This is a genomic window from Nitrospirae bacterium YQR-1 (assembly GCA_039908095.1).
In the GTDB taxonomy this organism is placed as follows: Bacteria; Nitrospirota; Thermodesulfovibrionia; order Thermodesulfovibrionales; family Magnetobacteriaceae; genus Magnetomonas.
Genome location: JAMOBJ010000018.1, coordinates 1 through 57,671 on the forward strand (window position 1 = coordinate 1; position 57,671 = coordinate 57,671).

47 protein-coding genes (1 of these 47 running past the window's edge) are annotated in these 57,671 nt (G+C 42.6%); 8 read left to right on the top strand and 39 right to left on the bottom strand.

What is annotated here, in order from left to right; all coding sequences use genetic code 11:
- Positions 1-367: 367 nt before the first annotated feature.
- Positions 368-886, bottom strand: a complete 519-nt coding sequence (locus H7844_09650; protein MEO5357545.1) for an RICIN domain-containing protein — start codon at positions 884-886, stop codon at positions 368-370.
- Positions 887-1,747: 861 nt separating this feature from the next.
- On the opposite strand from H7844_09650, the gene H7844_09655 reads away from it, so the two are divergent.
- Both H7844_09655 and dxs read left to right on the top strand, forming a co-directional pair.
- Positions 1,748-2,626, top strand: coding sequence for a polyprenyl synthetase family protein (locus H7844_09655; protein ID MEO5357546.1), 879 nt, complete (start codon positions 1,748-1,750; stop codon positions 2,624-2,626).
- Positions 2,626-4,524: a 1-deoxy-D-xylulose-5-phosphate synthase gene (gene dxs, locus H7844_09660; GenBank protein MEO5357547.1), complete on the top strand. Its 1,899-nt coding sequence runs from the start codon at positions 2,626-2,628 to the stop codon at positions 4,522-4,524. Before H7844_09655 ends, dxs begins: the two co-directional genes overlap by 1 nt.
- 211 nt (positions 4,525-4,735) lie before the next feature.
- On the opposite strand, the gene H7844_09665 is transcribed toward dxs, so the two are convergent.
- From H7844_09665 to H7844_09810, 30 genes are all read right to left on the bottom strand, one after another.
- Positions 4,736-6,595, bottom strand: a complete 1,860-nt coding sequence (locus H7844_09665; protein ID MEO5357548.1) for a TonB-dependent receptor plug domain-containing protein — start codon at positions 6,593-6,595, stop codon at positions 4,736-4,738.
- Positions 6,596-6,761: 166 nt separating this feature from the next.
- Positions 6,762-8,075 carry a hypothetical protein gene (locus H7844_09670; GenBank protein ID MEO5357549.1) on the bottom strand — a complete coding sequence of 438 codons (1,314 nt, stop codon included), beginning with the start codon at positions 8,073-8,075 and terminating at the stop codon, positions 6,762-6,764.
- Between the two features lie 13 nt (positions 8,076-8,088).
- On the bottom strand, positions 8,089-8,541 hold the full coding sequence (locus tag H7844_09675) for a beta-hydroxyacyl-ACP dehydratase (protein ID MEO5357550.1): 453 nt from the start codon (positions 8,539-8,541) through the stop codon (positions 8,089-8,091).
- A gap of 3 nt (positions 8,542-8,544) precedes the next feature.
- A complete protein-coding gene (acpS, locus tag H7844_09680; protein MEO5357551.1) occupies positions 8,545-8,952 on the bottom strand; it encodes a holo-ACP synthase in 408 nt (135 codons plus the stop codon).
- The gene (gene fabG / locus H7844_09685) at positions 8,953-9,696 is read right to left on the bottom strand and encodes a 3-oxoacyl-ACP reductase FabG (GenBank protein MEO5357552.1); all 744 of its coding nucleotides are present in this window, start codon (positions 9,694-9,696) and stop codon (positions 8,953-8,955) included.
- Between the two features lie 43 nt (positions 9,697-9,739).
- A complete protein-coding gene (locus tag H7844_09690) occupies positions 9,740-11,038 on the bottom strand; it encodes a beta-ketoacyl-[acyl-carrier-protein] synthase family protein (protein MEO5357553.1) in 1,299 nt (432 codons plus the stop codon).
- Positions 11,039-11,047: 9 nt separating this feature from the next.
- Positions 11,048-11,506 carry a hypothetical protein gene (locus H7844_09695; protein ID MEO5357554.1) on the bottom strand — a complete coding sequence of 153 codons (459 nt, stop codon included), beginning with the start codon at positions 11,504-11,506 and terminating at the stop codon, positions 11,048-11,050.
- Positions 11,503-12,759, bottom strand: coding sequence for a hypothetical protein (locus H7844_09700; GenBank protein MEO5357555.1), 1,257 nt, complete (start codon positions 12,757-12,759; stop codon positions 11,503-11,505). Before H7844_09700 ends, H7844_09695 begins: the two co-directional genes overlap by 4 nt.
- A 13-nt stretch (positions 12,760-12,772) precedes the next feature.
- On the bottom strand, positions 12,773-13,135 hold the full coding sequence (locus H7844_09705; protein MEO5357556.1) for a hypothetical protein: 363 nt from the start codon (positions 13,133-13,135) through the stop codon (positions 12,773-12,775).
- A 77-nt stretch (positions 13,136-13,212) separates the two neighbouring features.
- The gene (locus H7844_09710; protein MEO5357557.1) at positions 13,213-16,626 is read right to left on the bottom strand and encodes a CHASE2 domain-containing protein; all 3,414 of its coding nucleotides are present in this window, start codon (positions 16,624-16,626) and stop codon (positions 13,213-13,215) included.
- A 1-nt stretch (position 16,627) separates the two neighbouring features.
- Complete coding sequence (locus H7844_09715) at positions 16,628-20,044, bottom strand: CHASE2 domain-containing protein (GenBank protein MEO5357558.1); 3,417 nt, start codon at positions 20,042-20,044, stop codon at positions 16,628-16,630.
- 422 nt (positions 20,045-20,466) lie between these two features.
- A complete protein-coding gene (locus H7844_09720; GenBank protein ID MEO5357559.1) occupies positions 20,467-21,201 on the bottom strand; it encodes a radical SAM protein in 735 nt (244 codons plus the stop codon).
- Positions 21,202-21,261: 60 nt separating this feature from the next.
- Complete coding sequence (locus H7844_09725) at positions 21,262-21,939, bottom strand: OmpA family protein (protein ID MEO5357560.1); 678 nt, start codon at positions 21,937-21,939, stop codon at positions 21,262-21,264.
- A gap of 12 nt (positions 21,940-21,951) precedes the next feature.
- Positions 21,952-22,764, bottom strand: a complete 813-nt coding sequence (locus tag H7844_09730) for a MotA/TolQ/ExbB proton channel family protein (GenBank protein ID MEO5357561.1) — start codon at positions 22,762-22,764, stop codon at positions 21,952-21,954.
- A gap of 378 nt (positions 22,765-23,142) precedes the next feature.
- Positions 23,143-23,580: a hypothetical protein gene (locus H7844_09735; protein MEO5357562.1), complete on the bottom strand. Its 438-nt coding sequence runs from the start codon at positions 23,578-23,580 to the stop codon at positions 23,143-23,145.
- A 102-nt stretch (positions 23,581-23,682) separates the two neighbouring features.
- Positions 23,683-24,657, bottom strand: coding sequence for a glycosyltransferase family 2 protein (locus H7844_09740; protein MEO5357563.1), 975 nt, complete (start codon positions 24,655-24,657; stop codon positions 23,683-23,685).
- Positions 24,599-25,411 (bottom strand): glycosyltransferase family 2 protein, encoded by an 813-nt coding sequence (locus H7844_09745; GenBank protein MEO5357564.1) that lies wholly within the window; start codon positions 25,409-25,411, stop codon positions 24,599-24,601. Before H7844_09745 ends, H7844_09740 begins: the two co-directional genes overlap by 59 nt.
- A gap of 23 nt (positions 25,412-25,434) precedes the next feature.
- Complete coding sequence (locus H7844_09750) at positions 25,435-26,586, bottom strand: glycosyltransferase family 4 protein (protein MEO5357565.1); 1,152 nt, start codon at positions 26,584-26,586, stop codon at positions 25,435-25,437.
- Positions 26,583-27,764 (bottom strand): O-antigen ligase family protein, encoded by a 1,182-nt coding sequence (locus H7844_09755; protein MEO5357566.1) that lies wholly within the window; start codon positions 27,762-27,764, stop codon positions 26,583-26,585. Before H7844_09755 ends, H7844_09750 begins: the two co-directional genes overlap by 4 nt.
- 218 nt (positions 27,765-27,982) lie before the next feature.
- Positions 27,983-28,213, bottom strand: a complete 231-nt coding sequence (locus tag H7844_09760; protein ID MEO5357567.1) for a type II toxin-antitoxin system HicA family toxin — start codon at positions 28,211-28,213, stop codon at positions 27,983-27,985.
- A 3-nt stretch (positions 28,214-28,216) separates the two neighbouring features.
- Entirely contained in the window at positions 28,217-28,486 is a 270-nt protein-coding gene (locus tag H7844_09765) for a hypothetical protein (protein ID MEO5357568.1), read from the bottom strand.
- 298 nt (positions 28,487-28,784) lie between these two features.
- The gene (locus H7844_09770) at positions 28,785-29,177 is read right to left on the bottom strand and encodes a response regulator (GenBank protein MEO5357569.1); all 393 of its coding nucleotides are present in this window, start codon (positions 29,175-29,177) and stop codon (positions 28,785-28,787) included.
- Positions 29,174-30,838 (bottom strand): PAS domain S-box protein, encoded by a 1,665-nt coding sequence (locus H7844_09775; protein MEO5357570.1) that lies wholly within the window; start codon positions 30,836-30,838, stop codon positions 29,174-29,176. Before H7844_09775 ends, H7844_09770 begins: the two co-directional genes overlap by 4 nt.
- 111 nt (positions 30,839-30,949) lie before the next feature.
- A complete protein-coding gene (locus tag H7844_09780; protein MEO5357571.1) occupies positions 30,950-31,717 on the bottom strand; it encodes a hypothetical protein in 768 nt (255 codons plus the stop codon).
- Between the two features lie 31 nt (positions 31,718-31,748).
- On the bottom strand, positions 31,749-32,951 hold the full coding sequence (locus tag H7844_09785) for a radical SAM protein (GenBank protein MEO5357572.1): 1,203 nt from the start codon (positions 32,949-32,951) through the stop codon (positions 31,749-31,751).
- 17 nt (positions 32,952-32,968) lie between these two features.
- Complete coding sequence (locus H7844_09790; GenBank protein ID MEO5357573.1) at positions 32,969-34,075, bottom strand: universal stress protein; 1,107 nt, start codon at positions 34,073-34,075, stop codon at positions 32,969-32,971.
- 175 nt (positions 34,076-34,250) lie between these two features.
- Positions 34,251-36,122: a phosphatidylserine/phosphatidylglycerophosphate/cardiolipin synthase family protein gene (locus tag H7844_09795; GenBank protein ID MEO5357574.1), complete on the bottom strand. Its 1,872-nt coding sequence runs from the start codon at positions 36,120-36,122 to the stop codon at positions 34,251-34,253.
- A 43-nt stretch (positions 36,123-36,165) separates the two neighbouring features.
- Positions 36,166-37,794 carry a Fic family protein gene (locus H7844_09800; GenBank protein MEO5357575.1) on the bottom strand — a complete coding sequence of 543 codons (1,629 nt, stop codon included), beginning with the start codon at positions 37,792-37,794 and terminating at the stop codon, positions 36,166-36,168.
- A gap of 70 nt (positions 37,795-37,864) precedes the next feature.
- On the bottom strand, positions 37,865-39,373 hold the full coding sequence (locus H7844_09805) for an endonuclease/exonuclease/phosphatase family protein (GenBank protein MEO5357576.1): 1,509 nt from the start codon (positions 39,371-39,373) through the stop codon (positions 37,865-37,867).
- Between the two features lie 245 nt (positions 39,374-39,618).
- Positions 39,619-40,110, bottom strand: coding sequence for a Uma2 family endonuclease (locus H7844_09810; GenBank protein MEO5357577.1), 492 nt, complete (start codon positions 40,108-40,110; stop codon positions 39,619-39,621).
- A gap of 250 nt (positions 40,111-40,360) precedes the next feature.
- Between H7844_09810 and tig the strand changes: the two genes are divergently transcribed.
- From tig to H7844_09830, 4 genes are all read left to right on the top strand, one after another.
- Entirely contained in the window at positions 40,361-41,608 is a 1,248-nt protein-coding gene (gene tig, locus H7844_09815) for a trigger factor (protein ID MEO5357578.1), read from the top strand.
- Positions 41,609-42,208: an ATP-dependent Clp endopeptidase proteolytic subunit ClpP gene (gene clpP, locus H7844_09820; protein ID MEO5357579.1), complete on the top strand. Its 600-nt coding sequence runs from the start codon at positions 41,609-41,611 to the stop codon at positions 42,206-42,208. It begins immediately after the preceding gene.
- A gap of 48 nt (positions 42,209-42,256) precedes the next feature.
- Positions 42,257-43,492, top strand: a complete 1,236-nt coding sequence (gene clpX, locus H7844_09825) for an ATP-dependent Clp protease ATP-binding subunit ClpX (GenBank protein MEO5357580.1) — start codon at positions 42,257-42,259, stop codon at positions 43,490-43,492.
- A 135-nt stretch (positions 43,493-43,627) separates the two neighbouring features.
- Positions 43,628-45,835, top strand: coding sequence for a hypothetical protein (locus H7844_09830; protein MEO5357581.1), 2,208 nt, complete (start codon positions 43,628-43,630; stop codon positions 45,833-45,835).
- A gap of 5 nt (positions 45,836-45,840) precedes the next feature.
- Here the strand turns inward: H7844_09830 and H7844_09835 are convergent, their stop codons facing one another.
- The 8 genes from H7844_09835 to H7844_09870 all read right to left on the bottom strand — a co-directional run bounded on the left by H7844_09835 (position 45,841) and on the right by H7844_09870 (position 54,541).
- The gene (locus H7844_09835) at positions 45,841-46,536 is read right to left on the bottom strand and encodes a HAMP domain-containing histidine kinase (protein ID MEO5357582.1); all 696 of its coding nucleotides are present in this window, start codon (positions 46,534-46,536) and stop codon (positions 45,841-45,843) included.
- 6 nt (positions 46,537-46,542) lie between these two features.
- Positions 46,543-48,159 carry a response regulator gene (locus H7844_09840; protein ID MEO5357583.1) on the bottom strand — a complete coding sequence of 539 codons (1,617 nt, stop codon included), beginning with the start codon at positions 48,157-48,159 and terminating at the stop codon, positions 46,543-46,545.
- Positions 48,160-48,413: 254 nt separating this feature from the next.
- A complete protein-coding gene (locus H7844_09845; protein ID MEO5357584.1) occupies positions 48,414-48,992 on the bottom strand; it encodes a tetratricopeptide repeat protein in 579 nt (192 codons plus the stop codon).
- Positions 48,992-50,542 (bottom strand): tetratricopeptide repeat protein, encoded by a 1,551-nt coding sequence (locus tag H7844_09850; protein MEO5357585.1) that lies wholly within the window; start codon positions 50,540-50,542, stop codon positions 48,992-48,994. Before H7844_09850 ends, H7844_09845 begins: the two co-directional genes overlap by 1 nt.
- Positions 50,543-50,598: 56 nt before the next feature.
- Positions 50,599-52,218 carry a tetratricopeptide repeat protein gene (locus H7844_09855; protein MEO5357586.1) on the bottom strand — a complete coding sequence of 540 codons (1,620 nt, stop codon included), beginning with the start codon at positions 52,216-52,218 and terminating at the stop codon, positions 50,599-50,601.
- A 40-nt stretch (positions 52,219-52,258) separates the two neighbouring features.
- On the bottom strand, positions 52,259-53,008 hold the full coding sequence (locus H7844_09860) for a glycosyltransferase family 2 protein (GenBank protein ID MEO5357587.1): 750 nt from the start codon (positions 53,006-53,008) through the stop codon (positions 52,259-52,261).
- A 254-nt stretch (positions 53,009-53,262) separates the two neighbouring features.
- Complete coding sequence (locus H7844_09865) at positions 53,263-54,114, bottom strand: class I SAM-dependent methyltransferase (protein ID MEO5357588.1); 852 nt, start codon at positions 54,112-54,114, stop codon at positions 53,263-53,265.
- A 136-nt stretch (positions 54,115-54,250) separates the two neighbouring features.
- Positions 54,251-54,541, bottom strand: a complete 291-nt coding sequence (locus H7844_09870; GenBank protein ID MEO5357589.1) for an acylphosphatase — start codon at positions 54,539-54,541, stop codon at positions 54,251-54,253.
- Positions 54,542-54,676: 135 nt separating this feature from the next.
- Here H7844_09870 and H7844_09875 point away from each other — a divergent pair, with 135 nt between their 5' ends.
- The gene (locus H7844_09875) at positions 54,677-56,827 is read left to right on the top strand and encodes a bifunctional (p)ppGpp synthetase/guanosine-3',5'-bis(diphosphate) 3'-pyrophosphohydrolase (GenBank protein MEO5357590.1); all 2,151 of its coding nucleotides are present in this window, start codon (positions 54,677-54,679) and stop codon (positions 56,825-56,827) included.
- A gap of 139 nt (positions 56,828-56,966) precedes the next feature.
- Positions 56,967-57,671, top strand: the start of a protein-coding gene (locus H7844_09880; protein MEO5357591.1) for an HDOD domain-containing protein. It continues 864 nt past the right edge of the window; 705 of the gene's 1,569 nt are visible here — the first part of the coding sequence; the start codon lies at positions 56,967-56,969; its stop codon lies beyond the right edge, outside the window.

Genomic DNA, 57,671 nt, shown 5'->3' on the forward strand with positions numbered 1-57,671 from the left:
ACTTTGTCAGCCCTCCTTAGTGGCTTACTCATTACTATCTTCTTATATCGGAGTTAATGACACAGTTTTTTTCACACAAGTATGACACCTCTACTTATTTTTTTGAAGATGGGGTTTACTTGACGCTTACTTTTCTCATTTGTTTTCAACCCTTAGACGTTTTACTACTCGGAACTTCCGTTTTAACCGTAAATTCACCTCAATAAACACAAAAACACCCCAGATGGTGGGTAATAACCGTCTTTACAGAGATTTCTACCTATTCAAATTTTATCTTTTATCAGTATGGTTTCATAAATATAAAACCCCTAACAGGGGGTTGTGTCTGTTAAGGGGGTTTTTAATTTGTTATATTATGATTACTGATTTATTGTAAAGACCACAATTGTTCAGGTGTTATTTTACAAGTACTCTGAACAATTGCTGCACCACCTCCGGTATTTGCATGAGATACTTCCAAACATTTGCCATTTCCATTATAAATCCAATAATAACCAGATATTGGTTGATAAAGAGTCCAATTTGCATTGTTGCCGCAACCACAACTATATTGCATTATAGCACCACCGTCACCAGTATTTGCCTCTTGAACAGTAATGCACTTTCCACTGTTAGAACTTGATATCTGATAACCTTGACTACACCCACTGACTAAACTCCATTTTTGATTTGAACCACTACCACAAGAAAACTGAGTGACTGTAACATAATTACCAGTTTCACCGTTTGAATTATCTAAGCAGAGACTACTTTTTAAATTTACAATTTTATAAGTAGTACTTGCCTGACTATTCGGACTAGTTACATCATCACCCCAAGCACTACCAAATCCCATCATCATAACCAAAGCAAACACTACCATCATAACCAAAGGCACCTTTTTCATAATCCCTCCGCTAAAACATTTATTGATTTATCTCAAAATGAGATATACGTATAATCAAAACTATGTCTGTACCTATTGATGGAAAATTTTACAAAAAAAAAAAAATAAAAGTCAAGCAAAATATTAAAAATGCTTATGTAGTTAACTCCGGCAGAGTTTTTTTATCATCTAATGATGCAGAGAAAAGACTGGATTGTCGCTCGTAGGCGGGAATGACAAAAGGAGGATTTTCTTTTTTCTGTCATTCCGAGCGAAAGCCGGAATCCAGTTCTTTGTTAACGGAGTTAACTACAAAGGCAATTTAATCAATAAACGTGTTTATAATACCGCAGATATCATATCAGCAAGTTTCGGCAAATCATATAATTATACTAAAGAGGAAATTATTCCTCATCTCTTAACTGTAAGAATTTCAGCCTCATATAATGGGCCTCGACATGGTCCACAATTCGGATAGAACCCTAGGTGAAAATGCTTGCACCTAAGCATATTATTTAACAATATCAATGAGTTACAAAAACAGTGTTTCAAATCCCTGCACCGCCACTTATTTTAACACGCTGCTAAACTGCTGGTTTCGTCTCACGCTCATACATTTTATTATAGTGCATTTGCCCTGAGTCCTTCCCCTTATCTTTTACTTTTTTGAATGCAACTTGGTATAAATACGTACCGTGGGCGTTGACCCCTTTAAAATTTGAAACACACAATCTCATTGACAATTTCATGTATATATGACTTTTGCGTTGAAAAGAACGCTGCTTTCGTGCTACAATTGGAGTGTGGTAAGCACTATACCGGAGACGGACAGCAAGACGGCTGATTTAATGGCGGTAATTTGATAGAAAACCGAAAGGCGCAATGGACTTAAAAACATATTTAGCCGAAAAAAGGGCTCTGGTAGAGGGGTATCTGAAGGATTACTTTTACCATGCCGGAGAGCCCTCAGTACTGTTTGACTCAATGCGGTATTCCCTCTTTGCCGGAGGTAAGAGGATAAGGCCGATTCTTTGCTTAACCGCCTATGAGGCATGTGGCGGAAACGGTATTGATATACTGCCCCAGGCCTCAGCAATAGAGATGATTCACACATACTCCTTGATACATGACGATTTACCGGCTATGGATAATGATGATTTAAGGCGGGGAAAGCCGACAAACCATATAGTATATGGTGATGCGATGGCTATCTTAGCAGGAGACGGGCTTCTGACGGAGGCCTTTAAAATGTTTACTGAAAGCAATGACAGCACTACCCTGTACATATTGCCGGCCATACGTGAACTGGCCGCCTCAGCCGGACTCAGCGGCATGGTGGCAGGGCAGGCGCTTGATATACTCTCAGAGGGTAAAGTACCGGATAAAACCACCCTTGAGTTTATTCACAGAAACAAGACCGCTGCATTGCTTAAAACCTCGGTGCGTCTGGGAGGGGTTCTCTATGGAGCACAAAGAGGTGTGATGGATGCTCTTACACAATATGGTGAGGCTATTGGACTTGCCTTTCAGGTAGTCGATGATATTTTAGATATCACAGGTACTACCCAGGAGCTGGGAAAACCGCGGGGTTCGGATGACAATAAAAATAAGATGACATATCCGACCCTTTACGGCATAGAACGGTCAAAGGAAATAGCCCGTGAACTAATAAACAGGGGATTAGAAACAGCGGAGTTTTTTAAAGGCAACGCATTATGGTTAAAGGAGATAGCAAATTATCTTCTGGAGAGGACAAATTGATAGCTTTGGATGAAAGCGAAAACTACTTTTCAAGATTGCCGGATATAAAATCACCGGAAGATATAAAGGAACTTTCTTTAGATGAGCTAACGGAGTTAGCCCGTGAGATACGGGATGTAATAATAAAGCGGGTCTCAATAAACGGCGGGCACCTTGCGTCATCGCTGGGCGTTATTGAGTTGACGTTGGCTCTTCATTACGTCTTCAGAAGCCCTATGGACAAAATCATCTGGGATGTCGGGCATCAGTGCTACCCGCATAAGTTGATAACCGGCCGTTATAACCGTTTTCATACATTGAGGCAGCACGGAGGAATATCGGGTTTCCCACGCAGCAGTGAAAGCCTTCATGACGCCTTTGGAACCGGCCACAGTTCAACTTCTATCTCGGCAGCCCTGGGAATGGCTGAGGGAGGGTACAGGCTTGGAAAATTCAACAAAGTTATAGCCGTAATCGGAGACGGCGCTCTGACCGGTGGTCTTGCCTTTGAGGGTTTAAATAATGCCGGACACCTCAAGAGAGACCTGATTGTTGTTTTAAACGACAACGAAATGTCTATATCGAAAAACGTGGGTGCCCTGTCTTCTTATCTGACACGCGCAATGGGAAGCAGCATCTACCAAAAACTGAAAAAGGAAACTAAAACTATAATTGAAATCATACCAAAGGTAGGCGGGCATTTTTCTAAGTTGGCACAAAAGACTGAGGACACCCTGAAGTGCTTTTTCATTCCCGGGATGTTGTTTGAAGAGCTTGGATTTACCTACATGGGCCCTATTGACGGCCACGATATAGAGGGATTGATTGATACCTTTGAAAGTGTAAAAACCAGGCAAGGCCCGATACTAATCCATGCTGTTACGAAAAAGGGCAAGGGGTATGAGTTTTCAGAGATGAGGCCGTCACGGTTTCATGGCGTGGGGCCGTTTGAGCCGGATACCGGACAGCCTAAGAAGTGTGTTGAGTGTTTGTCCTTCAGCGAAATATTCGGTAAAGCTATGGTTGATATCGCCAAAAATAATTCTAAAGTAGTGGCGATAACGGCGGCAATGAAAGAGGGGACCGGGCTTAGGGAATTTGCCGATACGTTTCCTAAGAGATTCTATGATGTGGGAATAGCCGAACAACATGCCGTAACGTTTGCCGCAGGGATGGCTGCCGCAGGGCTTAAACCCGTGGTGGCGGTGTATTCAACATTTCTGCAGCGGGCATATGATGAGGTAATTCATGATGTATGTCTTCAGAATTTGCCGGTAGTGTTTGCAATAGACAGAACAGGAATTGTGGGAGAGGATGGTCCGACTCATCACGGCCTTTTTGATATATCATTTCTACGGAATATTCCAAATCTTACCGTTATGACGCCCAAGAATTCCCTTGAGATGAGGGAGATGCTTGAGCTTGCATTGCAACTATCCTGTCCTTGTGCAATAAGGTACTCAAGGGATTCCGTCTCCGACCAGCTTGAGGAGATTAATTCAAGACTGGAATTGGGGAAAGCTGAAATAGTAAAAGACGGCTCAGATGTTGCAATTTTGGCTACAGGTCAAAGCATTCATTATGCGCTCATGGCGGCAAAACATTTAGAGGGTTCAGGGGTATCGGCACTGGTAGCCAACATGAGATTTATAAAGCCGTTTGACAGCGGCATAATATTAAAACTGGCACAAAACATAAAAACATTTGTTACGGTGGAGGAAAACATGGCAGCCGGCGGGTTTGGAAGCCTTGTGCTGGAGCACCTTAATGCAACCGGTATCAGCGGTTTGAAAACAAAAATTATTGGGATAGGTGATAAATTTGTCGAACACGGCAGACAGGAGCTGCTGAGAAAACTCTACGGCCTCGATGACGAGGGAATTTATCAGACCGTTATGGATGTCTTAAAGAAATCTTAGCATTTACCACTAATTCCAATTCTAATTCATTTGTCTAACTTTGTTGACTTCGTCACAAGCTGAGAAGCTCATATGCCCACGGGGACTCACGGCCTGTTGCATCTTTATAACATATTGCACATCGTACAACATATCATCTCTCTTACATTTTACACTTTTTTACGCTTTTAACTGCTACTTGGTATCAATCTTGAGCACATGCTGACTCTCTCTAAAAATTCACTTTCAGACCTCCCTGAATAATTCGCCCGTTATAGAGACGGTTAGCGTAAAAAACCAGGGAGTCATTAAAAATATTGGTGCCTTTTATATAGAGACCGGTAGTGATATTTGCATCTCTGTATATTTCTCTGGAGAGATTGAGATCAAAAATCATTGAGTTGTTGCCGGTAAAAGTGTAGTAGTTATTGTACTCTGAGGGGTCATAATACCATCTTATGTAGTGGCCTTTCAGTGTGGCGTCTAAAATTTTAGGGTGGCGGTAGTGAACCCCTAAATCATAACTGTACCGCGGCGTGTTAGTAACATACTCTCCAGTATCAATGTTTTTTATGTGAGTATAGGAAAAACCGGTGGATAATGTTATGTTATAAAACGGTACAGTTTCAGCCTCTATCTCAAAACCCTGCCGGAGCTGTTTTGAATAGTTTTGCATCTGAAAGGTATCTGACGATACTGTTTTCAGAGTTATAGCATCCCAGACGTTATGCCTGAAAAGGGAGGCCTTAAGCCACAGATATTTTAAAATACCGCTTTCAATGCCGCCCTGATAAGAAATAACCTTTTCAACTTTTAAATCAGGATTAGCCAAAAAAGTACTATCCCCCGCCTGTATAGTCACCGAAGTATGTTTGGCGGCCACGGAATTAAACCCCCTTGCCACAAAAAATCTTAATAAGGTTGCTTTACCCAGGTCGTAGATAACTCCAAAACTTGGACTTATAAATGTACCGCCGTTTGTAAGGCTGTCGTATCTTATACCGGGTGTTATGGTAAGTTTACCGATGTTGAAGGTGTCGTTAGCAAAAATTGCCAGTTTCTTAAAATAAGCCTTTCCACCATCCAGCTTATCGTATTCAAAAGTCTGATAATCATAATCGCCGCCTAAGACCACGGCATGGCCTGGGGGTGTCCATTTTAAGCTTGCGCCGCCACCATAATTTGTGTCCTTTACAATATCGTTTCCATTAGGCATCTCCACCTTGTTGTCAAAGTCAGAGGTTCTGAGAGAAACATTAAGGTCTGCCGATTCACTTAGTTTGGAACTCATGGAAAGTGTTGAGTACAAGGACTTATTATAACTGACAAGTGAGGGTATAACCGGTTCTCTTGAAGTTTGATCATATCCTAACGTGTATGTCAATGCTGTATGCCAGGCCGGATTATATCTGAGTTTACCGTAAAAATGGTGTTGATCATCAAAAAGTTCGGAATTATAGCCGTATGAAAAATTTCTGCCATAAAACAAATAATACTCCAAAGGCCCGGCTTTACCGGTTAAAACTCCCCGCTCATCCTGAGTTGAGTAAGCGCCATAGGAGGCTTGTATCTTCCCACCTATTGCTTTCTTAATGTCACCGTCCTTTGTAATTATATTTATAATACCGCCCAGAGATGAACCCCAGGTTGATGAGGCCGGGCCTTTTATTATTTCAATCCGCTCTATGTGTTCTACGGGTATATTTTCCGGTGTTGTGGCATTTATTGCAATATCGTTTAAAGTTACTCCGTCTATGATAATTCTTGTATGAGTTGTCATCTCAGTGCCCTGTACGTAGGGTTGAATACCGCGCCCGCCTGGAATCATTTTAGTTTGCATACCGGTTACATATTTCAGGACGTCGGCAAGGCAGGCGGCATTAATTGCCTCAATGTCCCGGGCCGTAATTACTACTATATTTTCAGCCACCTGGCTTGTCGTTTTAAGATATTTCGTCGGTGTAATGACCAGGTCCTCTTTCTTGAAGTACAATGAGAGCAAATCACTTTCCTCCGCCGTTAAAGCAAATAAGTTACTACACGTAAGAGACAATGCCGAGCAAAGCAAAAGCAAATTCAAAAAAAATCTCAAATAATTATTCCTCCTTTATTACAGCAACAAATTACTGTACTGAAACTAATACCAAGTAGCAGTCAAAAGAGTAACGAGGCGGCAAGGAGCTTTCGACAAAGCCAACAAAGTTAATCGAATGAATGCAACTTGGTATAAACACCTTTCAACGTCATGGATATATTGATTAACCTGTAGTTTCCACAACTACAGCCGATGACTGCCCGCCAATGCCGTAACTTACGGACAGAAACGTATTTCTTCCACCACCCTCTGATGCAGGGATATGTTCAGCGGAAAGCAGTATTTTTTTATCGGCACCAGCCTCTGTAAACCCCCTGTCCATAAGTGAGAAGTTAGGGGTTGCCGGAATGATTCCCTCTCTTATGGCCATAATGCCCATAATGATCTCCCCGATATCACTTGCAGCCCCCATATGGCCTGTGTAGGGTTTAAGGCCGCAAACAGCAGTTGGGGTGCCGCCGATAATTGAAAGGATTGAGCGGATTTCCGAGGCGTCTCCTTTTTTGGTACCGCTGCCGTGAGGGCTTATAAACGACAGTTCGGAGACTTCCATGTTGGATTGTCGAAGAGCCATCTGCATACATTTTTCCGTAACCTTATCAGGAACACTAATTGTGGGAGTACCGGAGAGTTCCACATAGTTTCCAACCCCTCGTATAAAGCCATAAATGCCGGCACCGCGGCTTTTGGCTGTGTCATGCCGCTCCAGCAAAATGGCGGCGCCGCCCTCACCGGCAATAAAGCCGTCGCGCCTTCTGTCAAATGGCCTGAAAGAGCCGGCCCCGCCGTTGCAGCCCGATAACATGCCTAATCCGTCCAACTCATAAAGCGGCACAGGAGACAGCCAGCTGCCACAGCCCACCGCTACCGCCATGTCCGCCCGCCCCTGCCGGATACTCTGAAGCGCAAGCTCAAGGGCATGCCCCCCACATGGAGATAAACTCGAAAGTGTCGTGTTGGGCCCCTTAAAATCCATAATCGCCGAAAGCACACTGAAAAGATTATTTGCGATGGATTCAAGCAAAAAAAACGGACTGACCTTATCCAGTGCCGATTTGTTTAGTTTTTCATAATCTGTGGCAGTAAAGTGCCCTGATGTAGCCGGCTTTGTAGCAGGATACATAAAATCATATCCTACTTTTGTGAAATCGCCGGTTGCTATGTAAAGTGCTCGTCTGCCGGGGGCAATCCCTGAATAACTCTCCAGACTTAATCCACCATCTTTGAGTGCATTAAGTGCAGCACTAAGGCCTAACACCGAGCCTCTGTTTAAAAACTTCATCTGCCCGGAGAGTTTGGCCGGTATTTCAAAGTCAAAACTTATATTATCCACAACCCCAAGGAACTTACATAATCTGTTGCCACCCTCAATCTCTCTTATGCCGGTCTTATATTCCTTTATCTGCTGCATGTGCTCATCTGCACCCCTGCCGGCAGAGGTGATAAGTCCAAGGCCTGTTATCGCTGCTTCCGTCAACTTCGCCTCCGGCTTATGGTTGAAATTCCCGTCTGAGAACCTTATACATGTGCTCCATACCGGCAGGCGCCTCAAGTGTATCAAGGCTTACAGTTCTCCCTGAAAATGCGGCCACTACCTTCTTTTTACCTGAAACCAGCCCTGTACCCGAAAAAGACACTGTCCCGTTGTCATCTCTGTTTGTAAGGGTGACCTCCAGTTCTATCTGGTCACCGGCAAGGGCAAGACTGTAAAATCTTGCCTTCTCTATATGCTCAGTTAAAAACCAGTCTTTAAACTGAGACGTTGCCGCCGTAAGCCAGCCCGCCAACTGAACAAGGGACTCAACAAGCATAACGCCCGGCATCACAGGGTTCTTTGGAAAGTGAAACTCCAGAAAATCCTCAGACATGGCAACATTCTTCACACCCTTTATTGTCTTACCCGGAGTGACCTCCAGTATCCTGTCTATTAGTAAAAAGCGCATGATTTAATGCCCTCCGCCACCGGCTCTCTCTGAAGTTAATATAACCACAGATACGGCATAATCACCGCTGTGGCTTATGGATACGTTAAAACCATTAATGTTCTTTCTTTCAGAGACACTCTTAATAAACCCATGCAGATGGATGTCCGGTTTACCGGAAGGTTTTCTTATTATTTCTATCTGTTTTAAAACACCTGTGGAGCCGCTGCCGGTAAAGCCAAGGCCCAGGGCCTTAAGAGACGCCTCTTTAGCGGCAAACCTACCCGCAAACCTTTCCTCAGGCTTCCTGTATTCTCTGCAATAGGCAATCTCCTCTTCTGTGAATATATCATCTGTTGCACAGGCATGCCTTAAATAAAACTCAGTAAACTTCCGAATGCTTACAATGTCTATGCCCTGATAGAGCGCCATTTATGATACACTCATTCCGCCGTCAACGGCAATTACCTGTCCGGTTATATATGAGGCCGCCTCTGAGGCTAAAAACACTACAATACCGGCAACATCGGCAGGCGCACCGAATCTGCCCGCCGGAATTGAATTCAGAATCTGCTCCGCCGCCCTTTTCCTGACCCTTGCACTCATGTCGGTTTCTATCATACCGGGTAGTATGGCATTTACGGTTATCCCTTTAGGTGCAAGTTCAACGGCACAGGCTTTTGTAAAGGATATTACCCCGCCCTTGGAAGCTGCATAGTTGCACTGTCCCCTTGAGCACTTTATTGCCGAAACAGACGATATATTTATAATTGCTCCCTTATGCTTTCCCATCATGATTTCCGAGGCAAACTTAGTACAATGAAAGGTGCCCTTAAGGTTTACGTCCAACACCTTATCCCAGTCGGAGGGTTCCATCGCCATAAGCAGGGTATCTTTAATAATCCCCGCATTATTAACTAAAATATCGGGGCCCTTATATGTCTTTGCAACCTCTTTAAACATGGCCTCCACCTCTTTGTAGTTTGACACATCAGCCCGGATAATTTCGGCCTGAGGCGAGAGCTCCTCTTTTAGAGACTCGGCACTCTCAGCCGATTTAGCATAGTTAATCACGACAAAGGCTCCGGAGTTCTTGAGGCCTGTGCAAATCTGCCGCCCTATACCCCTTCCACCACCTGTGACAAGAGCCACTTTTCCGCTTAAATCAGTTTTCATATCACTTTTTCAGATACCTGTTTATATTTTTAACAATCAGCCTTTATACTAACCTATCATGATACTTCTTTACAACAACAGAGGCATTTTGTCCGCCAAAGCCAAAAGAATTGGAAAGAGCGGCTCTTACCGTTTTTGTACGTTTCACATTTGGCACATAATCGAGGTCGCATTTTGGATCGGGATTGGTAAGATTAATCGTAGGATGAATCTCGTCATGGCGGGTGCTTAACACAGTAAAGACAAACTCAGGGCCCCCTGAGGCGGCAAGCAGATGTCCTGTCATGGACTTACTTGAGCTTATACAAATATCTTTAGCGTACCCTCCAAAGACTTTCTTTATGGCAAGAGTTTCCGCCGTATCGTTAAGTTTCGTACTTGTGCCGTGGGCATTTATATAGTCAATGCCGTCAATGCCGATACCGGAGTCTCTGAGGGCCTCCGCCATAGAGGCCTCAGCACCTGCGCCCTGAGGATGAGGGGCCGTCACCTGCCATGCATCCATAGAAGAGCCGTACCCTGCCACTTCACAGTATATTTTTGCTCCCCTGTTTTTTGCATGTTGAAGCTCCTCAAGAACCACCATCCCTGAGCCCTCACCCATAACAAGGCCGGAGCGTTTTTTGTCAAAAGGCCTGCACAACAGCTCCGGTTTCTCTGCGGCTACTGAGGCGGCCCCCAGAAGCACAAAAAAGACAAGCCCCACGGGGTTTATCATGGAATCCGCCCCACCCGCCACTATCACATCCTGCCGCCCGTCTCTGATTATATTAAAAGCCACACCTATGGCCTGTGTGGCAGAGGCGCAGGCGGTTGTCACCGTTGCATTTACTCCGTTTAGATTAAACTTTCCGGCAATTAAAGCGGCAGCACGGCTGGAGTTATTCCTAAGCATAGACTCCGGATGAATTTCATTTAAATTACACATATAACTTTCGTAATCAAACTTTTTATCGGCGCTAATATGGCGGTAAATATCCTCAAGCCTGTTTACCGGAGCACCTGCGGCAAGTACCGTACCGTATCGCCATCTCTTTCCGTCAAATGATAAAAGGGCGGCATCCTCCATGGCACACTTTGAGGCCCAGAGGGAAAACAACGTTCTTCTCTCCCCTGCGCGTTGAAGGTCATCCTGAAACTCTGTCTCTATGCGTTTGAAGTCCGCCTCCGAGATACCGGCTGCAGCCTGAACCGGAGACTTCTCAGCCCCCTTTAACTTAAGAGTGCCGATACCGGAAACACCACGAAGTACCTTATCCCAACACTCATAAACATCAAGGCCTAATGCCGTGGCAAGCCCAAGCCCTGTCACTACAACACGTCTTTTTTCGGCAATCTTCACAAACGTACTTTAGGTCCCTTTGATTTCCCCGGGACTATATCCGCTGTAGTAACAAAACCGCTGCATTAATTCCTCTCTGTCCGTCTTATGGAAATGGCTGTAAAGGATTCTGTCTATGCGGGCTATCTCCGTGCCATTGTGATACACACAGGCACGTCCCATGGAATCTCTCTCAGAGGTTGACACTATAGTGCCGCATATGTCAACACTTATCCCGGGACGGATATTGAATGGAACCCTGACACCTTCCACCAGACTCAGCACGGCGGTAAGGTTAAAATCGTTGGAATATATAATTAACCAGCCAAGCAGTTGGGCCATAGCCTCCATAAAAATAACTCCCGGAATAACCGCCCTTTTAGAAAAATGCCCTCTTAAGAATTCCTCCGAAAGCGAGAACGTTTTTACTCCAACTATTTCCTTGCCCTTTACAATATTTGAAACACTGTCATAGTATAAAAATCTCACTGTAACCTCTGCACTACAACTGATGAGGCATGTCCCTCATAACTGAGAGAATTTATAAGGACGTTATTAATTTTAGCCTTAACCGGTGTATCCACCACAATATTAAACTCTGCTTTGTTATCAACAGGTGTTGAGGAAACCGATGGGGGAATCAGGCCGTGTTTAATCATAGAGTCCGCCACAATTATATTAACAACGGGGGCGGCGGCAAGTGTGTTGCCAATGGCGCCGGTTGTTGCAGTAACGAGTAGTTTGCCGCAGCGGGAAAAGACGGCATTAATTGCCTCAATCTCATTAGTGTCCGAGGCTGTGCCGTCAGCATAAGCAATAAGTACATCTATGTCATCGGGGTATATGCCACAGTGGTTAATGGCTGCCTCCATGGAATGAGAGATGGCCTCTGTGGTTGGAAAAGCTCTGCCCTTATTGCAATCGAATGCAAAACCCCAGCCTGCTATTGATGAAACCGGAGACATTCCGCGCTCTTTGGCAAAAGAGCAGAGCTCCATTGTAATAAATGCTCCGGCCTCTCCTAACACTGTTCCGGCTCTGTTTTGAGAAAACGGCCTCAGCTCATTGTCCTTAGTGAGAATGTCAAAATAACGGGCTCTGATTAAACTCTGAGGATTGACCTTCTCAGAAATTCCACCTGCTATCACAGCCGTTGACTTACCGCCAAGCAAAGATGAGGCTCCCTCCGATATGGCATAAACAGCAGATTCCCCGTGTGGTGAAAACACAGTGTTATCTCCCTTTAGACCAAGCCGTATGGAACTCTGGCAAAAAGCTATGTTATTGAGCATGGACAGCGGCCAAAGAGGAAATATCTCTCTGTAGCCATTGGTGAAAAAAGTATCATAACTAAACTCATGGTTGTGTGACTTTAAAACCGCTTGCAGGAGGTCTGCGATTTCGTAGTCAACCATTCCAATCCCTGCATAAAAAGCAATTTTGTCTGCATAGAATGTATCAATGCCAAACCCCGCCGCTTTGAAAGCTGCAATTGCGCTTTCCATAAGCAGGTAGGAGTGAGTGTCCATAATTCTTACATTTTTCTGTGAGATACCAAGGGATGAGGCATCAAGGCACGGTGCTTGGGCTGAGGGAATCATCTCCATACCCTCAGCCACATACCCCACTGTTTTGCCTATACCACATTTTCCACTTACAAGAGCGCTGTAGAGCTCATCAGTGCTTCGGCCCAGCGAACAAGTAACTCCGGCACCGGTTATCGCTATAGCGTCATCCCTCATAAGTACAGCTTAGCTACGGAGCCGGCACCCATGGACGCGGCGGAAACCCTGCACGGGGCACAACCCAAAAAGGCACCGGAAACCACGGGACCCACACAACAGTCTCAACAACTGCAACGCGGGGAGCTGCATAACGGCGTTTCTTAGGGGGCGGCGGCGGATAATAACCCGGTGGCTCAGGTACCGGTAAATCCGGCGCTACATAGTAACGCCTGGGCGGCGGATAATGCGCCGGTGGTCCCGGGGGCGGTGCCCAGTACGGCGGCGGCGCTGCCGGGGGCGGATACGGAGGCGGAAATGCCTCTGCCACCGTGCTTAACAACATAGTGATTAACACTGCCGCCGTTACAAAAACTGTTATCTTCTTTAACATCATCTCCATACACCTCCTCTTTACAGGCGCTGTGATTATATTTTAAACCGCCTAAGTTAAATAGTCAAGCAAATACTGCATCATCCCTCCTGCCATAGACCTTGCCATGTGGAATCAGGGGGGGAAATCAGTAGCTGTTTGATAGTGTTTAGATATTTGACACTTGGGCCGTCTTGCGGGTCTATTGAGAGACAGAGATTGAAATTCTTTGCAGCCTCGTGCCAATTCCTGTTGTAGTAGTGTTGCTGAGCGGCGGTGAATAGCTGTAACAGTTCTTTTTTCCTTTCATCAACCGTACACAAGTTAGACATCAGTTGGTGGAAGTTCTCAGGGTGCTTTTTCAGTTTTAATGTAAATTGTTTAAGGCGTTCATTTATCCTGCGTTCTTTAGTTTTCATTTCAAGTGTTATTGCTCCGGTCTCTGTGTTGCCGGAGGGTTTAGTCAGCAGTTCCTTCAGATGGTTTGAAAGCTCAGTTGCAATATGGTCGCCCGCTTCAGCAAACAGAATTCTTTTTTCAACAGATTGCAGCTTTTTCTCAAGAATATCCACAGTGCTGTAGAGGGAATCTGAAAGGGTACGTTCACCCCTGTCCTTTAGCTTTTTTAAATAAGGGGCTGCTATCATAACATTTTTACGCATTTCGGAAATTTTTTCTTTCCATGCAGCCGTTGTGCTTGTTTCAGTTTGTACAGAAGCGGCACCACCGTGCTCATCGTATTGTTTAATCTTCAAAAGAAGATTTCTAATATCTCTTTCAATCTCAGCCATGTTTAGAATATCACCCAGTTTCATATACTCTACGGCATCTGTGGTAAGCTCTGAAAACAGAGTCTTAACATCAGTTAAAAACTCTGAGTCCGGCAGCTCTTTTTTAGAGAAATAATCATGATAGCCTATAACTTTCTCCGGCCTCATTTTACTTAATGAATTAAAAATAAGTTCAGGGATTGGCTTACTTTTCCAGTACTCAAGGAATCTCTCCCGCTTCCAGCCGGCAACCTCATATATCCCCACAGGCGCCCCTCCATGCCCTCTCTCAAGCACTCCCAGATAACGTGCCTCGACATATTCCTTTACGAGTTCAAAGGTGCTCTGTGACATCATAATCCATGTATCAAAAATCTTATTGGCAGGCTCAAGCTCCTCGGCAACAGTGACGGCATCCCCCATGGCAGTATATTGCATGTGATTGTATGAACCCATGTTGCCTGCGGATATATCCCCGGAGTTTATACCCATTCGGGCGGTTATCTTCACTCCGTACTTTATGGCTATCATGCGCTGAATGACTTTTAACTCCTCCTGGCTGTAAAGAGCCGAGTAGCAGCACTTCCATGCGTGGTCCTCATCGGTAAGGGGAATGCCGAAGTCAGCCTTTATAGCATCTCCCTCATACTTATCCACGTAGCCGTTGTAGGACATTATAATATTGCTCATCGGAGTGAGATAGATATTAAGAATATCGGCAAGCTCACGGCTTGTTACGCCCTCAGATATAGTAGTAAAGCCGGATACATCGGAAGAGAACATTGTTGCGTGCTTTTTCTCACCACCCAGATTAAATTTTTCAGGGTTTTTCTCAATCAGTTTTAACACTTCGGGTGATACCATGGTAGAGAACATTTTGCGGATTTTTTGACGCTCCATTCTTTCCCTTATATACCTGTAGAGCACCCCTGAGAGGAAGGTAAGCACAATAGCGACAGTTGTTTGAAATATAGGCAGGAGTAAACCTTTCATGGTAAAAAGGTACCAGTCAACAGCAGCACAACCTGCGGTAACAGCCAGTGCTATCGGGCCGCTTCTAAGCGGACTGAAAAACATGACTACCGTCAGCACTACTATTACCAATATGAAATTCAGAGAATATTTAAGCCACAGAGGGCAGTCTGTCAAAAACCGGCCGGTCATAATCGTGTTTAGTACATTTGGCATAAGATCAAGCATTGGGTGGCGCCACATAAAAGGGGTTGGATTCATTGCGGCCAAAGCAGTGGCAGTCAGGCCGTAAAATACTATTTTATCTCTAAAAAAAACCGGTGATATGACTGTGTGTTTTCCATTGATGTCATTCACAGGTATATGAAAATACAGGGGTCTTACGCTGAAGACATCATTTCTTCCAATATGATAAACCATTATGTTATAGGATTCAGCTAAACTCATTGATTCAACATCGCTATCAGTAAAAGACAGCTCTGTAATAACGTCATCAAAAGAGGGGAGCACTTTATGCTCCTCATGTTTTTTTACAATATGATTGTTAAATTTAATTTGTTTAGCTATAGAGAGCCACAAATCATCATCAGGGTCACCTCCCATTGCCTTAATGGCGCCTGTTATCGACATGCTGTTATCAACAATATTTTGTTCGATTAAAAAGGCTGTAAAGACACGGCCTATAATATTATCTACCTCATCTTTTGTTAAATAAGGAATCTCAGCGAGTTCTGTTTCCAGTTTTTGCACTGCCTCATCGTCAATAAAGGTAAATTTCATTAATTCCTTTTTTGCGTTATGAAAAGCGGCAAAAAATGAGACCACCTTGAAGGGCAGACGCATAAACGAATCTTTGTTGCCGCCGGCCCAGTTGATATTCATTCGGCCTTCCTTATCAACAGGAATCTTTATAGATGATTGTTCTCCTTTAAGTTCTATATAGTTACTGTTTTCTGTGTTAACATCCTTCATGTTTAAAAGCTTACGTGCAAGGTTAAGCGGGAGCGATTCGTAGAGCATATATGGGTAGTAGGCAAGCAGTGGATACTTTCTGACTACTCCGTCATTAGAAATCAGGATTTGGTTAAAACCGCCGCCTTCCATACTTTTCATGATAATTTCCTTAGGGGTCAGTATGCCGGTAGCTAACGGGAAGTTCCCCTGATTGCCTTTAATGCCGATTTTTTGAGAGAGAAGCTCCAACCGCTTTTTTTCAACCTCTGTTGCCCGTGCTTTGTTTTTTAAGGAGCTGACGAAACCATGTTTTTCATCAAACTCAGGAATGTTGAAATGTATGTCTATGTAGGCATTGCCGTTTTTCTTTATACTGTCAAGCAGGTACGATTCATAATCGGGCATTGCGGAATTTATATCTTTTTTCTCATAAGCGCTACGGATTCTATTTTTTACACCTTCTACAGCACCACGGTCAATGTCGTTATTACTGTCTTGTGAGAAATCAATGCCTGTAAAAACAATCCCCTGAACACCGTAGTTAGTAAGAAAATTCACAATATCGCCGTGGATGTTCCATGGCCACGGCCACCGCCCTGTAACATCTAAGGCCCCATCGTCAATATCAATGCTTATAATGTCGGGATTTATTTTAATCTTAGGCCGTAACTGAAATTTTACATTTAAAATCTTATATTCAACAGGATCAAATGTGCCCAGCCACGTCAGCAGTGTCAAAGCCATGGAAACTAAAAGTCCAAGGGCTGCCGGCATAACCATCTTTCCGTACTTTTGAGCTGATAATAATATCTTTTTCATTTTATTTTTTCGTCTGAATAAATTCACCCTGCCATGATGACGGAGGCGGGAATTCTTTAAATGATTCGATTCGTTTAATAAACGACCGGCTTGGCGGGTCTTCAGCCAGCTCCGCCTCAGAGAGCATAAACATCTCTGTAGCCTCATTCCATTTTCTTTGGAAGTACAACTGCAACCCCGCCTCATAGTGCACTTTGGACTTTAATGCCTCAGGTGAGGGACTGCCAAGATGGGCTGCCATCTCATGGTATGCTTCAGGTTTCAGTTGAAGATTATTGTAAAAAGCCTCCACAATGGTTCTCAGCTTTGCCTGCCCCTCAATTAGTGACATGTTGAGTTTTTGACGCCGCCCCTCAAGAGCCCCTTTTACACCTTGCTGCATAAAGCTTTCCACATCGGCAATACACTCCGCCACAATTTCACCGCCGGAATGTTCTTTTAAATTAAACCGGTTTTGGAACATCCTGGTTTTTGTAAACAAACTGTCACATTCTAATGAGAGTTCATCGAGAGTGTTGCTATCTGCATGGTTTATCCCTGCAGGGTCTGAGATTATATTTATTATACCGCTTAACTCGGCAACTATTCCGGAGAGCACATCGTCATCAGCCGGATGCGGTTTAAACCCTCTATTGAAAAGTTTTGTCATCTTGTGCCTTATTGATTTAAGGGCAATCTCTATGTTCAGAAATTCAATTTCCCATTCCAGCACCAGAATATCAGCGGCTAAAGGCATGTTAGTGTCAAAAAAACCAAAGATGTCGTTAGCCGTTTCAAAGCCGGTTTTTTCAAAGCGTTCTTTCCATACCTCCCTGTAGCAAAAAAACTTCTCAGGTGAGCATCTCAACCATAGGTATTTTACAAATTGCGGCACAGGTTTTGATTTATAAAAGTCCTTGTATGCCTCAGTAACCCATCCAAGGACTTCATAGATTGCCGTGGGTCTGGTTTTTCCTTTTAGCAGCAGTTTGTCGAGCATTCTAAGGTGCACATAGTCTTTTATCTCTGAAATCGTGTCCTCTCCGGTAAGGGCATTTTTAGCATTATAGATAAAATTAGCAGCCATAAACCTTGCTGAGACGTTAACCGAATCCCCCATGACAGTATATTGGAATTTTCTCTCAGAGCCCATATTCCCTGCCGAGACATATCCAAAATTAAACCCCATCGAGACTGATACCGGCAAGCCGTAACGCATAAAGACAAAGCGCCTGAAAGCCTCGATGTCGAGGTTCTGTTCGACAGTGGCAAAGGCGCACTTCAGAGCACAAAGCGGGTCATCCAGAGGCACTCCGAAGTCAGCCATAATTACGTGCCCCTCGTACTTATCTATGTAGCCGTCATAGGATGTAATTATTTCGCTGTTGGGAGATAAGTATATGCTTAAAAGAGCAGGAAGTTCATCTGGAGAGACGCCTTTAATTACATCCGATATTCCTTGTATGAGGGAAAAAAACGTTGTCACCGCTTTTCTTTCACCAGTCAAAGAGAATTTGTCAGGGTTATTTTCCATCACTTTTAATACTGATGGCGATACCATTTTAGAAAATATAAGCCTCACCCTCTTTCTTTCAAAAAACGCTTCGATATACCTAAGCAACGCTACAACAAAAAACGTAGAAACGACAGCCGCCACAGGCACTATCCAGTCAAACCAATAACCTTTTGTAACCCACAATCTATATGTTACAGCCACATAACCGGCAGCCAAAATAAGGGTGGCAGGTAAAGCCGCCTGAAGTACCAAAGCAGTGCCAAGGAGCCCAGTTATGACAGCTAAAATTATGGTTATGGCATAAGTGTAGGCCTCAGGGACGTGTCTTAGGAAGTTGCCTGTTAAAATGGTATTTAGTGCATTTAGATGGTAAGAGACCATCGGGGAGCTTCTTTCAAAAGGAGAGGGGTTAAGATCAATCGTGTTGGTGCCGGTAAGGCCTGTCATAAAGATTTTGTCTTTCAGGTCTGTGGGAGAAAACGGTGTAGCCACGCCGTTTTTATTTACCGGAAGTGTTTGTGGAAAATAATAAGGGTAAATGTTTGTAAGCCTGGTGGCAAAAGTCTGCATGTTTTTAAATATTTCAGACAGATTGGAGGCATCTTTCACATCAGGCCTGGTTTTTATAAAATCCTCTAAAGTAATGGAGGGCTTCTGTGTGAGAGCTTTCTCAATTTCAAAGGCCACTCTGATTTCCCGTATGTCTTTTTTAAGGCTGTCTTGACCATTGTAGCTCTTCAGAGTATCAAATATCGTGTTGTCGTCCTGTCCTGATTCAATAAGTTTAGAAATAAACAGGGCATTGGTAATTTTTTTAGAGATTTTAGAGCTATCCTCAGCACTAACAAGGCTCTCCTCATTAATGGCTGCTTTTATTTTGGTTTCAAGCTCATTAAACTCCCCGGCTGCCGGTTTACCGCCCCAATTCCTTGCCTCCTCTTTTGCCTTTATGACGGCATAGTAGTACGAAATGTGTTTAAAGGGTATATGTATGAAGGTATCATTAAATTTACCACTCCAGTTGAGGAGCATCTGGGAGTGTTTATCCAGAGGGATTGTTATATCGGTACGCACTGAGTCTGTGAGGCTTTTAGCGTTTCTTAAAATTAAAGACTCACCGGGAGTGATCTTCATCTCCTCCAATTTAAAGTCTAAAACATTTGAGAGCATGGACAGTATCAAGGGATAGGCCACCATGTTGTCGTAGTACCGGAACATTGCATAGTTTCTGACCACGGAGTCCTTATCAAGACCGGGTTGAGCAAACCCTAATCCCTTTGATGCCGTGATAAACTCAGACAGCGGCGGTATTACACTTATATCTTTAAGCAGGTAGTTTTGAAGGTTAGGAGAGCTCTGCAAAAATGTTTCTTGCAACAGGTTCAAAGAGACCTTTTGAGCGTCCGTCAGTTGTGATTTTAACTTAGTTGTTTTCAGAAGTACACTTTTTATGTCCTTAACATCGCCTCCTTTGTCATCTCTTTGGGTAAAGTAAGCAAGGTAAACAATTGCAGAATTTTTCATTGCCTCTGCAAGCTCCCTGTCATAATCCTTAAATGAACTCTCTACCACACGGTTGAACTGCTCAGAATTAGGGGTGGTCTCAGTAGACACGTAATTTCTTATTTTTTCCGGGAAGAAACGTACATTTTCCTTTTCCACAAAAAACACATCAAAACCGACAGCTCCGGCGCCATAAAAACCGAGCGTGTTGATAAGAGCGACATGTCTCATCCTAGGCCATGGCCACTGCCCAAAGAGTGCCAGTGATTCATCGTCAAAATCAATAAAACCCAACTGGTTGGATGTTGCAACAGGCGGCCTCATACGGTATCTGAGGTCAAGAGTGTAGAGTTCAAAACCGGTTGGTATTTTGAAAAAACCTGAAATAATCGAAACTATAGCAATTATCAGAGCTATCAAAATTCCCTGTATATACTTCCCTGATTTTATTTTAGAAATTCCTGTTTGCATAGTTTTAACAGGGTAATCTTAACAAAAAATACAGGAGTATAGCAATTTATAAAGAGGCGGTAATTATAGCAATGTTCAGAATTCCGTTCATTATTTCTGAAAACTAAGATTGCCACGTCGCTATCGCTCCTCGCAATGACGGATAAAATAATACTGCAAAAACAAGCACATAACGTCATTGCGAGGGATGAAATCCCGTGGCAATCACATCTTCTTACAAAATCAATATGAACATACTTTTGAATTTCACTATATAACGGCAACTGTAGCTATGTACACGGTGTCCACGAGACAGGCGGGTTTGTAAAAAAAAAGGCGGCAAGTAAAACTTACCGCCCTGAAGGGGGGTAATGAACTAGGAGGTAAACATGTTAAATAAGGCCCTCAAGGCTCTCTTTCAGCCTCTCCAAAATATCTTTGACGTAATTTTTGTCGTTCCACTGACTGTAACCTAACTCCTTATACAAGCTTAAGTTTTTATGTGATACGGAGTTACTATGGTTTATGATAACCTTATTTGTATATGGACGCACCTTTTCAGCCAGCTTTTCAGGATTCATCGGCAACATGGGGTCTATCTTAACACAAGTGTTTATGCCGGCCTCGTGCAGTGTTTTAAGAATGTTTATGCGTACTGCTATAGGGGAGGCCTTAGGCTCAAACGCCCTTCTCACTATATCACTATCCGTTGTAATGGTTATACCGACCTCCAGACTCTCCAATCTGCTAAGCACATCTACGTCTCTTAATATCAACGGTGATTTTGTGAATAATTCAACAGGGAACTGGTATGGCAGGAGTGCCTCCATACAACTCCTCGTAATTTTGTATCTGCCCTCAACAGGCTGATAGGGGTCTGCGTTAGCGCTTATTCTTACAAGCCCGCGCTCAGCGTTGGGCAGCTCACGCCTTAAGACCTCGGCACAATTTACCTTAATAATGTTAACACCCTGTCCCCACGTGTCCCCATAACCGCTACTGCTTGTGTCGCAATACCGGCACCCATTGGCGCAAGCACTGTATGGATTTAAAAAGTAATCCACCCCTTTTAACTGACTCCGTTTAAGTGCTGATTTTGCAGATATTTTTTCAATTTTTGCCGCCATATTAAATCCTCTCCTTAATAAATATTTTCATAATATCTTTATTCGATAGTAATGTATTTTTCAATTTTTTTCAGTCTCTTGTATGCCGGCATCCCGCAGGCGGATTTCCACCCTTCTGTTAAGTGCCCTGTGCTCCGGTGTATCGTTAGGGGCAACCGGACGTTCCTCTGCATTGCCCTTTACGTAAAACCTTGATGCCTCTATCGAGTGCATATTTGTAAAGTATTTCAACACACTTGTTGCCCTGGCAGTAGAGAGTTCCCAGTTAGACGGATACTGCCGGTTTTTTATGGGAACGTTATCAGTGTGGCCGTCTATTTCTATTATAAAAGATGGATACTTTTTTATTATTTCTGCGACAGAATCTAAAACACCTGCGGAGTCCTGTAAAATCTCAGCATTTGCCGGTTCAAACGTAACACGCTCTCTCATTGTTATTACGACTTCATTGTTTTTTGACGCCACGGTTACATCGTTTTGCAGGTTGAGTTCTTTTATGGCGGAGTTTAGCGATTGTGCCGCCTCTGAGCTGCTGTCTTTAACCGTTTCACCATTTTGCACTTTCTTTAAAGTCCCCTGATTAGCGGCTCTCTCCAGTGCCTTTTCCTTGTTTCTTGTGATAATAAAAAACATGACAAAGCACACCAAAAGCAATGACATCAAATCGGTCATTGTAATCAGCCAGAGGTTTTCATCCCCTGAGGACTTTGAATTAGCAATAAGTTTTTTGTAAGACATCCGCCATAGCTCCTAACGGGAGGTCTCTCCAAAGGCCAAAGCCTTGTCGTAGTTGTTTTTGGAGTAGATAATCTCATCAATATCCTCGTATCTGCTCAGGCGTTCTTCTATCTTAGAGGGGTGCTCCATTGATGATATAGCAACAACGCCCTCAATGGTAACATTCATAAGGCTCTCGGATGTCAGTGCATAGTCTCTGAGCTTAGCACTGAGAGGCAGCGCAATGAGGTTAGCTAAAACCACGCCGTAAAAGGTTGACATCAGTGCTACCGCCATGAGAGGGGCAAGGGCGTCTATGGAGTCAAAATTCTTAAATAATTTTATTAGACTAATAACCGTACCGGTAAGACCCAGAGACGGGGTAAGCCTCGATATAGTTTTAAGCACATTCTGACTGAAATTCAAATTAACCATTCTGTCGGTCATTTCACGATCCATGATTTCCCTTATGGCTCTTTCACTGTGATTATTGACTACAAGGGTAAGGCCAAAGCGCAGGAAATCGTCCTTAACATTTCCCTCCGTCATTTCCTCAAGCTCACGGATTCCCTTAGTGCGGTTAACCACAGCACACTCTATAATTTCCGCAACCAGCTCATTTCTCTCAGTGTTTTCACGGAATGACTGTATTATATCTTTGACTGTATTTTTAATCCGGTCTATAGGAAATGCCAGAAACATACCGACAACCGTGCCGCCTATAACAATAACGAGGGCGTCGGCATTTAAGAATACGCCTATTCCCATTCCCTTAAACACTGAAAACACTACCGCCGAAAGTACTCCGGCTATTACTGTAAATGATAACAAGTTCATTGCTTTCATCTGAACCTCCTCTGCTTTTCTTAACCAACTAACTTGCAAGTATTGTGCCAATGTATTAAATACAAGCTGTTAAGCCAAATGACAGGGTTTCCGGCACTAACTGCTTTGGAAAAATTTTCCCGCCAACCGTGAAATTCCTGCATTTCCCCTATGGTCAAAAAACTGTTAGGTGTCAAAAAAACTGTTAATCTATGCAAAGGCAGCATTACAGCTGTATGTTTTTCCGGGATTTTTCATGCTGGTTGGCCTCGGGTTAAGAGGAACTCTCTAAACCATGGTACGAGTTTACACTTGCGAAACAGCAACTGTTTCAAACGACTTTCATTACTGTAGAGGGTGTAAAAAAAGTGCAATAGCGAGAAAACTACAGCGGTATAACTACTTAATAACCTTTTCTTTCCTGAGAACGTCTTTTATCTTACTTTCAAGGTTGGTGTCGAGCCAACTGGTTATAAGCCCCTGAAACCCCTCTCTGTCTAAAATATAAACGGCGGGATTATTCTTGAGCTCATCTTTCAAAAGCATCTTAAATTCATCCCTGTCCGGTTTTTTAGCTACATCATGCTTAACTTCTTTAAGCTCCTCAGCCATACGGTCCTGTTTTTCGGCCATGCGCTTTTGCTCTTCCACCACACTTGTAAGCACAACAGCCATACTGTCCTGCCTTTCAGCCATGCGGTCCTGTTTTTCGGCCATGCGCTTTTGTTCGACCTTCATTTCCTCCATATCTCTGACCACGGGAGCAATCACTTCCTTCATTGCTTCTATTATATCTTCTTTGGTTATTACCACTTCTTTGGCAATAATATCTTTCATCTGCATCACCATAGCCTTAATATAACAAAAAACCAAAAGTCAGGTCAAATATTTTTTTGCAGCAGTAACAATGACGATAAACTCCAGCCCTCGTGTATGTTTCTATGTCAAGGGCTTTTCAAAATTGTATGATTCTTTAATAATATAAACCGGACGGCTCTTAACCTCGAGATATATTTTTCCCACGTACTCGCTTAACACCCCTATAAACATCAGCTGTATCCCCCCAAACATATAAAGAGGCAGCACTGTGGAGGCCCAGCCGGGAATAGCGTTACCATGTATTTTGGTTAAAATCGTCCAGAAAACAAGCCCCAGGGCAGCCAGAAAGTTTAGAAACCCTAGTATAAACGCAAGCCGAAGCGGGAAATTGGAAAATGACGTTATCCCCTCTACTGCAAAAGAGAGCATCTTTCTGAGCGGATACTTGGTCTCACCGGCAAAACGCTTTTCTCTCTTATAATGCACAATGCCCGGAGTAAATCTCATGTTGGGAAACATCCCTCTCAAAAAACGGTTCACTTCTCTGTATCTTTTAAATTCATTAAGCGCAGTTTTTGAAATAAGACGGTAATCGGCATGGTCATATATAAGGTTAACACCCATAAGTCGCATAAATATATAAAAAAACCTTGCAGTGAAACGTTTAAAGAAGGTATCCTCCTCACGGCTCTTTCTCACTCCATAGACTATGTCAAACCCCTCGTAGTGTTTTAATACCATTTCCTCAATTGCCTCAGGCGGGTCCTGCAAATCTGCGTCAAGTGAGACGGCCATGTCCCCAGAGGCTGCATGAAGACCGGCTGTCAGTGCAGGCTGATGGCCAAAATTGCCGCTTAACGATATTACTTTCACTTTCCTGTCCTTTTCACTTATTGCCCTGAGCTCCCTAAGCGTTGCATCCGCTGAGCCGTCATCCACATAGATTATCTCGTAATCTTTAATCAGCCCACTCTCTACATATGAGCTGACAAGAGTAGTGAGCCTGCCATAAACCTCATGAATCACAAGCTCTTCATTATAACAGGGTATGACTATGCTTAGTGTCTTTGCAGTTTTTTGATTCATAGTACTCATCAGTTAACTTAGCACCTCTTTTCTCCCATGCTTTCAGATATTTTAGAAAAGTGTTTACAGCATATAGCAGCGCAAGGATAAAACCATGCAGGCCGTCAAGAAACCCAAGGGCAACTATGTACATTTTTATAAAAGTTGCAGGGGGCTTTAATGCTAAAGCAAAAAAACCAGGCTCTTTACCGGATTTTGATATCTCTCTTGCCGAAAGGGTTGAGTAGTTATCCATCTTCTTTATAAAATCACCTATGCTCTCATATGTGTAATGTACTATCGGATTTTTCAAATAACCCAATTTGCCGTTAACTATGATTTTTTCGTGAACTTCACGCTCCTGAAACCTTCCCTCCCCGTTTCTGAATAACCTCAGCACATGGTCGGGGCTCCAGCCGCCATGCCGTATCCACCGGCCTAAAAAGAAGTTTTTCCTAGCCACATAGTAACCGTCAAAAACCTCGTCTCTCTCTGTTGCCGCCGCTATCTCTGAAACCAATCCCTGTGTTATCCTCTCATCCGCATCCAAAACAAAAACCCACGGCAGTGTTGCATACCCTATGGCTGTTTGTTTTTGCATGGCATAGCCCCTCCACGACTGAACGTAAACCCTTGCGTTATAAGACTTGCAGATTTCCACAGTTGCATCAGTGCTGCCACTGTCAACAACAATAATCTCACCTGCCGCCATAGCACTCCTTAGTGCCCCCTCTATGTTGTGCTGCTCATTGTTTGTAATAATTGCAACTGAAACGTTTTTCAAAAAAACTCCCTCTTCCGGTATTGTCACTGCACTGGTGAATTATAAATTACACGGTTAATAAAATCAATGATTCCACCTGCTCTTTTTTCATAAGTGTAGCTGCGGGCAAGCTCTCTGCTGTTTTGCGCAAGTGTGCCGGAAGTGGTTTCATCACTCAATAAGGCTTTAGTTTTAGCTATAAGGTCCTGCAAATTCCCGGGCATAAACAACATTGCACAGTGCCCATGAGTCAACACCTCACTTATCCCAGGCAGGTTTGCCGCCACTATCGGAACCCCTGCCGCCATGTACTCAAACATCTTTAGAGGCGAGGTGTATTTTGAAATCTCACTCTGGATGTTGGGAATAAAAGACAGTTTGGCGTCTTTTAAGAGCCCATTTATCTTATCATGAGGAAGATGCCCTGAAAACGTTATCCGGTTTGATACGCCAAGGTCTTTTGCAAATTGTTTAAGCTCATCAAGGCGCTCTCCACCGCCTGCAATAACAAGATTCTCATCAGGCAGATACTTCATTGCCTCTATTAAGAGGTCAATGCCCTTCCACTTATACAAAGAGCCGGAGTAAAAAAGAAAACGCTTAGCACCCTTCTTTTCACTAAAGAAATCTTCTCTTACCGCATCCGGTACTGTAGAGGATGTGTTGGCGGGCAAACCGAAAATTGAGATTATATCATCTTTTAGTTTATGTGAGATTGCAATAAAACCGTCTGATTCTTTGTATATTTTCATCTCCAGCCGCTTCAGAGCTGCTTGTCTGGAGTTTTTTTCCGTGCTCAGATGGAAAATCTCATGAGCCTCAAAAATCACAGGCATTTTAAAAAGTCCCTTAAGAGAAAGTATGAAACCTGCCGGCTTTGGGTGCCTTACCACAATAACCCCTGTGTTTTTACGTTTATACAGATAACAGGCAAGGGCTAAATTAAACAGCGCCGATATGGAGACGGAAAGGGGCCCGGATTTTCTTAAGATCGGTAAAAAAACGATTTCAAACCCTGGATTTGGGGTTAAGTTAAAGCGTTGTAATATATCATTTTGATTAATGCCATGGATTTTGCCGCTTATGAGTTTAACGTTGACGCCTTGTTTTGACAAGGCATATGCGGTATTTACGATTTGAATAAACCTTGCATTTGTACCGTTTAACATCTCCGGGACCGGGTAAAAAATTGTCATATCCTGTTTGATGCTTTATCGCTTAAGGAGCCGGCCATAGCTAAGAGTATGCTCATATTTATAATGTTTCCCTCAAAGAAGAAAACACGCATTATGATTTCCGCCGCCAATGCCGAGAGTATTGCAATAGCAGTGAAATTGGGCGTGCCGATAACATCTGATTTTATTGTAAGCAAACGGATTATCGCCCAAAGAACGGCTGCGGCAAAAAGAAATATTCCGGCAGTGCCCTGCATAAAGAAGACAGTTAAAAACACGTTATCCGGCCACTTTGGCGGCAGCATCGGAGCACCTGTGGTTGCGGCTGTTTTTGTATATCTGTCCTGCATCAAAGCAGTATCAATACCGTGGCCTGTAATTAAGCTGTCTTTGGAGATATCCACTGTTGTTTTCCATGTATTTAACCTCATGGAAACAAGAGTTTTCTCCATGATATGGTCCCTGACGTGGTCAAGTTGTACGGGGTAAAATCTAAAAAGTACAAGAACCACTATAGCCGATAAAACAATTAACTTTACGGAGAAAAATCTCTTTTCTTTTAAAAAAGCGCTCCAGATAAAACCTGCACATAAAGCAGCGACCAGTGAGGCTCTGACGCCGATAAAGAACAGCCCTGCAATAGAAAACATAGCAATTATAAACCATAAAACCCCCTTTACTCCCTTTCCATCGGCATACTGAACAAACATAAAGGGTAGAAAAAATGTAGCCGTCAAAGAGAGGTTCCTGGCAGTGTCATAATCAATCCAACTTGTGGATGGCATAGCGGCTCTGGATATAAAAACAGTATAAAAAAAACGTATAACTCCCAGAAGGGCTAAAATCGTGCAAAGCAATTTTATCTTGTCCTTTCCGTTAAAGGCGGTGGCTAACATGGCATAAAGCATGACAGGCATTAAGTACATGGTATAGAGAGGCAATAAAATCTTAGCAGACGGGCTGTTACCTGAGAAAGAGGAGGAAACAACAGCAGAAAAGAAAAGCAATATAAGGGAAACAAACGTGACGTTTTTCCATCTGAAACCTAAGCTGAACGTTACAAGGGACAGAAGACACCAGGCTGCCAGCGATGTATAAAGTGAAATGTTTCGGTATCTTTCATAGCCGTCAAAAAAAAGAAACACTATAAACAGTATTGTACCTATCCGCAGTATGGTAAGAAAAATATCCTTCAACATTGTACTTCTCCTTTTTATTATCCATCTTATGCGCTACAACAGTCACTATATAAAATAAAAGGCTCCCCACAAATAAGCAGCTCAATTAAGAAAGAATATAGTTATACCAAGTAGCCTTCAATAGTTATCTTGTTTTCAAGCCCTTAGAAAGTACATCTGTGCTCATAAGAATGTCTGTCTCCCCATTCATAAAGCTGTCAACTTTATTCCAGTCTGGATTAGACTTTAACCAGCAGCTGAAAATAGCTGTCTCTTGATATGCCGGCTGTTGTCAAGTTGTTTTTAATGATTGATATCGGCACCTCATCGTATGCAGGAATAACAACAGGTCTTGAAACTCCTTCTTTAACGTAAGACCGGTGGCTCCCTTCCTGCCTTGCAAAACTAAAACCTGCGGCAAGAAAGACTTTCTCAAGTGTCCTCCATGATACTGGTGTTATTCTGGACATTTTTCAGACAGCAACTGCAGTTGAATGCCTCTCTGTAGCAATCCACATGGGACAAACCCAGTTCCCATCCTGGAACTCATAACCACTTTCTTCCAGTATAACGCTAACTGTTCCTATATCTGATGCCGTTGTAAGGAAAAGGAGCACCGCCTCATCTAAAGCCTTTCGTGCATCTTCCGGCGTCCTGCCTGAACTCATAACATCCAGCGGCATTGCATGGGCTATAAACTGAGTGCCTTCTTTCCAAATATGAACTGTGTATTCGATATCCATAAAAAAAGTCCCCCCGCAGGTTTAACTGTAACACTAATGCTATGCTAACACAAACACTAAAATAAATCAAAAATTTCCCTTACGCTCAAAAGCAACTGTTATACTTCTCATAAAGATCGCTTAATACCAAACGTCTAACTTCGTTGGCTTCGTCAAAAGCTCCGGGGCAACCCACCCTAAAGGGGAATCCGGGGAGGCGTCCCCTTCTACTTGCCGCCTGTGTTTACTTCTGACTGCAACTATATACTATCTTTGTTTTTTAGTTTTCTTCAGACAGTACACTCCAAAGAAACTCACATCAAGTGCCTGTCTTAAGCCCCAAACAATGTAAAACACTCTGAAGCAACTTATCCACAACTATAGGTTTTACAACATTGTCGCATACCTTTCCGCTTAAGTGATATTGATCATTATAGGCGGTGGTAATAATTATTTGCTGTGAGGCGTTTATCTCCAATATCTTGTCAATCATTGTCAATCCGCCCATTACCGGCATCTCCACATCGGCTATTACTATATCAATCTCATTGCAGTTATCTCTGTAAATTTTAAGCCCTTCCCTGCCGTTTTCCGCCTCATAGACTTTAGCAAATTTTCTCCTGAGCATACGTCCAAGTATTTTTCTAAGCAGCTCATCGTTGTCCACACACAGCACCGTTAACGTTTTTAATAGTTCATTATCTGATTTCATAACTCTATCCTGAACTCACACCATCCATCAACACTTTTTACTGAAATGGCGCCGTTGATACTCTTTTCTATAATTACTTTTGAAATATACAAACCTAAACCTGTCCCCCTTGACTTATCTTTAGTTGTAAAATAGGGATCAAAAATTTTACCAATAATGCCCTTATCTACTCCACCACCATTGTCTGCAATAGTTATCACTATTTTGTCAATAGCAGTATCCTTATAAGCCCTTATTCTGATGATACCATTAATGACATGTCTGTCTTCAAAAACGTCCTTAATGTTAGTTAAAATGTTTAGTATGACCTGAGCAAACTCGCCCTTATAAAGATTAACTGTCAATACATCATCAAGCTCTTTTTCTATAATAACGTTTTTAAGTGCAGGATTACCAACAATAAGCGACAACGTGTTGTTTATTACCTCTGCGATATTAAATTGCATTTGTTGCGGCTTTTTTATATAGTAGTTTCTGAAGTTGTCAATAGTGGATGATAAACCCATAACCTCAGAGACAATCGTTGAGATATTCTTTTCTAAATATTCCGCGGTAAATTCCCCATGCAAATGGGTGTCTCTAATATCTTGAACCAATGCAGCTATTGCGCTAAGGGGTTGCCTCCACTGATGGGCAATATTTACTAACAGCTCGCCCATTGCTATGTGCCTTGACTGCTCATACATAAGCTGATCTTTACGTCTGCTGTTTTCAACTTCAGTTATATCCCTTAATGTTCCCGTAAAAAAAACATCTTCTTTAATCTTCCACATTGCAAGTGAAATTTCAATTGGAAACTCTTCACCATTGCTTTTTAATCCAACCATTTCAAATGTCCTGCCAACAAGATTGGATGTGCCGGTAAGCTTAAATCTTCTTAATCCCTCATGATGTCTCTTATGAAATCGCTCCGGTATTATCACTATAATCGGACGGTTTAGTACCTCAGCGGCTGAAAACCCGAATATTTTCTCTGCCGCTTTATTCCAATAAATTATATGTTCATTTTCATCGATAGACACGATAGCGTCATTTGCCGTTTCAACTATGGAGCGCAGCCTCAGTTCACTGCTCTCAAGCAAATCAAGGTTTCTGCTGTTAAGTAAAGATATTGCTGCATACTCACCAAAGGCGAGTGCGAGCCTTGCATCCCTGTCATTAAATCCACCTTTTTTGTTTGCAAGCCCAATAACTCCGACTGCTTTGCCATCAATGATTAAGGGTGAAAACATTACATTGTCTAACCTCATATGGCCCTTAGGCATATAATTCTTCCATGAACTGTTTTTAAAATTATTATCATATACAACCTGAGAGTTCCGGTATGCAACCTCCCGAAGGCCTCGTATAGGCATTGGTAATGATGGATCCACGGTGCAAGGCATCCCTCCGGCATCCAGAAACAAAACTTCGTTTTCACTCCCATCCTTAGTCAACAGTGCCACATACCCCGCAGTGGCTCCTGTTATTTCTTTACATGCATCGAAAATGGCTCTGGCCGCATCAGCAAACTCCTTATACTGCAACACAGCCCGTGAGCCGCAAAGTAGCGCCGAAATCTCCTCCTCAACACGCTTACGCTCCGCAATCTCCTTTTTCAGCTCGTTATTAGCGTTTTGTAATTTTTCAACTAATTCAGCTTCGTTATTTAGTACATCCACATGAAACTCCTCAATATGCCAACCTGAAAATCAACCGTTAACCTAATTATAGTACAATTAAGACGATTTATGAAATATAAACAGCAACAGTTTAAACTTTAAGAAAAAGCCCTATACAGAGCCGCTCTTAGGCACCATAGCCCTTGACCACGGAGATTTGTCATGCACCTCTTCCACCCTTATTAAGTATCCAAACGGATAATCCGGCTGAAATATATGAAACTTGTCAAACTCAAAGAGCTTTCTTGAGGCAAGCAGGTATCTGTAGTAAACACTGTCCTGCTCAAGTATTTCAATAGCGCCGTTTACCTGAAAACTTATATAAGATATTGCGCCGTGCATCCCCATATGCGGTTGTTGCACGGATTTGTGATGTTCTGCTGAATGCGGCTGCTCAATCTTGTGCATCTGTTGTGCGGGTTGTACCTGAGTCTCTTCCATTCCGACATAAAGAAGACTAGTATGACCGTTGTTTTTTATATTTTTCAGCGCTTTACCACTAAATATCTCAAGACCGCCAAGAAACGATGGGTCAAAATTGCCGGGGTTACCATAGAGCGCTTCAACCGCCTCAATCCGCTCATTAATTGTTTCAAAATGGGGGCGTGACCTTGTATTTGCCGCCACTGACTCAAATAAATCTATGAAATGCTCAAGTTGTCCGCTTTTAGGGATTAGTCCGATTCCCTTTACAGTCATATTAACCGGATACTTTGACTCTGTATCATCCTCAGGCCATGTAACCATAACGGGCAAATGTGCAGAAAAATACCTTAGCGGTCTTCCGCCTCGCAGTTCATTTATAAACTTAAGCCTCGATGAGGCAAGCCAGTTTAGACAACGCTCCGGCAGCCTGGTAACACTAAGAGCTTCTTTCATCAGTTAATCCTTTCTTCATAATCAATATATATTAAGGACGTCCGTGTTTTCCGTGCATCTTTGAAAAATCGTGTGATTTTATTTCCTCCACAAAAGCCTCAGTGATTACACCGACACCTTTCTCTCTTGCTTTCTTCTCTATTACTCCTATAACCATTTTTCTAATAAAAGCAGGCACTTTGTCCATTCTCTGAAGTGCAGTGCTTTCCCATTCAATATCTGATTTAAATTCCTCTTTTATTGTAATTTTCTCTTTACCCAGGGGTTCGTAAAGACACAGCGGATCTTCAGCCATGAAGTCGCCTTTTTCGGCCAGAGCCCTTGCCCTGCAACCGCCGCATATTTCCGTATATTCACATATGCCGCATCTGCCGCCGTAAATCCCGTCTCTGAGGGTTTGAAGTTTTTGAGACTTTGACCAAAGCTCATCTATACCGGTCTCTTTGACATTTCCAATGCTGTCTTCCATGTACGGACACGGAGTAACATTTCCCAAAGGGTCAATTCTCATGTATGAGCGTCCGGCAAGGCAACCACGCGTACCCTCCGGTAATCTCACCCCATCCTCATGAAGCACCCTGTAGATGTGCGGGGCGCATCGCGCCCTGATCATTGTCCTTGTCTCGGTCTTAGAGCGTTTAACGAGTTCCTTTATTGCGTATTCGTAGTTTTGAACCGATATGAAAGTCCTCATGGCCCTTCCTGTGCAAACAAGGAAAAAGAAATTCAACGCCCTTGCCCCTAAACTTACCGCTAACTCAATAAATTTATCTATCTCGCCGTAGTTATCATCGGTCAGAGTGACGTCCACTTGAGTTTCTATTGACAACTCCTTTGCGGCTTTCAAACATTCTATGGAAAGTTCCCAGGCACCCTTAAAGTTGCGAAACGCATTATGGCTCTCCGGGTTGGTGGAATCAATGCTGACGCCGATACCTTTTAACCCGGCACGATGTAATTCCATCAATTTCTCCCTGCTTAGGAGGGTACCATTTGTACCCAGCACCGTTATAAAGCCGGCATCGGAGCAATATCCCACTATGTCGCAGATGTCATCCCTTAGAAGCGGCTCACCCCCTGTAAGGACTATCATCATAGCCTGGTTAAGCAACGAAAGCCCGGTTACCACCTCTTTAGCCTCAGCGGTAGTGAGTTCCCCTGCACTGCGGCATCCGGCGTCCATGTAGCAGTGTGGACAGGAAAGATTGCACCCGCTTGTCAGATTCCAGGACACTATATAGGGTTTATACTCTAAAGTTCCCAGCCTTTATAGTCCTCACTCTTTGTGACAACCACGTTACATGGGCTGTAACGCACCACATTTTCGCAAACCGAACCCAGGTCAATACCCTCAGCGTGGTGTCTTCCGGTACGTCCTGCAAAAATTAACGCCGCAGCGGTTTCAGCTGCATAATCGCATATCCTCTTATATATATGGCCGGAGAGCACTGTTTTCTTTAAACCGTTACCATTTTGGATGCCCTCTCCGACAAGACCAAACCCGTGCATTGCCACATGAAGATTTTCAGCATCAGCTGAACCACCGCTTTTACCAAACACTTCTTTTTCCGCCCTGTTAAGTATCATATGTCCAACTCGTGCCAATCCCTTGTCTATAAACTCATCATGAATCTTTTCCTGATCCTTTGTATTAAAATTAAATCCATTGTCGTTAATCAGAGTGTCTTTCAACCGTTTAAAGAGATCGTTATGAAGGGCTGAGTCAAAAACATAGAGCAAGTGGAGCTTTGCATTAAATCTCTCAGCCATGTATGCTGCAACCCTTAGCGAATAAATCGCCGATGAGCTGCCGTCAAGGCAAACAACAAAGTCAGCCCCCTGTAGTGACTTATTGTCTTTCACAATAAGGATATTTCTTCCGCTGCACTGCCGCAGTGTCCGCATACAGACGCTGCCCACAAAGCCGCTTTCACTATGGTTAAACCCTGAGTTTCCTATAACGACCAGGCTGTCTGAGTCCTCCTCGTGTATGAGTTCATTGAGGGCCCTGAAGTTTTTCCCTTCCCGTACTTTTGGGGTAAAGGGAATATCGGCATCTTTAAATATCGGCTCCAGAGGCTTAAGGTATGAAAGAGATATTTTCTCCATACCAACACGTATCAGGCTTGCATGAACCTCACGCTGTTTTTTAAGTATTTCCTCAGTCTGGTACTCAGTGGGGAGGGTCGGCTCCATAATTCTGAAGGCCCCCTCGTGCATCAGAGCGTTATAGCCGTGCAGGCCGACCACCGGAAGTTTAAGCCTCCGGGCTATATTTAATGCAACCCCGGAGGCCATATCAGAGATATCGCCATTGTCATGACACAGCAGCAACTTACTAATTTCTAAACTCTTCATCTGATAATCCGTAGTAGTTTATAGTAATATTCAAAAGTATGTTAATATGCCCATATAACGGGCTTCCAATCTGAACGTTATTTTGCATTTCATTATAATCATAATATTTACGAAACTATACCCTTCCGTCACAACTACCACTTTAATGGTTTTTGATGTTTTTAGTCAAGCAGCTCTACTCCCAATTCAGCCGGAATGATTCGCAAATCTTATTAGCCTCACAGATAAACTCCCATGCAACCCTGCTGTCACGAATGACGGAGAGCACCTCATCGGAATAAACACTGGCCGGATACCAGTTGAAAGACTCCGTAATTACCGTGTAGTCATCAAAGACGGCAAATTTATGGTGAAGCGGTGAGTATATACTCTCATGGTAATACACAAAAACACATTCCATCCAGTTATCTTTAAGATATTTAACAGGGTCCTTGAGGGGCCGCCATCTGCTTTTGTCCCATGAGGCCGGTAATGCCCCTGTGTGGACTATCATTCCGTTTAAAATTATCTTAACACGCACTCCCCTGTTTCTGGCGTGTATAAGGGCATGTACGACATCCTCCTCATGGTGCCCATGCGAGGTAACGCCTGTTATCCACCCAATGTCAAACATGGAGACGATTATTGAGTGGCGCGCATTATTGATTTCCGTAATAATTGCATCCTGTGCCCTGTAGTAATCCCTAAACGGGGTGTAGTAGCTTCCAAAGGTATAGTAGAGATTGTACCTGCCCTCAGGCACTACCCCTATCCGTTGAACTACACCGCCCCGCAGTGCATGATAGATGTTGGAATAAATAGTGGCGAAGTCATGGGAATAATAAACAAGGCCGTTTTCCCAGTTTCCGCCCCACAGGTGAAAGTGAAGATTATATGAACTTGAATGGACTATCTCTCCGTCAAAAATAATGAATTTCGTGTGCATACTTGCTATGCCGTGTCTGGAGTCACAGGGGGTGTTTCTCACTATGCCGTAAACCGGGATACCGGCCTTGCGCATTTTAGCTATATTCTGCACTGCATTCATTGTGCCGACTGTTGACCACTCGCCGAAACACTCAACATCCACCCCCTTGTTTTTGGCATGAATCAGGTGCTCCGACACATGGTAATTGTCAAAGTCAAAAATCGCCATCTGAATGTAATGTCTGCCGTCAGGGTCTTTTTCCTTTCTTTCAATAACCCAGTCAATGTGCCTGTGAATCTCGTGAATCGGATGTCCCGGGTCCCACGCATTGCCCCGAGTAAAAAACGGCCGTACCGGTAAATCATTATATTCCCTGTTTACCTTATCATAAGCTCTCTGCACATCCTCATAGCTTACCTCATATGTGCGGTAGGTGTTTTCCGTCTTATATGCATGCTCAAAATCATCAGGGCTCACACGTCCGTTATGGAAATCATCCAGATGGGCAAACTTGTAGTTGTACTGAGAACCAAGAGACCTCCCGTCTTTATGAATGATATAGGAAAATGTGATGTGTGTAATACGCCCGTGTAAGCTCTCATAGGGAAACAGAGGAAGTTGATGTACCTGCCATTTTTGCCAGTTATGCCCAAAATCACCGCAATGATACGCATTTACGATATAGTACTCCTTAACTCCATCCTCTCTGTGCAGTTTAAGAACTACCCGTAGAGCCTTGTTATCGGAGTAATTGTAAAAAGCAAACCCGATGCCTCCAGGAAAATTCGATATGTTCCAGTTTTGAACGTTTGTTACAAACCGCCTGTTACCTATCCACTTATACGATGGATGGCAGTACTGCTCAGCATACCTGTCCTCAACATTTTCAGCAGGATTTTCTTCTAACGTTCCGGCAGAGTACTCAGGCGTCTCGGCAGGGGGCACTGTTGTTTCAGCAGGTAAGTCAACAGGCTTTTCTTCTAATGTTTCCACGGTCTTTTCTTCCTCTATCTCAGAAGGGTGCACCGGTATATCAACGGATTTTGCTTTTATCGTCTCAACAGGCTTTCCCTTCACTTCAGCAGACTTTTCTTCAGTTTTAGCAGATTTCTCTTCCTTATCGCCAGTCTTTTTTTTCATATCATCAGGCTCCCCCGTTTTATCGTCGTACCTATCACTCATATCACCTCTGTATTTTGTACGTATAGTTTAACCCTTTGTTATTATAAATGAGGCCTGCCTCGGCAGATGAAACGGAGACGTTGAAGTATTTGTACTCATAGTGATGTTGGTGAAGCTCTATTGTAAAGTCAACGTCAAAAGTCCTTGTCCCCTTTATGTCCATTACTGTTTCTTTTATAAAGAAATTACCTTTTAATGTAAAGATCTTTTCCCACGGGTCTTTCTCCTTTTTAGTAAAACCGCAGTGTATGCTCATGTTACTAAGGGTAAGCTCATCCGGACACACCACACGGCACTGGTCCTGAAGCCTTGCAAAAAGTGGGTCGTCAGCATTAACCACAAAGGCCAGGAAATGAACCTCCAGTTTCTGTACTTTATCATCTATCTGCCTGAAGTAAAAACCCGAGTCAAAAGCCACGTTGTAAATTTGCTTGGTTATATTGCCAAGGTGCTCTATCTTCCACCTTTCATAATAATATGCCTCAATAGCTGCCAGTATTCTCCTTTTTATATAATGGTAAATGTCCTCCATCGAACCCCCATAACGCGGAAGGCACAGCACCTCTTCCTCCTCGTCAAAACTAATCGGGGGTACCCCTTTTTTAAGCAGCATGTGGTTAATAAAACACTTTCCGACTCTGCCGTTGGAGTCCCAAAAAGGGTGAATTCCAATGAGCATGTAGTATGAACGTGAAAGGTCATAAATGAAAGAGTCGAGATTGTGGAAATTCTGTGATGTCTCCCACAGGACATGTGCGAGGTTTTTTATTTCTTTATCAAAATTTTCACAGTCAAAGGTAACTCCGTTTTTATCGGGAAAATCAAAGGCACGGAACTCACCGGCATTTGGCACAAGGCCTTTAGATATGGTGAGATGGATTTTTTTCAGAAAATCTATGCCCAGTTCCGTAAAATTATGGAGGTTTGAAAAAGTCTCAGCGTACATCTCTCTGAAATTTTTGTTGGCTATTACCTTTAATTCCGCTGCGCTTAGCTGGTCCTTGTGCCCGACAGTGCCCTTCATTATAGTCATTGAGGATGTACCAAGGTGGAGAAACAATTTTTGAAATATTGCGGTGTTTACATTCCAGGGAGTTTCCTCGCCCATTATTTTAAAATAATCCGACAGTTCCAGATGTATATGATGCACAGCCGTGGGAAGGTTTTCCAAAGTGCTCCAGTTAAGATGCCTACAGATTTTATCTATCACATATCCGGAGTCCATCTCCTCCATTTGCTTATCCTCCAGCTCTATGATTGACCTAAGCAGAGGGACAAGTTTTTTGAACCGTTCAGTTAAAAGCCACGCAAGGTGCCCGGCATAGTCTTTCTTTAATGCGCCAAGGGCATTGAGTAAATCAATATTAACCCCATATCCTCTGTAGCCAAGGGAGTTTATAACAAAGAGCCTTTTTTCTATCTCAAATATCGTGTGATTATATAAATCCTTGTTATAATGCCATTTCTTATAATAATAGAGCATTTCCGTCAGGTTATCAGGGCTGTCATGTTCAAGCTCGCCGAGTTCTTTGAGGATGTGGTTAATCCTTCCCATAAGGGAATCATATAATTTCTTGCAGTGGTGGTCCCACTGATAGGCTAAAACAAAGTATCCAGCTCTGTGAGGCATAATGTATCTCCTCTGTCTTTCGAAAAAAATTGTGAAACTTATAAGTTCATCTTTTTAATGTCTGAACCGCCTATTCGATAACCGCATAAACACCTATATGGTCACTGAGCTTAGGGTCATTTAAAATTAACTCGGCTGAGTGAATTTTTACCTTTCCTTTGACCATGATATAGTCAATTCTGGTAAAGGGGTTTGTCGAGTTAAAAGTGTTTCCTCCACTACGGTGACAGTGTCTGTAAGCGTCTTTATATCCCACATCTTTCATGTATTCAATGGTGATGGAGTCCTCGGTATCATTAAAATCACCTGCGATTATTGAGGCGTAGTAATCGGTGCCGTAGGTTGACTCCAGTACTTTAACAAGTTTTTCCACCTGTGCGTATCGAATCCGGGGGTTTTCTCCATGGTCAAGATGAATCGATGCAAATATCACCTTGTGTCCGAATATTTCAAATTGTGCGGCGGTGGCATATCTGTCCATTAAAGGATGGAGTTCCTCAACCAGATTTTTATTTAAATCAATTACCTGGGGGTTAATTAAGTTATATTTCCCCGAAATCGCTATACCCTCAGGGTATTTATTCATATACATGTGGCAGTAACCGTAGAGGGTTCTGTAGTACATACCGGTGACATCTGACATCATTTTAGCTATCTGAAGTGATGTTTCCTCTATGCCGGCACCCTTTATCACCTCCTGATAAGCGCAAAGCTCGGGGTCATAAACGCAAAGCTCGTTAGCTATGCGTTTTAACCGTGTCGGGTCCTCATCGTGAACCCCATGGAGGTTAAATGAGCATACCTTTATGTATGGAGGATAGAGCTTACGGTATTTTATAAAATCGTTTTCATCCATAATTGCCACGGCGCCGTTTGCAGCAAATCTGTTGTTTAGTCTGTATATATACTCTTTAACTGCGTTATATTCTTTTGAAATGGTTTCAACCGGTGTACCTGATCTGAGCAGACGAATCATCTCAAGGCGCCGGAGTACAGGGTCTTCTTTGTTTAATTTATCAAGCCAGTGTAAAATGTTTGAGCCCGAGAGGATTCCATAAACCCCGTTTAGTGAAAAAGCCGAATGTACTCTGTAGAGATAATTCAAATCGGTGTTAAAACGGGCGGCTACGGCCTCAGGGGACATTCCGGTCCTTAAAAGTCTTACCATTTCAAGCCGCTTGAGAACGTCATCATTACGATTTAAAACGTCTATCCACATGGCGGCACCGAGAGAACCGCTTAAGTCAACTCCCACTCCCTGAGAGGACATCTCAAGCCAGAGCTCTTTTAGGCTCTCACCAACAGCAGGCTCTGTTTCTACAAATTTTTTTATCTGATACCTGAAAGCCGTAAGTGCATCCTCATCAGCGGCTGCTTCCAACAAATCGTTTAACGCCTCTTTAAAGGAAACACGTGTCTTTGCAGCGTTTTTTAGTTTATCCCATATTTTCTTTGCCCATTTAAATGCCTGCACATCAAGGGCGCTATCCGCATCATCTTCCTTTTTCAAAGATACCAATCTGGGTAAGTGCGGTAAAAGAAAACTTGTTATTCCGTAAAGCAGAGCTTTGATTTCCATATCATATGCCTCTTAATTTGTGTTTTTCCAGTTGCCTGCAGATTGCACATTATAACCTTATTTTTATTTAAAAGGCAAGCATTTTGTTGTGACACCGGCAATTCTCATTGAACGAGTAAATTCCGAAAAATATATCAGAGAAAGGAAATGTATCAGATTATAATGAAAGACAAAATAACGTTCCGATTGGAATCCCGTTACATGAGCCTCGCATATTCAAGGTCACGCACATTCCCATGCGGGATTTACTCAAATATATCGTTAACATTAACTACAAGCCCTTCTATGGCTTTAGAAGTAACAGTACCCTCAAATGCCGCAACTGAGTGTAATTTATACTTATCACCTTCAAGGGTTAATATCTCAATAGTTTGTGGTTCCGGCATAACTATCCAATACTCAGGTACCCTGTATTTCTCATATATCGCCTTCTTAACTGCTGTATCCATCTCATAACTGCCTGGTGATATTATCTCACAAACCATATCCGGTACGCCTCTTATCCAGTCCTTGGCAATACTCAGGTTTTCTTTTCTGATAAACAATATGTCCGGCTGCAGCCTGTTTACACCCTCATCAAAAATTACATCAAGCGGAGATATATGTACCTCTCCCAGGTTATTTATTTTAACGTATAGACCTATAGTAAGATGTAATTTACCTACAATTCTTTGGTGTTTAAAAAATGGACTAGGTCCCATGACTTCCTCTCCGTTGATGATTTCCGTTAAATCCAAATCTCTTTCAATAGCCCCCGTAATCATGCTGTACTATAGTACCAAACCAGCGTTTTTGTCAATAATGAGGAAGACGTGCAATCATAATGTATCATACTCCCGAAGCTGCCCGACTTGCCATATGCCATGAATAATGGTTATCGCTTTCTTATACCATTCATTTTTTAAAAACGACCTGTGTTGACAAAACTTGCTCAATATTTTACAGTAAATGTGTGCATTCAGTCATAAGTGATTTCAGGAGGTTGTAATGAACAGTGTGGTGGAGGATGTTTCAATCACAAAAAAAAGGTTAACCATAGAGGCGGCAGCCTCTGAGGTCGAGCAGGAAGTGCAGAAGTCATTAAACGATGTCAGGATGAAATCAAGACTTCCAGGCTTCAGGCCCGGCAAGGCACCTATGTCATTGATAGAAAAAAAGTATAGAAAAGATGTGGAAACAGATGTTGTGGAAAGACTTGTAACGGAATACTATAACGATGCAATGAAAAGCTCAAACCTGCGAGCTCTGACGCAGCCTGTGGTTGAGAGCCGCGATTATGTAAGCAAGGGTGGGATTAAACTTGTCATAAGCTTTGAGGTTCGCCCGCCCATTGAGGGGCTTACCTACGATGGGCTTCCCATAAAGGCTGTTAAGGAGACTGTTACCGATGAGGAGTTGGAGGCACAGATAAAACGCATCTCGGTAAGTAAATCAACCTACACTCCGGTAGAGCGGCCGGTTGAACTCGATGACCTTATCGTGGCCGATTATGTTGTCATTGATGATAACAAAGAGCATGTTGACCAGTTTATAAAGATGGGGGCAGGTGTGTTTCCTGATAATTTCTATAAAGCATTAACCGGTAAAAACAAGGGAGAGACAACAGAGGTTAAAGTCGCCTTTCCGGAGTCCTACCCTAATCAGGACTTAAAGGGCAGAGAGGTTGACCTTAAAGTCACCATTAAGGAAATCAAAGCTCTTTCCACTCCTGAGCTGGATGATGACTTTGCTAAGGACCTGGGATTTGACGACCTGCAATCCCTTAGAAAGGCCGTTACCGAAAACATGCTTGCCATGAAAACAGACAGAGCGCAAAAGGAAGGTAAAGCCGAACTTATTAAGACTCTGGTTGAAAAATACGATTTTGAAATTCCTGAGACCCTCCTAAAGCATGAAATAGACGCTATCGTAAAGCAGGCAAGGACTGTTGAAGCGTACAAGGACCTCACAGATGAACAACTGAAAGAGAGATTTAATGCTGATGCGATAAAAAATGTAAAGACTATGGTGCTGATGGACGCTATCGGCGAGAGTGAAAACATAAGCGTTACAACTGATGAGCTCAAACAACGAGTATTTGAACTTGCCGAGGCATCCTCAATGACCCCTGAGGCACTGGTACAATATTTCAATTATAGGGATGGTTCCCTTGACGGCATACGATACACCATATTCAGGGAAAAAGTAGTGGATGTCGTCTATAATAAGGCTAAAGTCACAGAGGAGGAGAGTTAGATGCCCTTTATTCCTATGGTAATTGAGCAAACAGGCCGTGGTGAAAGAGCTTATGACATATATTCAAGACTCCTTAAGGACAGAATAATTTTTCTGGGTACTGCCGTTGATGATAACGTGGCAAACAGTATAATAGCCCAGATGCTGTTTCTACAGACGGAGGACCCTGAAAAGGACATTCACCTGTATATAAACTCCCCCGGCGGGGTAGTGACCTCAGGACTTGCCATCTATGACACTATGCAGTACGTAAGGCCGGACATTGCCACTTACTGCACCGGACAGGCGGCCAGCATGGGGGCACTTTTGCTTGCAGCAGGAGCAAAGGGGAAGCGTTTTGCCCTTCCCAACTCCAGAATCCTTATACATCAGCCAATGGGCGGTTTTAGCGGACAGGCTACAGACATTGAGATTCATGCAAAGGAAATCCTGAAAATAAGGGAAAGCCTTAACCATATACTTGTTAACCACACAGGCCAGCCTCTTGAGAAAATCAGTAATGATACGGAAAGAGACTATTTTATGTCCTCTACGGAGGCTAAGGCATACGGCCTGGTGGATGAGGTAATTGTATCTATAAAATCTACGGAAAAAGGTTAGTCTGTTTCAAAAAGGAAGGGACTATTTCTGATAAACAGAGAGGATAAAATGGGAAAGAAGAAAGAGGACCAGTTGCGCTGCACCTTTTGCGGTAAACTTCAGAGCGAGGTTAAGAAACTGATAGCAGGCCCGTCGGTCTATATATGTGATGAGTGTGTTGACTTATGTAACGATATTATAGCCGAGGATTTAAAAGTGCATCTTTCCCATAAAGTGCAGTCAGGTGTTCCGGCTCCTAAAAAGATAAACACATTTCTAAACGATTACGTTATAGGGCAGGAAAGAGCAAAGAAAATAATATCTGTGGCGGTCCACAACCACTACAAGCGGATTTACAGACAATCCGAGTCTGATGTGGAACTCCAAAAAAGTAACATAATACTAATTGGCCCAACCGGTACGGGTAAAACGCTGCTTGCCCAGACCCTTGCCAGGTACCTGGACGTTCCATTTACCATAGCCGATGCCACCACTTTGACAGAGGCAGGGTATGTGGGCGAGGATGTGGAAAACATAATACTAAAGTTGCTGCAAGCAGCCAATGGGGATATTGACAGAGCGCAGAAGGGAATTATTTATATTGATGAGATAGATAAAATCAGCAAGAAGTCCGACAATCCGTCAATCACGCGGGACGTCTCAGGGGAGGGTGTGCAACAGGCACTGCTTAAGATAATAGAGGGAACGATAGCAAACGTGCCGCCTCAGGGTGGACGAAAGCATCCTCATCAGGACTACCTACAGGTGGATACAACCAATATACTGTTTATTTGCGGAGGCGCTTTTAACGGCCTTGAGGACGTGATAGAACACAGAACCGGAAAGAGCACCGTAGGTTTTGGTGTAGAGCTTTATACAAAAAAGAAAAGGGAAAATATAATATCGCAGGTAGCTACCGAGGATTTGACAAAGTACGGACTCATCCCTGAACTTGTTGGACGTCTGCCTGTTATAGCCACACTTGATGCCCTAAGTGAGGACGCTCTGGTGCAGATTCTTGTAGAACCTAAAAATGCCCTGGTCAAACAGTATGAAAAGCTGCTGTCTTTTGAAAACGTGAGGCTAAAGTTTACTGACGGAGCACTCAGGGCTATTGCCAAGAAGGCGATAGTTCGCAAGTCCGGTGCACGAGGACTAAGGGCTATTTTAGAGGAAGTTATGCTGGATGTGATGTATGAAATCCCCTCACAAAGTGGAATAAAGGAGTGCATAATCAACGAGGAAACTATAACTAATAATGTCAGGCCGCACCTTATTTACGAAACTCAAATTGAACTGGCATAATTCCAATTCTAATTCAAAAGTAAACGCAGGCGGCAAGGAACTGGGCGACGTCTCCCCTCACAGGGGATTCCCCTTTTAGAGGAGACGCCCAGGAGCTTGTGACGAAGCCGACAAAACCAGACAAACCATAACAGAATGATTAACGAGCCCGACATATCCGGTAAACATACAAAGCCTGCCATTGAGGGAAATGACCTCACCGATCAAAAAACTCTTAAAACAACTCTGTTTATAATTGTCTCTGTTGTACTTTTTTTTTGTTATTATTCTATAAACAGGTCATACCCGTTTTATTTTATATGGGATATGGACCATCAGGTGGCCCTTGACCTTTTACAAATCAACAGCAACATGCTTCCCAGCAATCTCACCCATCCAGGCTTTGGCATCAAGTTATTACTGTACTTTACACAAAAAGCAGCCTTTTTTCTAAGCTACATTTCCACCTCCGGCTATGATGAGCTATACAAATCGGTAAGCCCGCTTACAGGGGTTGCCGAAATTACCGATTTTTACCGCAGACACTCCCCCTTCCTTGCCGCCCTTACGGTTTTACTCTTATGGGCTTCAGTTAATATTATTTTTAAGCCAAAGTGGTGGATTAGTCTCTTTATTGCCGCTTTCATTGGATTTGAGGAATCCCTCATCTACCACAGCAGCCTGATACGCTCAGAGTTGTATTGTGTTTTCTACTGGAGCGCCGCCATATTTTTTGCTTCTTATGCAGCAAAATCACAGAGGTGGTCACTAAAACTCGCAGCCCTGGTACTTTGCGGAATCTCTACAGGGCTTTCTTTACTTACAAAGGTTCAGGCTGTTATTTATATAATGTTTATAGTGCCGTATATGGTGCTTATCATGGATTACTACTCTGAGTCAAAAACCAAGGAGATGAAAATATCCGCTCGTCCCAATTTTTACTTTTGTATTATTAACACCGCTGTTTTTTTTATTTTTCTCTTTCAGGCTTTTATGCTAAAAATGCCGGATTCTGTAGAAACTCTTAATCAGTATTCATACGGCTTTACAAAAGTGTCGGTTGCTTTTACCATGATATGGGCAACCTATTTGCTTTACAATTTACTTGCTTTTTATATGCCCAAAATTAATACCACTTTGGGAAAAACCTTGCTTTTAACTAATTTTATTGTGTCAGGGTTTATATTGTCCTTTCTCCTTCATCTTTTGATTTACCCAGACTCAGGTCTGTCCTATCTGTATATGTTAAGTGATATTAAGGCCTTATTTTTTAATCCTCAGCATATAGGGGGCAATTCAGCAGGATACAATCTCAAAAAACTTTCAGAACAAATAATGTACAATCCATTTCTTTTTGCGGTAAATATTGCTCTTACATCTTTGCTGTTTTTGGGTTATTTATTTAAATTTGTAGAAATACAAAAACGCCGGATGGTGGTACTTGCTTTGCTCTCAACGCTTACGTATATCAACACTTTTTGGGCAACGCGTTTTATCTTGCGGGATTACCTGTGGGTGGAGATAATGGTTAATTTTGTAAGCATCTGCTTTGCCCTTGTAATCATTTCTAATATCAGGAAGTATATAAAACCGGTTTTATTTTTTATCGGTGTTTTATTTTTAATTCTCTTTACAAAAAATATCCTGCAATGTATGAAAGTCCCCGTAAGAATTAACGCCAATTACGGAGCATACGGCTGGAAGGTCATGCTCACTAAGGTATATAATCGGCAGGGTGAGCTTTACTATACGAAAATTATGAATTTCCATTACCTGCAGCGGATTAAAAGCGGTTTGATAACATCTGATATAGAAAATGCCCTGAATTATGAACAAAACAAAAACATAGTCTCTTTCATTTTACCATGCACAACCGTAAACACAAGATTTATGGGTTTTGTAGGTGACGGGACGCCTGTGTGGGTGGATAGCTTTGAATATAAGATTATGGAATTCCCCACATGGTTAAAAGATGCAATAACGATAGACCCTGTTTATCTCTCAACACAAACATCCTGCCGGTTTAAACCTGAGATTGTTTTGACAAATGAATTTGGAGGGGAATTCGCTGAATATCAGGATAAAATTAATAGTACTCCAAAGACCGGGATTTTACCGGTTTACACAAGGCAGGATTTAGATGTGCTCCTGTTTGTTCACAAGGAGGATGAGGACGCAGTGACAGGAAAATATGTTGTGCCCACTGAAAATATAATAACTCTGACAAACGGCGGTAACCAACTGAGGCTCAGGGGATACAGAGTAGAAAAATATTCCGAGCTGGACACGGGCAAAATAAAATACAAATATTTTATTGTTGCTAAAACCATGCACCGTTACAACTTTTCACTTCCGAGACGTTAAACTCTTTAAGGAAGGTACAAACTAAAGCATCCTCCGCCCAAAGTACACCCGTTAGCCAGAGTTATATATCCTTTTTTATTTTTGTTCGTGTGGAAGTCGGCAACAATTTCAGCAAAGAAAAGGCCTAAACCTGTGCTACCTGAGTTAAAGTTTATAGATTTACCGCTATGGTTGCTTGTTGTTTCCATGAGAGACTTTGGATAACCGCAGCCGTCGTCTTCTACGGTAATTTTCAGATACCCCTCTTCAACAATTGCTGCAAGCCTGAGCTTTGATTTTGTGTATCTGAAGGAATTGTTTATAGTGCTGTTTAGCACACCGGCGACCATATCCTGGTCATAAAACCAATAAAGATCGTCTTCACACTCTGTCTCAAAGGATATGTTCTTATGCTCAAGCATTGTCATGTTTTGTACAACCAGTTCGTTGAAAAGTTCGCTTACGGAATTGTATGTTATATTGAGGGAATACATGGACTTGTCCAGTCTGTAGAGGGACAGAAGCTGTATAAGATTATTGTTTACACGTTTTGCTTCGTAATGAAGGTGTGTCAGTTGTACGGCTTCAGGAACCTCAATTTCCTTAAAATAGTCCACCACCTCATCAAGATAATTTAGAAGCATACTAAGAGAGTTCTTCATATCATGCACTGCTGAGGCAAGGATTGTTGCAAAGTCTATACTTCTTTCTTCTGTTTTCATAATCACCTACACTTCCACAAGTTTTCTGTACACGGCAACAAGTTCCTGATACTTTTTATAAGAGGGATCAACTTTTCTTATCTGGTCGAGATACCGCTGTACCTGGTTTATATGTTTATCTGTCTTTCCAAACTTCTGCATATACATCAATATGGCTTGAGCGGCATTAGCATTGATGATTTTATTCTCAGGGAGACCGGTGGCTGCCTTTTCAAAAAAGTCTATCGCCTCGTTCAACTTTCCTGATTTAACCAGCATAACCCCGTCATTATTTACCTTAATAATTTCCCGCTTCGTAGCGGCAATCATTTTTTCACCCTCTGTCTGCATATCCGCATTAGTGTATATTTCCTGAGCTTTCTTTAGAATTTTTTCGTTATCATGGTTATTTCTTACAACTTCCTGCATCACCTGATTAGCCTTGTCGGTTTCGCCCAGTTTAAAGAAAGAACCTGCTATATCAAGGGACGCTTCCGATGTTATTGAACCCTTCATACCGTTATAGAGAGAAGTAGCCTCATCTATGGCAGCCTTTACTTCAGCTTCATTACCGAGATCTTTATGCGCAATCCCCAGCATTAAACTTGCCTGAAGACTCGATTCACGGTCTGCCGTAAACATTGTTTTTGTCTCCTGAAGAACCTTAAGTGCCTTTTCAGGAGTCTTCTTATCTATCATTACCTGTGCCAAACCGGTGTAATCCTTAGCACTTTTAAAACATGAATTTTTACCAAGATCTACGGCTTGCTTAAATGAATTCTCGGCAGTGTTGAGGTCTTTGTTCTTATACGCTATATCGGCAAGTGCCTTCTGTCTAAGGATTGCCTTTGGAGACAACTCAAGTGCAAGCATCAACATGCGTTGCGCCTCTTTCAAATCACCAAGCTCCTCCAGAACTTTTGCCAGCCAGTCGTAGGCCTCCACAAAGGATCTGTTGTCGTCTATGATTTCAAGAAATGTTTCCTTAGCTTCCATATATTTAGAGTTGTAGTATAAGGCTTTGCCCAGCCCCAGCAGCGCCCACGGCAGCCTTCTTATGTTTACTATCTGACTATATATTGATTCAGCCTCTGAATACTGTCCTACGGTTATAGAGAGTTCGGCTTTTAATTTTAGTAATTCATACATGTTTTTGGGCTTGGACTGAATTTTTTCATTGCAAAGTCTGAGCGCTGAGTGGTAGTCCTTACGGGCAAGAGCTTTATCTATGGTTTCAAAGTCCTTTTTCTTTTCCATGATTTTCTCAAGCCGCCCCAACAGGCCTTCTTTTGTAAAAGGCTTTGTAAGATAATCATCCGGCTTGTACTCCATAGCGCCCATAACCATCCTCATTGTATTCTCTGCTGTAATCATGATGAATATGGCGGAGTATTTAAGGATTTCCTTGTGCTTTGCTTCCTCAAGGATTTGCTGCCCGTCTCGTTTATTCTCACCTAAGTTATAATCGCAAAGGATTAAATCATATCCTTTCAACGCTATTTTATCTATAGCCTCATCACCGTCACCGGTATCATCCACATCTGTTGCCCCAAGAGATTGCAGCATCTTCTTAACTGAATACCTGAACTCTGAGAAATCATCTACCAACAAACATTTCTTATTGGCCAAAATTAACTTTATCATCTATCTTTTAAATAACTCCGTCGGGACTTTGCAGCCTGAAAAAACAGACATTCTATCTTCTTTCAGGCACACATCTTTTTATCTTTGGTTCCTGCAATACTACCCCTTTCACTGTGTAATTATACAAATAATAATTATTTATGTCAATATGATTTAATTTTAAAAGTTTTAGCTAAAAAAATGTCTTAATACCAAGTTGCAGTTAGAAGTCTAACTTCGTTGGCTTTGTCAAAAGCTCCTGGGCGTACGCTCCCCTAAAGAGGCGGCGGCGCTTTCTCCCAGCCGCCTGTGTTTACTTCTGACTGCGAATTGGTATCGGTAGTTTGATTCTTTAACTTTTCCAGAGCCTGTGTTAAATGCTCCTCCGTTGTCTTTGTAGATGGATGAGCGATGCCTAATGTATTTTTGAAAATATCCAGTGATTGTTTAAACAATATGGCAGCTTTATCAAACTGCTCTGTGGTGCAATATACAGCACCCAGATTATATAGTCTTATCGCTACCTTAGGGTGATTATTACGGTAAACCGACTTATCAATGCTTAAGGCCTGGTTATAAAACTCGATAGCTTTGCTGAACTGCCCGCAATGTTTCCACGCAGCGCCCAAATTGTTTAGTCTTATGGCCACTGTCGGGTGCTTATCACCATAAGCGGCTTTATCTATGCTTAAAGCCTGTTCATAACATTCTATTGCTTTTTTGTAATTTGCACATTTCATATAAATTAATCCGGCTTCATTCCAGCACTGGGAGTTCCGAGGGGCTGCTTCTATAGCTTTTTCACAAAGTTTGAGGGCATCTCTTAACACAGTCTCGTTGTCAGGGCAAACCATTATTGTATCTCCTGCATTTTTTCTTTCAGCAGATATGCACTTATCAGATTTTTTCGTGCCATCTCCATATCGGGGGCAATTCTTACAGCTTTTTCTAAAAACTCAATTGCCTGCTCAGGCCGCCCTGAGTAAGCATATGCAACACCAAGGCCGCTTAAGGCATCAGCACTTAAAGGATTAATTTCCAGTGCTTTTACAAATGCCTCTTTAGCACCGTTTATATCTTTCAACTGAAACAACAGAATTGTTCCAAGGTTTATATGAGCCTGTAAAATGCGTGGATTTATAGCAATGGCTCTCTTAATATACTCAATCCCTGCCTCCGCCCTGCCGGTCTCCGCCAGGTACAGGCCCAAGTTTACATTCATAACCTGGTTGTTTTCAGTCACCTCAATAGCATGGACAAACAGCGTCTCACTGTTTTGCCAATATCTTATCTGCTTTACTGTGACAAAACTTAAAGACAATAACACTAATGCCGCCAAAACTGGATAAAATACCGTCAAATACTTCCGATACTCATCCTTGTACGGAAGCACCATTGCAGCAATCAAAAAAAGGCCGGTATATGGCATATAAACATATCTGTCCGCCATAGCCTGCACACCTACCTGCACTATTCCTATTGCCGGCACCAGCATTCCGATGTACCAAAACCATCCGGTAAAAATGTACGGATTTGTTTTTATCAGTAAAACGGAAACGACGGAGATGACAATTAACACCAACAGGGCGGCAGTGAAAGTTGAGGGCTCTGTGGTCTCAGGAAGCGGGTAGAGAACACAGAGGTTCAGAGGAATAAACATTTTGTAGATATATTTAACATATGAAACGACTGCATTCATAGAGGCTGCTGAAAGAGAAATAGAACTAATGGAGCCGCCCTCTTTCTGGACATGCAGAGTGATTACGCTTGAGATGACGGAGAGCATCATAAACGGTAATTTTTCGATAGCCAGGTTAATTATAGATTTAGCGCCTGCAAGTCTTTTTAACGGCCAAAAATCCAAAAGCAACGCCAAAAAAGGTAAGGTTACTCCCATAGGTTTACATGCAAGGGAAAGGGCAAAGGCAAGAAAGGCAAGCAGATAGTATAAAGCTCTCTTTCCACCGGCATAGAGGCTATATGCCGACAGAGATAATAAAAAGAAAAATGCACTAAGGACGTCCTTTCTTTCAGAAATCCACGCAACAGATTCCACCTTAAGTGGATGCACTGAAAAGAGAGCGGCAATAAGAAAAGCCCGTGTTGTGGACTTTAAAAGGAAAGAAAACAGCAGAAATACTAAGAGAGTGTTTGCACAGTGGAAAAAAAGGTTTGTAGCGTGATGGCCGCGGGGGTTAAGTCCAAAAATGGATACGTCTGTCATATGTGATATTAAAGTCAATGGAAACCAATTGGAATCAACATGTGCGGTAAGTGCCCATTTTATATTTTCCACTGTTACACCCTTAAGGACATGAGGATTGCCTGTTACGTATTTAGGGTCGTCGTAATGAACAAAAGCATTATTCAGAGATGGATAAAATACAGTTATGCACAGCAGCACAAGGCTTACTGCCAAGGCAATATTAAAGTAGTATTGAGGAGGTGTTGTAGAGGATATCATCTTTGGCGGGATTGTGTTTTTGTTATAGATTTAAGGGCAATCTGTTTATTTCTTTCAGCATCCATGTGTTGTGGGTTTAAAGCCAGGGCTTTATCAAAATAGGCAATTGCCTCCCGCCCTCGGTTACTAAGGGCCAGTGCTACGCCAAGCCCGTTATAATCATCCGCATTGTTAGGGCTTAGGCTGATTGATTTATTAAAACATTCAGCCGCTTTTTTAATCTCCTTTAATTGAAACAAATATATGGTGCCAAGGTTTGTGTAAGCATCTGAAAAGTTAGGATTAATCTCTATAGCTTTCTTTAGTGACTCAGCACCCTCCACAGGTTTTCCCTCCAGAGCCTGGGCTACCCCAAGGTTGGAGTACATCACATAGTTATTTTTAGTAACCATCACAGCATGTTTAAAGAGTGTTATGCTGTCAGTCCAGTGTTTTTGCTGGTTTAGGGTCAGTGATAATAAAAAAACAATAAACGCTGCCGTTACGGTGTAAAATGCCGGTTTGAGACGTTCATATTTATTATATAAAGAGCTAAACAAATTAGCTATAATCAAAAATAAACCGGTATATGGCACATAGGTGTATCTGTCAGCCATTGATTGAAGCCCAACCTGGACTATTCCGATTGTGGGCACAAGCATACCCAAAAACCAAAACCATCCGGTAAAAATATATGGTTTGCTTTTGATTTTCCATAAAGACAACACCGTGGCAGAAATAACGAAAACCAGTGAAACAAAAAAAGCGGTTTTTGAAATTTTCAGTGGTAGTGGATATAAGACGCTCAGGTTTATAGGAATAAACAATTTCCAGACATAGGCGGCGTAGGAAATGACGGCATTTTCTATTCTGTAGTCCAATGTAAGGGGGGTAAGAGCACCGCTTACTTTTTGTACATTAAACGTTATAACACCGGATATTACTATTAGTAAAATAAGAGGGGTTTTTTCAAAAAAGGCTCTGAAGAAGTCCGTGGGCGATTTAATTCTGTTAAGCGGCCAAAAATCAAACAATAACAATACAAATGGCAGGGTTACAGCCATAGGCTTTGACATAAGCGCCAAAGAAAGTGAAGCAATTACGGTAAGGTATCTTAAAAAAAAAGGTTTATTTATATATTTGACGTATAAATAAATCGTTAAAAAACAAAAAAAGGCACACAGGACGTCTTTTCTTTCAGCCACCCACGCAACGGATTCAACGTGAGCAGGATGTATGGCAAAAAGCAGTGAGATAAACGCACCTTGCCGTAATGTTTGCCTTAAGGCAATTAGTGCAAAAAAGAGCATTACCGAGTTTAGGGCGTGAATCAGAACGTTTGTCATATGGTGGCCTTTGGGGTTTAACCCGTAAAGGGAAATATCCGCCATGTGTGATATAACAGTAAGAGGAAACCAGTTGCCATCGACAATTCCGGTTGCCGCCCATTTAATGTTTAAGGTGGTAAGTCCCTGCTGTATTTGCCGGTTTGCCGTTATATAATGCTGGTCGTCATATTTGACAAAACCGTTTTGACGCACCGGCAAATATACCAAAACACTGACAACAAAGAGAATAAGCGCCGCTGCCGTATTTGCGTGCTTAAGTCCGGTTTTTCCAAATGAGACGGATTGCATGAATAAATTTTAAATATGCCTATATAAAATACTTAATATATCAAGGTTTATTACTTTCAAATATTTTATAATTCGCAATTTTTTTCTTTTGAAGAAAATACTGTACAGATGCGCCCATAACACCAAGGCCGTATGTGACGCTACGGGAGAAATTTATAGAGGAGGCCTCTTCAAAATACTTGGTAGGGCAGCTAATCTCGCCGATTTTAAAGCCGAAGTGCAGAGCCTGGACAATCATCTGGTTATCAAAAATAAAATCATCCGAGTTATTTTCAAAAGGAATGGTCTCAAGGACTTTCCTGCTGAAAGCTCTGAAACCTGTGTGGTACTCCGAGAGTTTAATGCCCAGCAGGATATTTTCAAAAAATGTTAAAAACCTGTTGGATATGTATTTATATGTGGGCATACCACCCTTGAGGGCGTCCCCACCCAGGATTCTTGAGCCAAGGGCGACGTCGTAATGGCCGGAGATAACCATAGCGGCAAGTGCTGTTACAAGTTTAGGCGAGTACTGGTAGTCGGGGTGCAGCATAACGATAACATCCGCCCCTCCTATAAGGGCGTTTTTGTAACAGGTCTTTTGATTGCCGCCGTAACCGCGGTTTTTTTCGTGTACAATTACCTTAAGGCCAAGGCTTTTGGCTACCTCAGGGGTACTGTCCCGCGAGGCGTCATCCACAACGATGATTTCATCCACATAATCGTGGGGGATTTCATCATAAGTCTGCTGAAGTGTCTTCTCAGCATTATAGGCCGGCATCACCACCGCTACTTTCTTCCCTAAAATCATAAGATTACTCTTTTATAACATAAGAACATATACATTTACAAGGCCGGCTGTTTCGCTGAGAAAATATGAAAGTTGCCAATATCTTTTTTGATATACCTCAAGCATCTGTAACGCAACGCTTCAACTAAACAAATCATCTGTATATCCTGTTAAAGTCTGATATATAAATTTTTTTCTCATTTTTGACGAGTACCTGAAAATATGTTAGCAAATAATCAAAAGTACGTCAAATGGCTGGGATAGCTCTGCCCTTTTTACGTCTTTTTTACAGCAAAAAATTCCACGACACCGCCTTTTTTTATCACATATGATTCGTAAAGTGAGAGGAACAGGGATAAGGGTGCAAAAAACATCAATAAAAAAACTATTATAAATATGTATAATCTTGAAACATTCCTAAGGCGCTTTTTTGCCCATTCCATATCAAGGATATATGAGTACAGGAGGTTTTTCCTTATTCCAGAGGAGTTTAAAAGACTTTGCAGCCAGCCAAACGGTGAGTACTCAAGGTCAAAACGCCGTATTTTTATAATTTTGAAACCATGCTGCTCCAAAACACTTTTCAGGCCGTTTTCGGTAAAGTGTGTAAGGTGGTAAGGAACATCAAGGTGAAACCAGTTCTCTTTACCATATGATGCCTGAACGCTTGAAAAATCAGGTACGGAAACGACAATAAGGCCGCCGGGTTTTAACAGGCTGTTGCACTTATTAAGCATTTCAAGGGGCCATGGCACATGCTCAAGTACGTGGTTTAATGTTATAACATCAAAAGAGGCGGGTTTGAAATTCCATGTGTCCGGATGTCCGGATATGCAGTTAATCCTGAAAGTCTCCGACACATTTGCAGCAGTTATTTCATCAAACTCCACGGCGGAGACGTCCCAGCCCTTTTGTTTCATGATGTAAAGAAACAGGCCGCGTCCGCAGCCTATATCGAGAATCGCTCCGTTTTTAACAAATCGCTCTATACGCCGCCTGCGCAAAACCCTGAATATATATATAAAATCCTCGACAAACGGAACGAACCTCCTGCCTTTTTTTTCACGGTACTTGCCGACCTCATAAAGTTTTGCCAGCTCTGAGGAATCGGGTTGGGGGTAGGTCATACCGGTGTTGCAATTACTGCAGAAAAATACACTGTAGTGTTTATCATTATGTGTAATTTGTGGCAGGCAAGGCTTTGGTATTTGACAGCCGCAAAAGTCACAGTTAACGGCAGCCATCTATTGCTTAAACACTATACTAGTGCCTGATTGTGAAAGTTTCAAACTCCCCCGCATACTCTTGCCACGTTAACTTTACATTAGTAACAAGACTTCCCGGGGGCCCCTTATAACAGGCTGCCACCACTGCCGCCACCGAGCTTTCAGGCCCCTCAAATACAGCCTCAACGTCGCCGTCATTGAGGTTTTTAACCCATCCCCGCACATTTTCCCTCCGTGCGGTTTCCATCGTAAATGACCTGAAACACACACCCTGAACCCTGCCCTCAATTATCAGGTGCGCACGCTTATGTTTTGGTCTCTCCGCCATATAAAGATTATAGCAAAAAGTAAAAAAAAAATCCTCTGTTTGATTGCTACTTGGTATTTAACGATTGACTGCAACTTGGTATTTAACTACTGTAATAAAATCAAAAAATCATTGTATAATATAATTACTGGTGTTATGAAAGATGAGATAATAAAATTAGACCGGTTACTCAAGAAGATAGTAGCGTATTCACCGGATGCCAATATCTCGCTGATAAGCAAAGCATATCATTTCACTGAGGAGGCGCACTGTCAACAGTTACGCAAAGAGGGCAAACCATACTTTGACCATCCTTTTTCTGTGGCATCAATTTTGGCGGATATGCACATGGACTGTAAGACGATTGTGGCTGGTTTTTTACACGACACAGTTGAGGACACTGATACCACTGTAGCCGACATAGAAGACATTTTCGGCTCCGACGTTGCCTTTATGGTTACATCTCTGACAAAACTGAAACGTATGGAGTTTAAAACACGTGAAGAGGCACAGGCGGAGAACTTCCGGCGTATGTTTATAGCAATGGCGGAGGACGTAAGGGTAGTGCTCATTAAGTTTGCAGACAGACTCCACAACATGAGGACACTTGCGTTTATGCCTGCAGCAAAGCAAAAGACAATAGCCGCCGAGACCCTTGATATCTATGCTCCCTTAGCGAACCGTCTCGGTATGGGATGGCTTAAATCAGAGTTTGAAGACCTTGGGTTTAAGTACCTGTACCAGGAGCTTTATGATGAGTTATATAAAAAGGTGGAAGCCAAAAAGGAGCTGCGCGAGGCTTTTATAAGAAAACTTGCCGCCACAATAGAGGAGACGGCAGGCCAGCACACGATACCTGCAAGGGTAAGCGGACGCGTTAAAAACCTCTACGGGATATTTCAGAAAATGCAAAGCCAGAGGATATCCTTTGAAGAGGTAAACGATGTTTTAGGTTTAAGAATCGTAACGCATACCAAAGCACAGTGCTATATGATTTTAGGTCTTATCCATTCGTTGTGGGTACCGGTGCCCGGGCGGTTTAAAGACTACGTGGCGATGCCTAAGTCAAACATGTACCAATCTCTTCACACCACTGTGCTTGGGCCCAACGGGGAGCGGGTGGAGTTTCAGATCAGAACAGAGGAAATGCACCTTGTTGCAGAAAAGGGCATAGCGGCTCACTGGCTATATAAGGAAAAGGAAAAAGAACGTGATAGGAAAACAGATGAGTTGGACTCCACCTATATGGACTGGCTGAAAAACATGGTTGTCCTGCAACGCGACTCTAACGACGCCCGCGAATTTCTGGAGATGTTCAAAGGCGAGGTGCTCTCAGACGTGGTGTTTGCCTTCACACCGGCAGGGCATATTAAAGAGCTGCAGGTTGGCTCAACCCCTGTGGATTTTGCCTATGCTGTGCACACTCAGGTTGGTAACAAATGTGCAGGGGCACGTGTAAACGGAAGAATTGTTGCACTTAAGTACCAATTGCAAAACGGCGATACAGTTGAAATCCTTACATCTCCCTCACACACTCCCAGCAGAGACTGGCTTAACTTTGTCGTTACTCATAAGGCCAAAAACAGGATACGGCACTGGATTAGAACCGAACAAATGAAGCAAGGTGTTCACCTTGGCTCAAATCTGCTTGAGACTGCCTTTACAAAAAACAACATAAAGGTCCCTATACTAAAATCTAAAAAGATGCAGGAAGTGGCTGAATCCTTCAACCTCAAAAACGTTGATGAATTACTGTATTCCGTGGGATTTGGGAAAATTACCCCAAAACAGATAATAAACCGCATTAACCCTGAGGTTAAAGATGAAACTCCATTTGTTCCCAAAACACACAAGCCAACCGGCAGGCTCAGTGGAGGAATTCATATAACCGGCATAGACAACTTGCTTTACACAACAGCAAAGTGCTGCTATCCTGTTCCCGGAGATAAGATAGTCGGCTTTATCACAAAGGGCAAAGGCGTAACGATTCACAGGGAGGAGTGTAATAATTCACAAAAGCTCTCTTTGGATGAGGCAAGGTTTGTCACTCTGACATGGAACACTGAGACCACATCAACAACCACGGCAAGGGTTTATGTTGAAACTATTGACAAACCCGGAATCCTTGCAAGCCTCAGCAATGTAATCTCCACTTTTAATATAAATCTGTCCCATCTTGAGGCAAGGACGGCTCAGGACAAACATGCCCATTTTGTTTTTACACTTGAGGTTAGCAATAAGACACAACTTGCTAATCTTATCAACAAACTTCTGTCCACAGATGGGGTAATAAGGGTGTCACGGTAGGCTGCCCATGTAAAATAAATAGACACTATCTGTGTAAAGTGTTAAACTACTGTCAGAGAAGAGACGATAAGTAGTTAACGGCTTTGTGGAGGCTTATGGGAATTTATATTAAAGGAATTCCGTAAAAAAGACGAATTCTATGACTGAAAAGAAAACAGATGCGATAACTATTTTAAAGAAGAGGCTTCAGGACTCAAATGATTTCCCTGCGCTTTCTCGTGCAGTCACAATGGTAAGCCAAAAAGCGTCAAAGTATGAGATAACCTCTATTGCCGACCTCACCGGCGATATCCTTGATGACATATCAATAACTAATAAGCTGCTGAAAAAGGTTAACACCTTTGCTTATGCCTCAGCTCAGGGAAGCGGCAAGATTGATACAATATCAAGAGCTGTGTTTGTTGTTGGATTTGAAAAGGTAAAAAACATAGCACTGTCCTTGTTGCTGTTTGAAAGTTTAAAGGATAAAACATCCGCCATGCGCCTTAAGGAAGAAATTCTCGGCTCATATCTAAGCGGTTCCGTTGCGCGGGAGATGGCCGAGGTAACGGGTATCAGAAATACCGAGGAGATATTCATATACTCTGTATTTCATAATTTAGGACGCCTCCTTGTCACCTTTCTCATGCCAAAGGAGGCACAAAATATAAAAATCATGATGGAAAAAAAGAAGATGAGCGAGCTTGAGGCCTCAAGAACGGTTTTGGGCAAAAGCTATGAGGATATTGGAATAATTATCGCCGATGACTGGAGTTTTTCTAAGGAGATGCTTCAGACAATGAAACCCATAAAAGACAAAATCGTGCCGGTTCCCAGATTTGCAATTGAGAAAAAACATACACTG

Bases quoted from the DNA above. Each gene is read 5' to 3' on its own strand.
- H7844_09675 (MEO5357550.1), bottom strand. From the start codon at position 8,541: ATGCGCTTTTTACTAATAGACAGGATACTGGAGGTCACTCCGGGTAAG.
- acpS (MEO5357551.1), bottom strand. From the start codon at position 8,952: ATGGCGCTCTATCAGGGCATAGACATTGTAAGCATTCGGAAGTTTACT.
- H7844_09835 (MEO5357582.1), bottom strand. From the start codon at position 46,536: ATGAAAACAGAAGAAAGAAGTATAGACTTTGCAACAATCCTTGCCTCA.
- H7844_09760 (MEO5357567.1), bottom strand. From the start codon at position 28,213: ATGTCCAGAATAACACCAGTATCATGGAGGACACTTGAGAAAGTCTTT.
- H7844_09800 (MEO5357575.1), bottom strand. From the start codon at position 37,794: ATGCCTCACAGAGCTGGATACTTTGTTTTAGCCTATCAGTGGGACCAC.
- H7844_09705 (MEO5357556.1), bottom strand. From the start codon at position 13,135: ATGATGTTAAAGAAGATAACAGTTTTTGTAACGGCGGCAGTGTTAATC.
- H7844_09720 (MEO5357559.1), bottom strand. From the start codon at position 21,201: ATGGCGGCAAAAATTGAAAAAATATCTGCAAAATCAGCACTTAAACGG.
- H7844_09700 (MEO5357555.1), bottom strand. From the start codon at position 12,759: ATGAGGGATGACGCTATAGCGATAACCGGTGCCGGAGTTACTTGTTCG.
- H7844_09805 (MEO5357576.1), bottom strand. From the start codon at position 39,373: ATGGAAATCAAAGCTCTGCTTTACGGAATAACAAGTTTTCTTTTACCG.
- H7844_09865 (MEO5357588.1), bottom strand. From the start codon at position 54,114: ATGACCTACCCCCAACCCGATTCCTCAGAGCTGGCAAAACTTTATGAG.
- H7844_09870 (MEO5357589.1), bottom strand. From the start codon at position 54,541: ATGGCGGAGAGACCAAAACATAAGCGTGCGCACCTGATAATTGAGGGC.
- H7844_09855 (MEO5357586.1), bottom strand. From the start codon at position 52,218: ATGCAATCCGTCTCATTTGGAAAAACCGGACTTAAGCACGCAAATACG.
- H7844_09790 (MEO5357573.1), bottom strand. From the start codon at position 34,075: ATGAAGAGTTTAGAAATTAGTAAGTTGCTGCTGTGTCATGACAATGGC.
- fabG (MEO5357552.1), bottom strand. From the start codon at position 9,696: ATGAAAACTGATTTAAGCGGAAAAGTGGCTCTTGTCACAGGTGGTGGA.
- H7844_09770 (MEO5357569.1), bottom strand. From the start codon at position 29,177: ATGAAATCAGATAATGAACTATTAAAAACGTTAACGGTGCTGTGTGTG.
- H7844_09875 (MEO5357590.1), top strand. From the start codon at position 54,677: ATGAAAGATGAGATAATAAAATTAGACCGGTTACTCAAGAAGATAGTA.
- H7844_09840 (MEO5357583.1), bottom strand. From the start codon at position 48,159: ATGATAAAGTTAATTTTGGCCAATAAGAAATGTTTGTTGGTAGATGAT.
- H7844_09780 (MEO5357571.1), bottom strand. From the start codon at position 31,717: ATGAAAGAAGCTCTTAGTGTTACCAGGCTGCCGGAGCGTTGTCTAAAC.
- H7844_09655 (MEO5357546.1), top strand. From the start codon at position 1,748: ATGGACTTAAAAACATATTTAGCCGAAAAAAGGGCTCTGGTAGAGGGG.
- H7844_09710 (MEO5357557.1), bottom strand. From the start codon at position 16,626: ATGAAAAAGATATTATTATCAGCTCAAAAGTACGGAAAGATGGTTATG.
- H7844_09755 (MEO5357566.1), bottom strand. From the start codon at position 27,764: ATGTTGAAGGATATTTTTCTTACCATACTGCGGATAGGTACAATACTG.
- H7844_09765 (MEO5357568.1), bottom strand. From the start codon at position 28,486: ATGGATATCGAATACACAGTTCATATTTGGAAAGAAGGCACTCAGTTT.
- H7844_09750 (MEO5357565.1), bottom strand. From the start codon at position 26,586: ATGACAATTTTTTACCCGGTCCCGGAGATGTTAAACGGTACAAATGCA.
- H7844_09740 (MEO5357563.1), bottom strand. From the start codon at position 24,657: ATGAGTACTATGAATCAAAAAACTGCAAAGACACTAAGCATAGTCATA.
- H7844_09735 (MEO5357562.1), bottom strand. From the start codon at position 23,580: ATGAAAGATATTATTGCCAAAGAAGTGGTAATAACCAAAGAAGATATA.
- H7844_09830 (MEO5357581.1), top strand. From the start codon at position 43,628: ATGATTAACGAGCCCGACATATCCGGTAAACATACAAAGCCTGCCATT.
- H7844_09725 (MEO5357560.1), bottom strand. From the start codon at position 21,939: ATGTCTTACAAAAAACTTATTGCTAATTCAAAGTCCTCAGGGGATGAA.
- clpP (MEO5357579.1), top strand. From the start codon at position 41,609: ATGCCCTTTATTCCTATGGTAATTGAGCAAACAGGCCGTGGTGAAAGA.
- tig (MEO5357578.1), top strand. From the start codon at position 40,361: ATGAACAGTGTGGTGGAGGATGTTTCAATCACAAAAAAAAGGTTAACC.
- H7844_09845 (MEO5357584.1), bottom strand. From the start codon at position 48,992: ATGGTTTGCCCTGACAACGAGACTGTGTTAAGAGATGCCCTCAAACTT.
- H7844_09860 (MEO5357587.1), bottom strand. From the start codon at position 53,008: ATGATTTTAGGGAAGAAAGTAGCGGTGGTGATGCCGGCCTATAATGCT.
- H7844_09650 (MEO5357545.1), bottom strand. From the start codon at position 886: ATGAAAAAGGTGCCTTTGGTTATGATGGTAGTGTTTGCTTTGGTTATG.
- H7844_09795 (MEO5357574.1), bottom strand. From the start codon at position 36,122: ATGAAAAAAAAGACTGGCGATAAGGAAGAGAAATCTGCTAAAACTGAA.
- clpX (MEO5357580.1), top strand. From the start codon at position 42,257: ATGGGAAAGAAGAAAGAGGACCAGTTGCGCTGCACCTTTTGCGGTAAA.
- H7844_09730 (MEO5357561.1), bottom strand. From the start codon at position 22,764: ATGAAAGCAATGAACTTGTTATCATTTACAGTAATAGCCGGAGTACTT.